This is a genomic window from Pseudomonas sp. NFX5 (genome assembly GCF_049132125.1).
Taxonomy (GTDB): Bacteria; Pseudomonadota; Gammaproteobacteria; order Pseudomonadales; family Pseudomonadaceae; genus Aquipseudomonas; species Aquipseudomonas marginalis.
This window is the reverse complement of record NZ_JAFMZG010000017.1, coordinates 1-46,219: the sequence shown is the minus strand read 5'-3', so window position 1 is coordinate 46,219 and position 46,219 is coordinate 1. Positions and strand designations below refer to the sequence as shown.

Annotated in this window: 48 protein-coding genes and 1 riboswitch; of the genes, 30 read left to right on the top strand and 18 right to left on the bottom strand. The window is 62.0% G+C overall.

Annotated elements, in window-relative coordinates:
- Positions 1-398 precede the first annotated feature (398 nt).
- The 10 genes from J1N02_RS11360 (at position 399) to madM (ending at position 8,058) form a co-directional block, all read left to right on the top strand.
- Entirely contained in the window at positions 399-653 is a 255-nt protein-coding gene (locus J1N02_RS11360) for a DUF6124 family protein (protein WP_092355663.1), read from the top strand.
- 275 nt (positions 654-928) lie between these two features.
- Positions 929-2,599 carry a malonate decarboxylase subunit alpha gene (gene mdcA / locus J1N02_RS11355; protein ID WP_065938129.1) on the top strand — a complete coding sequence of 557 codons (1,671 nt, stop codon included), beginning with the start codon at positions 929-931 and terminating at the stop codon, positions 2,597-2,599.
- Positions 2,600-3,433 (top strand): triphosphoribosyl-dephospho-CoA synthase, encoded by an 834-nt coding sequence (locus J1N02_RS11350; protein WP_421147359.1) that lies wholly within the window; start codon positions 2,600-2,602, stop codon positions 3,431-3,433.
- Positions 3,433-3,732 (top strand): malonate decarboxylase subunit delta, encoded by a 300-nt coding sequence (locus J1N02_RS11345; RefSeq protein WP_368961587.1) that lies wholly within the window; start codon positions 3,433-3,435, stop codon positions 3,730-3,732. Before J1N02_RS11350 ends, J1N02_RS11345 begins: the two co-directional genes overlap by 1 nt.
- The gene (locus J1N02_RS11340; protein WP_027606072.1) at positions 3,725-4,567 is read left to right on the top strand and encodes a biotin-independent malonate decarboxylase subunit beta; all 843 of its coding nucleotides are present in this window, start codon (positions 3,725-3,727) and stop codon (positions 4,565-4,567) included. Before J1N02_RS11345 ends, J1N02_RS11340 begins: the two co-directional genes overlap by 8 nt.
- Positions 4,564-5,334 (top strand): biotin-independent malonate decarboxylase subunit gamma, encoded by a 771-nt coding sequence (mdcE, locus tag J1N02_RS11335; protein WP_368961590.1) that lies wholly within the window; start codon positions 4,564-4,566, stop codon positions 5,332-5,334. The genes J1N02_RS11340 and mdcE overlap by 4 nt, the downstream gene beginning before the upstream one ends.
- Positions 5,328-5,924, top strand: a complete 597-nt coding sequence (locus J1N02_RS11330) for a malonate decarboxylase holo-ACP synthase (protein WP_169898733.1) — start codon at positions 5,328-5,330, stop codon at positions 5,922-5,924. Before mdcE ends, J1N02_RS11330 begins: the two co-directional genes overlap by 7 nt.
- Positions 5,921-6,820 (top strand): malonate decarboxylase subunit epsilon, encoded by a 900-nt coding sequence (gene mdcH / locus J1N02_RS11325; RefSeq protein ID WP_108573372.1) that lies wholly within the window; start codon positions 5,921-5,923, stop codon positions 6,818-6,820. Before J1N02_RS11330 ends, mdcH begins: the two co-directional genes overlap by 4 nt.
- A gap of 67 nt (positions 6,821-6,887) precedes the next feature.
- Entirely contained in the window at positions 6,888-7,292 is a 405-nt protein-coding gene (madL, locus tag J1N02_RS11320; RefSeq protein ID WP_027606068.1) for a malonate transporter subunit MadL, read from the top strand.
- Position 7,293: 1 nt separating this feature from the next.
- On the top strand, positions 7,294-8,058 hold the full coding sequence (gene madM, locus J1N02_RS11315; protein ID WP_027606067.1) for a malonate transporter subunit MadM: 765 nt from the start codon (positions 7,294-7,296) through the stop codon (positions 8,056-8,058).
- A gap of 19 nt (positions 8,059-8,077) precedes the next feature.
- Here the strand turns inward: madM and J1N02_RS11310 are convergent, their stop codons facing one another.
- The gene (locus J1N02_RS11310; protein WP_141156214.1) at positions 8,078-8,998 is read right to left on the bottom strand and encodes a LysR family transcriptional regulator; all 921 of its coding nucleotides are present in this window, start codon (positions 8,996-8,998) and stop codon (positions 8,078-8,080) included.
- 144 nt (positions 8,999-9,142) lie between these two features.
- Here J1N02_RS11310 and trhA point away from each other — a divergent pair, with 144 nt between their 5' ends.
- Positions 9,143-9,760, top strand: coding sequence for a PAQR family membrane homeostasis protein TrhA (gene trhA / locus J1N02_RS11305; RefSeq protein ID WP_027606065.1), 618 nt, complete (start codon positions 9,143-9,145; stop codon positions 9,758-9,760).
- Here the strand turns inward: trhA and J1N02_RS11300 are convergent.
- A complete protein-coding gene (locus J1N02_RS11300; protein ID WP_027606064.1) occupies positions 9,755-10,657 on the bottom strand; it encodes a LysR family transcriptional regulator in 903 nt (300 codons plus the stop codon). The two genes, trhA and J1N02_RS11300, sit on opposite strands and share 6 nt — an antisense overlap.
- Before the next feature lie 109 nt (positions 10,658-10,766).
- Between J1N02_RS11300 and J1N02_RS11295 the strand changes: the two genes are divergently transcribed.
- The 3 genes from J1N02_RS11295 to J1N02_RS11285 are packed head-to-tail and all read left to right on the top strand — an operon-like array spanning position 10,767 to position 13,300.
- Positions 10,767-12,014: a D-amino acid dehydrogenase gene (locus J1N02_RS11295; RefSeq protein ID WP_368961595.1), complete on the top strand. Its 1,248-nt coding sequence runs from the start codon at positions 10,767-10,769 to the stop codon at positions 12,012-12,014.
- A gap of 10 nt (positions 12,015-12,024) precedes the next feature.
- Positions 12,025-12,375 (top strand): RidA family protein, encoded by a 351-nt coding sequence (locus J1N02_RS11290; RefSeq protein WP_027606062.1) that lies wholly within the window; start codon positions 12,025-12,027, stop codon positions 12,373-12,375.
- 25 nt (positions 12,376-12,400) lie between these two features.
- Positions 12,401-13,300: a transporter substrate-binding domain-containing protein gene (locus J1N02_RS11285; RefSeq protein WP_027606061.1), complete on the top strand. Its 900-nt coding sequence runs from the start codon at positions 12,401-12,403 to the stop codon at positions 13,298-13,300.
- A 15-nt stretch (positions 13,301-13,315) separates the two neighbouring features.
- Here the strand turns inward: J1N02_RS11285 and J1N02_RS11280 are convergent, their stop codons facing one another.
- Complete coding sequence (locus tag J1N02_RS11280) at positions 13,316-14,035, bottom strand: 16S rRNA (uracil(1498)-N(3))-methyltransferase (RefSeq protein WP_027606060.1); 720 nt, start codon at positions 14,033-14,035, stop codon at positions 13,316-13,318.
- Between the two features lie 37 nt (positions 14,036-14,072).
- The gene (locus tag J1N02_RS11275) at positions 14,073-15,479 is read right to left on the bottom strand and encodes an adenosylmethionine--8-amino-7-oxononanoate transaminase (RefSeq protein ID WP_027606059.1); all 1,407 of its coding nucleotides are present in this window, start codon (positions 15,477-15,479) and stop codon (positions 14,073-14,075) included.
- Positions 15,480-15,752: 273 nt separating this feature from the next.
- Between J1N02_RS11275 and J1N02_RS11270 the strand changes: the two genes are divergently transcribed.
- Together J1N02_RS11270 and J1N02_RS11265 are read left to right on the top strand one after the other, a co-directional pair.
- The gene (locus tag J1N02_RS11270; RefSeq protein WP_027606058.1) at positions 15,753-16,304 is read left to right on the top strand and encodes a cytochrome b; all 552 of its coding nucleotides are present in this window, start codon (positions 15,753-15,755) and stop codon (positions 16,302-16,304) included.
- A 32-nt stretch (positions 16,305-16,336) separates the two neighbouring features.
- Positions 16,337-16,915, top strand: a complete 579-nt coding sequence (locus tag J1N02_RS11265) for a YceI family protein (protein ID WP_027606057.1) — start codon at positions 16,337-16,339, stop codon at positions 16,913-16,915.
- Positions 16,916-17,218: 303 nt separating this feature from the next.
- Here J1N02_RS11265 and J1N02_RS11260 read toward each other — a convergent pair whose 3' ends face one another.
- The 5 genes from J1N02_RS11260 to ahcY form a co-directional block, all read right to left on the bottom strand.
- Positions 17,219-19,105, bottom strand: coding sequence for a DEAD/DEAH box helicase (locus J1N02_RS11260; RefSeq protein ID WP_027606056.1), 1,887 nt, complete (start codon positions 19,103-19,105; stop codon positions 17,219-17,221).
- A 221-nt stretch (positions 19,106-19,326) separates the two neighbouring features.
- On the bottom strand, positions 19,327-20,118 hold the full coding sequence (locus J1N02_RS11255; protein ID WP_092355642.1) for a substrate-binding periplasmic protein: 792 nt from the start codon (positions 20,116-20,118) through the stop codon (positions 19,327-19,329).
- A gap of 63 nt (positions 20,119-20,181) precedes the next feature.
- Entirely contained in the window at positions 20,182-21,264 is a 1,083-nt protein-coding gene (locus J1N02_RS11250) for a hypothetical protein (RefSeq protein ID WP_027606054.1), read from the bottom strand.
- 83 nt (positions 21,265-21,347) lie between these two features.
- On the bottom strand, positions 21,348-22,193 hold the full coding sequence (gene metF / locus J1N02_RS11245; protein ID WP_368961602.1) for a methylenetetrahydrofolate reductase [NAD(P)H]: 846 nt from the start codon (positions 22,191-22,193) through the stop codon (positions 21,348-21,350).
- Between the two features lie 70 nt (positions 22,194-22,263).
- Positions 22,264-23,673, bottom strand: a complete 1,410-nt coding sequence (gene ahcY, locus J1N02_RS11240; RefSeq protein ID WP_027606052.1) for an adenosylhomocysteinase — start codon at positions 23,671-23,673, stop codon at positions 22,264-22,266.
- Positions 23,674-23,694: 21 nt separating this feature from the next.
- A riboswitch (S-adenosyl-L-homocysteine riboswitch) is annotated at positions 23,695-23,801 on the bottom strand.
- 199 nt (positions 23,802-24,000) lie between these two features.
- On the opposite strand from ahcY, the gene J1N02_RS11235 reads away from it, so the two are divergent.
- Both J1N02_RS11235 and J1N02_RS11230 read left to right on the top strand, forming a co-directional pair.
- Positions 24,001-24,405: an acyl-CoA thioesterase gene (locus J1N02_RS11235; protein ID WP_027606051.1), complete on the top strand. Its 405-nt coding sequence runs from the start codon at positions 24,001-24,003 to the stop codon at positions 24,403-24,405.
- Positions 24,406-24,481: 76 nt separating this feature from the next.
- Positions 24,482-25,369, top strand: a complete 888-nt coding sequence (locus J1N02_RS11230; RefSeq protein WP_421147358.1) for a formate/nitrite transporter family protein — start codon at positions 24,482-24,484, stop codon at positions 25,367-25,369.
- On the opposite strand, the gene J1N02_RS11225 is transcribed toward J1N02_RS11230, so the two are convergent.
- Complete coding sequence (locus J1N02_RS11225; RefSeq protein ID WP_027606049.1) at positions 25,363-26,622, bottom strand: cation:proton antiporter; 1,260 nt, start codon at positions 26,620-26,622, stop codon at positions 25,363-25,365. The genes J1N02_RS11230 and J1N02_RS11225 overlap by 7 nt on opposite strands.
- Before the next feature lie 192 nt (positions 26,623-26,814).
- Here J1N02_RS11225 and J1N02_RS11220 point away from each other — a divergent pair, with 192 nt between their 5' ends.
- Complete coding sequence (locus tag J1N02_RS11220; protein ID WP_090401689.1) at positions 26,815-27,201, top strand: MAPEG family protein; 387 nt, start codon at positions 26,815-26,817, stop codon at positions 27,199-27,201.
- A gap of 47 nt (positions 27,202-27,248) precedes the next feature.
- On the opposite strand, the gene J1N02_RS11215 is transcribed toward J1N02_RS11220, so the two are convergent.
- Positions 27,249-28,436 (bottom strand): murein transglycosylase A, encoded by a 1,188-nt coding sequence (locus tag J1N02_RS11215; protein WP_421147357.1) that lies wholly within the window; start codon positions 28,434-28,436, stop codon positions 27,249-27,251.
- A 128-nt stretch (positions 28,437-28,564) separates the two neighbouring features.
- Here J1N02_RS11215 and J1N02_RS11210 point away from each other — a divergent pair, with 128 nt between their 5' ends.
- The gene (locus tag J1N02_RS11210) at positions 28,565-29,014 is read left to right on the top strand and encodes a c-type cytochrome (protein ID WP_092355635.1); all 450 of its coding nucleotides are present in this window, start codon (positions 28,565-28,567) and stop codon (positions 29,012-29,014) included.
- 6 nt (positions 29,015-29,020) lie between these two features.
- On the opposite strand, the gene J1N02_RS11205 is transcribed toward J1N02_RS11210, so the two are convergent.
- The 5 genes from J1N02_RS11205 to J1N02_RS11185 all read right to left on the bottom strand — a co-directional run bounded on the left by J1N02_RS11205 (position 29,021) and on the right by J1N02_RS11185 (position 34,009).
- Positions 29,021-29,416, bottom strand: coding sequence for a DUF1090 domain-containing protein (locus tag J1N02_RS11205; protein ID WP_027606045.1), 396 nt, complete (start codon positions 29,414-29,416; stop codon positions 29,021-29,023).
- Between the two features lie 66 nt (positions 29,417-29,482).
- Positions 29,483-31,144 carry an NAD-dependent DNA ligase LigB gene (ligB, locus tag J1N02_RS11200; RefSeq protein WP_421147356.1) on the bottom strand — a complete coding sequence of 554 codons (1,662 nt, stop codon included), beginning with the start codon at positions 31,142-31,144 and terminating at the stop codon, positions 29,483-29,485.
- Between the two features lie 95 nt (positions 31,145-31,239).
- Positions 31,240-31,590 carry a hypothetical protein gene (locus tag J1N02_RS11195; protein WP_027606043.1) on the bottom strand — a complete coding sequence of 117 codons (351 nt, stop codon included), beginning with the start codon at positions 31,588-31,590 and terminating at the stop codon, positions 31,240-31,242.
- Between the two features lie 213 nt (positions 31,591-31,803).
- Positions 31,804-32,994: a methionine adenosyltransferase gene (gene metK, locus J1N02_RS11190; protein WP_092355630.1), complete on the bottom strand. Its 1,191-nt coding sequence runs from the start codon at positions 32,992-32,994 to the stop codon at positions 31,804-31,806.
- 19 nt (positions 32,995-33,013) lie between these two features.
- Positions 33,014-34,009, bottom strand: coding sequence for an ArsR/SmtB family transcription factor (locus J1N02_RS11185; protein ID WP_027606041.1), 996 nt, complete (start codon positions 34,007-34,009; stop codon positions 33,014-33,016).
- Between the two features lie 272 nt (positions 34,010-34,281).
- Between J1N02_RS11185 and tkt the strand changes: the two genes are divergently transcribed.
- The 6 genes from tkt to fba all read left to right on the top strand — a co-directional run bounded on the left by tkt (position 34,282) and on the right by fba (position 40,604).
- A complete protein-coding gene (gene tkt, locus J1N02_RS11180; protein ID WP_027606040.1) occupies positions 34,282-36,279 on the top strand; it encodes a transketolase in 1,998 nt (665 codons plus the stop codon).
- Positions 36,280-36,417: 138 nt separating this feature from the next.
- Positions 36,418-37,473 carry an erythrose-4-phosphate dehydrogenase gene (epd, locus tag J1N02_RS11175; RefSeq protein WP_027606039.1) on the top strand — a complete coding sequence of 352 codons (1,056 nt, stop codon included), beginning with the start codon at positions 36,418-36,420 and terminating at the stop codon, positions 37,471-37,473.
- Between the two features lie 17 nt (positions 37,474-37,490).
- Positions 37,491-38,654 (top strand): phosphoglycerate kinase, encoded by a 1,164-nt coding sequence (locus J1N02_RS11170; RefSeq protein ID WP_027606038.1) that lies wholly within the window; start codon positions 37,491-37,493, stop codon positions 38,652-38,654.
- 29 nt (positions 38,655-38,683) lie between these two features.
- Positions 38,684-38,911 (top strand): hypothetical protein, encoded by a 228-nt coding sequence (locus J1N02_RS11165; RefSeq protein ID WP_027606037.1) that lies wholly within the window; start codon positions 38,684-38,686, stop codon positions 38,909-38,911.
- Positions 38,912-38,971: 60 nt separating this feature from the next.
- The gene (locus J1N02_RS11160) at positions 38,972-39,304 is read left to right on the top strand and encodes an MliC family protein (RefSeq protein ID WP_027606036.1); all 333 of its coding nucleotides are present in this window, start codon (positions 38,972-38,974) and stop codon (positions 39,302-39,304) included.
- Between the two features lie 235 nt (positions 39,305-39,539).
- Positions 39,540-40,604, top strand: a complete 1,065-nt coding sequence (gene fba, locus J1N02_RS11155) for a class II fructose-bisphosphate aldolase (RefSeq protein WP_003177554.1) — start codon at positions 39,540-39,542, stop codon at positions 40,602-40,604.
- Positions 40,605-40,710: 106 nt separating this feature from the next.
- On the opposite strand, the gene J1N02_RS11150 is transcribed toward fba, so the two are convergent.
- Positions 40,711-41,376 (bottom strand): polysaccharide lyase family 7 protein, encoded by a 666-nt coding sequence (locus J1N02_RS11150; RefSeq protein ID WP_027606035.1) that lies wholly within the window; start codon positions 41,374-41,376, stop codon positions 40,711-40,713.
- A 308-nt stretch (positions 41,377-41,684) separates the two neighbouring features.
- On the opposite strand from J1N02_RS11150, the gene J1N02_RS11145 reads away from it, so the two are divergent.
- Genes J1N02_RS11145 through J1N02_RS11135 form a run of 3 tightly spaced genes read left to right on the top strand, consistent with a single transcriptional unit; the run spans position 41,685 to position 44,650 of the window.
- Entirely contained in the window at positions 41,685-43,790 is a 2,106-nt protein-coding gene (locus J1N02_RS11145; RefSeq protein WP_027606034.1) for a putative bifunctional diguanylate cyclase/phosphodiesterase, read from the top strand.
- 43 nt (positions 43,791-43,833) lie between these two features.
- Complete coding sequence (locus J1N02_RS11140) at positions 43,834-44,334, top strand: M48 family metallopeptidase (RefSeq protein ID WP_027606033.1); 501 nt, start codon at positions 43,834-43,836, stop codon at positions 44,332-44,334.
- A gap of 19 nt (positions 44,335-44,353) precedes the next feature.
- Positions 44,354-44,650 (top strand): winged helix-turn-helix domain-containing protein, encoded by a 297-nt coding sequence (locus tag J1N02_RS11135; protein ID WP_027606032.1) that lies wholly within the window; start codon positions 44,354-44,356, stop codon positions 44,648-44,650.
- A gap of 39 nt (positions 44,651-44,689) precedes the next feature.
- On the opposite strand, the gene J1N02_RS11130 is transcribed toward J1N02_RS11135, so the two are convergent.
- Positions 44,690-45,142, bottom strand: coding sequence for a GNAT family N-acetyltransferase (locus J1N02_RS11130; RefSeq protein WP_027606031.1), 453 nt, complete (start codon positions 45,140-45,142; stop codon positions 44,690-44,692).
- 200 nt (positions 45,143-45,342) lie between these two features.
- Here J1N02_RS11130 and J1N02_RS11125 point away from each other — a divergent pair, with 200 nt between their 5' ends.
- Positions 45,343-46,080, top strand: coding sequence for a substrate-binding periplasmic protein (locus tag J1N02_RS11125; RefSeq protein WP_027606030.1), 738 nt, complete (start codon positions 45,343-45,345; stop codon positions 46,078-46,080).
- Positions 46,081-46,219: the final 139 nt, after the last annotated feature.

The window sequence follows — 46,219 nt, the reverse complement described above, 5'->3', positions numbered from 1 at the left end:
TCTGGTGGCTGACCCACTGCCATCGGGGGCAAGCCCCCTCCCACATTAAAGTGCCGGTGTTTGACGGATTGCGGGTGGTCTTAGGATTTTTCCTGCAAGATTTTGGGCTGTGCATGAACTTGTCGCGTGCAGCCCGCGCGCCTAGTCTTCGTCCCGTCATCGCAAAAAACGGTGACACGGACGTGCAAGTCCGACGAAACTGTTTAGGCGTACAAACGCCCTGCCAACCAACGGGCGTTTTTTGTGCTCGCTGCTTTATGGCGGCTGCGCGCAGGAGGTCTTCGGACCTGCTGGGTGTCCTAAACAGGCCCGGTCTTGCACACCTGCGCACGGTCGCCACCCTCATTCGCGTGCAAGCGAACGGTGGCGCTCCTTACTGACTGTTTAGGAGTTTCATCATGATCAAACCTACCCCTAATCTGCCTCTCTTCGCCGTAAACCCCCACCAAACCACCGAAACGCTGCTGGTCAACGCCAGCGAAACCCTGTCCTCCCTCAACGCACTCACCTGCAACCTGGCCTTCGACCTGGACACTTCCCAGCGCGCCATCATGCTCGGGATCCAGCAAATGGCCGAGTTGGGGCAGTTGTTGGTGGATCGGGCGCTGGAGCAGGTCAGCCCTTCGCTGGAAAAGGTCCCAAACAGGGACTGATCAGCCCCTGTTTGGGACCGCTATCTAACAGGCATCACTGAACAAATGTGGGAGGGGGCTTGCCCCCGATGGCTGAGTGTCAGTTGATACATCACTTAGCTGACCCTCCGCTATCGGGGGCAAGCCCCTCCCACATTTAGATCATCTTTTGGCTCGGATCAGTGTTTGCTGATTCTCCATTACTCCAACCGTAACGATCCACCGCTAAGCTTGATTGATGGCCCCCCGAATCACTCCTAAGGTACAGCCCACGACAGCAAACCCGTGGAGCGACCATGACAACAATAACTACCCCCGACTCGCGCTGGACGCGGCGGCGTGACGAGAAGCAGCGGCGGCTCGGGCGGGTTTTGCAGTATGCAGACGGGGCGGTTTTGCCCAGTGACAGGATTGTCGAAGCGCTTGAGGCCCTGATCCTCCCCGGCGACCGCGTGGTGCTGGAAGGCAACAACCAGAAGCAGGCCGACTTCCTCTCGCGCTCCCTGGCCAAGGCCGACCCGGCCAAGCTCCACGATTTGCACATGATCATGCCCAGCGTCGGGCGGTCCGAGCACCTGGACCTGTTTGAAAAGGGCATCGCGCGCAAGCTGGACTTTTCCTTCGCCGGCACCCAATCCCTGCGCATCAGCCAACTGCTCGAAGACGGCCTGCTGGAAATCGGTGCGATCCACACTTACATCGAACTCTATGCACGGCTGGTGGTGGACCTGATCCCCAACGTCGTACTGTCCGCCGGTTTCATGGCCGACCGTGCCGGCAATATCTACACCGGCGCCAGCACCGAAGATACTCCCGCGCTGATCGAACCCGCCGCGTTCAGCGATGGCATCGTGATCGTGCAGGTCAACCAGTTGGTGGATGACGTCAGCGACTTGCCACGCGTCGACATCCCCGCCAGTTGGGTGGATTTCGTTGTAGTGGCCGACAAGCCGTTCTACATCGAGCCGCTGTTCACCCGCGACCCGCGCCATATCAAGCCGGTGCATGTGCTGATGGCGATGATGGCGATCCGCGGCATCTACGAAAAACACAATGTTCAGTCCCTCAACCATGGGATCGGCTTCAACACCGCCGCCATTGAATTGATCCTGCCCACCTACGGTGAATCCCTGGGCCTGAAGGGCAAGATCTGCCGTAACTGGACCCTCAACCCGCACCCCACGCTGATCCCTGCCATCGAAAGCGGCTGGGTGGAAAGCGTGCACTGCTTCGGCACCGAACTGGGCATGGAGAACTACATCGCCGCGCGCCCGGATGTGTTTTTCACCGGCCGCGACGGTTCGATGCGTTCCAACCGAATGTTCTGCCAGCTGGCCGGCCAATACGCGGTGGACCTGTTTATCGGTGCGACCCTGCAAGTCGACGGCGACGGTCATTCCAGCACCGTGACCCGTGGCCGCCTCGCCGGTTTCGGTGGGGCGCCGAACATGGGCCACGACCCGCGCGGTCGTCGTCACGGCACGCCGGCATGGCTGGACATGCGCCACGGCGACGCGCCGGAAGCGCTGCTGGAACGCGGCAAAAAGCTCGTGGTGCAGATGGTCGAGACCTTCCAGGAAGGGGGCAAGCCCACCTTCGTCGACACCCTCGACGCCGTGGAAGTGGCGCGCAAAAGCGGTATGCCCCTGGCGCCGATCATGATCTACGGCGACGACGTCACCCACCTGCTCACCGAAGAAGGCATCGCCTACCTGTACAAGGCGCGGTCCCTGGAAGAGCGCCAGGCGATGATCGCCGCCGTCGCCGGGGTGACCGCCATCGGCATGCGCCACAACCCCAAGGACACCGCGCGCATGCGCCGCGAGGGCCTGATCGCCTTGCCCGAAGATTTGGGCATCCGCCGTACCGACGCCACCCGCGAGTTGTTGGCCGCCAAGAGCGTGGCCGACCTGGTGGAGTGGTCCGGTGGCCTGTACAACCCGCCCGCCAAATTCAGGAGCTGGTAAATGCGCGCCCTTAAACTGCACGAACTCAGCCTCGCGGATCGCCTGGCGGATATGGCCGTCGATGCGCTGATCGATGAAGCCGACCTGTCACCCAAGCCCGCCTTGGTGGATCGCCGCGGCAACGGCGCCCACAGTGATCTGCACCTGGGGCTGATGCACGCTTCGGCGCTGTCGCTGTGGCCGATGTTCAAGGCAATGGCCGAGGCGGCGCTTGAATTCGGCGAGGTCGGCTTGCCCCTGCGCGAAGCGCTCGGCCGTATCGGGCGCGAAGGCGAGCAGGCGATGCTCGCTACCACCCACGGCGTGAACACCCATCGCGGTGCGATCTGGGCCCTCGGCCTGCTGACCGCAGCGGCTGCCCTGGAACCGCGTGCCATAACGCTGAACGCCGCCAGACTGGCCCTGCTCAACGACCGTTACGCGCCGCAAACCCCGAGCCACGGCGCCCAGGTCGCCCAGCGTTATGGCGCACGCGGTGCCCGTGAAGAAGCGCAACTGGGCTTCCCCGCCGTGACCCAACGTGGTCTGCCGCAACTGCACAAAAGCCGCCAGCAAAATGCTGGTGAACAGAACGCGCGCCTGGACGCCTTGCTCGCGATCATGACCGAGCTGGCCGACACCTGCGTGCTCTACCGCGCCGGCACCGCAGGCCTGCAAGCAATGCAACACGGCGCCCAAGCGGTGCTCGACGCTGGCGGCAGCGCCACCCTGGCCGGGCGCCGCAGCCTGCACGAACTGGACAACCAGCTCTTGGCCCTGAATGCCTCCCCCGGTGGCGCCGCCGACCTGTTGGCCGCCTGCCTGTTTATCGACCGCCTCGACGGAGCGTTGTGATGGAAACCTTATCCTTTGAATTCCCTGCGGGGCAGCCGCCAACAGGCCGTGCGCTGGTGGGCTGCGTCGGCTCGGGCGACCTGGAAGTGCTGCTGGAACCGGGCACGGCCGGCACGCTGACCATCCAGGTCCAGACCTCGGTAAATGGCGCCGAACAACGCTGGCAGCACCTGTTTGAACGCATCTTCCAGGAGCAGACGCCCCCGGCCCTGAACATTGATATTCACGATTTCGGCGCCACCCCCGGCGTGGTGCGCCTGCGCCTGGAGCAGGGTTTCGAGGAGATCGACCATGACTGACTTGCTGGCTAAACACAGCTTCGTGGAACTGGGGGCGCGGCAGCGGGCCAAGGCCTTGTTGGATGCCGGCACCTTTCGCGAACTGATCGACCCGTTCCAGCGGGTCATGTCGCCTTGGCTCAGCCGCCAAGGTGTGGTGCCCCAGGCCGATGACGGCGTGGTGATCGCCAAGGGCAGCCTCGGCGACTTGCCTGTGGTGATTGCGGCCATTGAAGGCAACTTCCAGGGCGGCAGCCTCGGTGAAGTGGGCGGCGCGAAAATCGCCGGCGCCCTGGAACTGGCGGCCGAAGACAACCGCAAGGGCATCCCGACCCGCGCCGTGCTGCTGCTGGAAACCGGCGGCGTGCGCTTGCAGGAAGCCAACCTTGGCCTTGCAGCGATTGCCGACATACACGCGGCGATTGTCGACCTGCGCCAGTACCAGCCGGTGATCGGCGTAGTGGCGGGCAGCGTTGGCTGTTTCGGCGGCATGTCCATCGCGGCCGGGCTGTGCAGTTATCTCGTCGTCACCCGTGAAGCGCGCCTGGGGCTGAACGGTCCGCAGGTGATCGAGCAGGAGGCCGGGCTGGAAGAGTACGACTCCCGCGACCGTCCTTTTATCTGGAGCCTCACGGGCGGCGAACAGCGTTTTAACAGTGGCCTGGCCGACCGTTACGTGGCCGATGATGTGGCGCAGATCCAGCAGACGGTCAGCGCGTTGCTGCAGCAGGGTGTGCCCGCACAACAGCGCAGTCGCCAGGCTGATGATTACCTCGCACGCTTGGCCGAGTTGGACGCCGTAGCGCAAATCGACCCGGCGACGGTGCGCGAGCTGTATCAGGGAGAACGCTCATGAGAGGCTTGCAGTGGTTCAACGCATTGAGCGCCGGCGCTCCAGTTGTAGACGATTTGCCGGCGTCGCTGAGGGTGGCCGACGGTGTATTGGGTGAGCAACAGGTGCGCTTTGTCGCCGTAGTGACCGACGCGCAAAACCGCTTCCCTCGGGCACGCAATGGCGAAGTCGGTTTGTTGGAGGGCTGGGGGTTGGCCAAGGCCGTCGATGAAGCCATCGCCCGAGGTGACAAGCGCCCGATCATCGCCATCGTCGATGTGCCCAGCCAGGCCTACGGCCGTCGTGAAGAAGCCCTCGGCATCCATCAGGCCCTGGCCGCTGCCGCCGACAGTTATGCCCGCGCGCGCCTGGCCGGGCACCCGGTGATTGCGCTGCTGGTGGGCAAGGCCATGTCCGGTGCGTTCCTCGCCCATGGCTACCAGGCCAACCGCCTGATTGCCCTGCGCGACCCCGGCGTGATGGTGCACGCCATGGGCAAGGCCTCGGCCGCGCGGGTGACCCTGCGCAGCGTCGAAGAGCTGGAAGCCCTGGCCGCCAGTGTGCCGCCCATGGCCTATGACATCGACAGCTATGCCAGCCTCGGCTTGCTGTGGGAGACCTTGTCGGTCTGCCAGATTGAACAGCCCACGGCGGACGATGTAGCGCGGGTCAGCGATTGCCTGGTGAATGCGATCAAGGACGTCGGCAGCACCGATCTGCGCGGACGCCTCGGCGCGACTAATCGCGCAGCCTCAAGCCAGGTTCGTCAACTGCTGCGGGAACAATGGTGAACGCCCACGACTTGCTCTGGGGCATGACCCCGGCGCATGCGTCCGCCGATGCACCGGCCTGGGTGCTGGAGGCGCTAGGCGCCGGCCACCCGGTGGTGGTGCGCCGCGCCATTGCCGCGCCGGGGCATGTGGCGGTCGGCGTGCGCGGGCGTTTGCGTGAGCAGCGGTTCGCCGCCGAGATGCCGCTGGCGGCGGTGCAGCGGCGCGTTGCACCGGAAGCCCTGCGCGACGTGGTTTCGCTACGGGACGTACCCGCACTGCAAGCGCTTGCTCAATTGCGTTCGGTGCTGGTGCACGAGGCATGGGGCGTCAGCGGTAGCGCAGGCTTTGAATTGGCCACCGGCATCGAAGCACTGCATGCCCAGAGTGATCTGGATTTGATCCTGCGCACGCCCAAGCGCCTTGAACGCGCCGATGCCGAGGACCTGTTGGCGAGCCTGGACACGGCGGTGTGCCCTGTGGACCTGCAACTGCAAACCCCGTTTGGCGCCGTGGCCTTGCGCGAATGGGCTGGCGGATCACGTCGCGTGCTGTTGAAAACCATCAGCGGCGCGCGCCTGGTCGACGATCCCTGGCAGGCCGTGGCATGAGCAGCCTCCTGGTGTTTCCGGGGCAGGGTGCCCAGCGACTCGGCATGCTCCAGTCGCTGCCCGAACCTGTGCTGGAAGAAGCCAGCGATGCCCTGGGCGAAGACGTGCGCCGGCTCGATTCAGCGCAAGCCCTGGCCAGTACCCGCGCCGTGCAACTGTGCCTGTTGATCGCCGGCGTCGCCCACGCCCGCCTGTTGGAGCGCACCCCGGATTACGTGGCGGGCCTGTCCATCGGCGCCTACCCGGCTGCGGTCATCGCCGGGGCCCTGGATTTTGCCGATGCGGTAAAGCTGGTCAGCCTGCGCGGCCAACTGATGCAAAACGCTTATCCACACGGCTACGGCATGACCGCGATCATCGGCGTGGAGTTATCCACCGTCGAAACACTCCTCGCCGACATCCACAGCCCTGAAACCCCGGTGTACCTGGCCAATATCAACGCCGATAACCAGAGCGTGATCGCCGGCAGCGACGAGGCCATGAAGCGTGTCGCCGCGCGCATCAAGGGCAACGGCATCGCCAAACGCCTGGCCGTCAGTGTGCCGTCCCATTGCGCGCTGCTGGCGCAGCCGGCCGAGGCCCTGGCCCAGGTATTTGTCCCGCTCAAGGCGCCGCGCATCACCTACCTGAGCAGCACCCGCGCGCGGCCGATCCACAACCCCGAACACCTTTGCGACGACCTGGCCTTCAACATGTGCCGCGTCGTTGACTGGCGCGGCACCGTACAAAGCGCCTACGAGCGCGGTGTGCGCCTGCAAATCGAACTGCCCCCGGGCGCCGTGCTCACCGGCCTGTCACGCCGCGTGTTCGAACAAGGCACCGTGATCGCCTGCGAAGGCGCACGCCTGGATACCTTGCAGGCCCTGCTGGAAGAGGAGGAGCGCCGCCACCGATAAAGCACCACCCAAGGCTGTCGAAGCACAAAAACAACAATTTCGATCGAGCACTTCGAGGACAACAACAATGATTATTTACGGTGTGGCATTGCTGGCGATCTGCACGCTGGCAGGTGTGATCATGGGCGACATGCTCGGCGTGTTGCTGGGCGTCAAATCCAACGTGGGCGGGGTGGGGATCGCCATGATCCTGCTGATCTGCGCCCGCCTGTGGATGCAAAAACGCGGCGGCATGACCAAGGAGTGCGAGATGGGCGTGGGCTTCTGGGGCGCCATGTACATTCCCGTGGTCGTAGCAATGGCCGCGCAGCAGAACGTCGTGACCGCCCTGCACGGGGGCCCGGTCGCGGTGCTGGCGGCGATTGGTTCGGTGGTGGTCTGTGGTTGTACCATCGCCTTGATCAGTCGTACGCACAAGGGCGAGCCCCTGCCCGCCGAAGAGCCGCTGATCGTGCCTGCGGGAGGTCGCTGATATGTGGGATCTCATCGAAAAAGGCCTGGAACATAACGGCCTGATCACTGCGTTTGCGTTTGTTGGCGTGGTGATGTGGATTTCCGTGGTGCTGTCCAAGCGCCTGACGTTCGGGCGCATCCACGGCTCGGCGATTGCCATCGTCATCGGCCTGGTCCTGGCCTGGGTCGGCGGCACCCTTACCGGCGGGCAAAAAGGCCTGGCTGACCTGGCGCTGTTCTCCGGCATCGGCCTGATGGGCGGCGCGATGCTGCGCGACTTCGCCATTGTTGCCACGGCGTTCGAGGTACAGGCCACCGAAGCGCGCAAGGCCGGGATGATCGGCGTGATTGCGCTGCTGCTGGGCACGATCCTGCCGTTTATCGTCGGCGCCAGCATGGCCTGGGTGTTTGGCTATCGCGACGCTATCAGCATGACCACCATCGGCGCGGGTGCCGTGACCTACATCGTCGGCCCGGTGACCGGTGCGGCGATTGGCGCGACTTCGGATGTGATGGCGCTGTCGATTGCGACCGGGTTGATCAAGGCGATCCTGGTGATGGTCGGCACACCGGTGGCGGCGCGTTGGATGGGCTTGGACAACCCGCGTTCGGCGATGGTGTTCGGTGGCCTGGCCGGCACCGTGAGCGGCGTGACGGCAGGGCTGGCGGCGACGGATCGGCGCTTGGTGCCGTACGGCGCGTTGACGGCGACGTTCCATACCGGGCTTGGGTGTTTGCTGGGGCCTTCGTTGCTGTACTTCATTGTGCGTGGGTTGGTGGGCTGACCTTGAGGGTTGCGGAGTGTCAGGCTGTTCCCTGCCGATTGGCATACATCCGACACTCCGCCAACAACGCCAGTAAATTCGGATCACGCTCCTTGGCCTTCAGGAACACCACGCCGATATGCTGCTGCAACCGATACCTGGGTTGCAGCGGTATCAGCTTCACGCGGTTCTCGTACACCGCCGCGATCCTTCCCGGCAGCAACGCATAACCCACCCCTGAACTGACCATGCTCAGCAGTGTGAAGATGTCATTGACCTGCATCGCCACCTTCGGCTCGAACCCCGCCTGCTTGAACACCCGGTTGCCATCCTGATGAGTGGCGAAGCCTTGGGTGAGGGTGATGAAGGTGGCGTCGCGCACGTCGGCCAGGTCGATTTCCTGGGTGCGGTCGAAGGGCGAGTCGGCCGGGGTGGCGAGGAAGATGTCGTCGCAGAACAGCTCGATCTGTTCGCAGTCGGGGTCGTTGGCGTGTTCGTCGAGGGAGATGAGGATTGCGTCGACTTCCATGTTCTTGAGCTTGTACAGCAGGTCGAAATTGGAGCCGAGGATCAGGTCGATATTGAGTTCGCTGCGCCTGATCTTCAGGCCCATGATCAATTGCGGCACGGTCTTGACGGTCAGTGAATACAGCGAGCCGAGCTTGAAGCGTTCGGCGGAGAAACCGGCGGCTTCGCGGGTCAGGCGTACGCTGTCGACCACATCGGCGATGAGTTTCTGTGCGCGTTCTTCCAGCACGTAGGCGCTTTCCAGCGGCGTGAGGTTGCGGCCCTCGTGTTTGAACAGCGGGCAGCGCAAGGCATTTTCCAGCGAGTGGATGGCGCGGTGCACGCTGACATTGCTGGTTTGCAGCTCGGCGGCGGCGCGGGCCAGGTTGCCGGTGCGCATGAATGCCAGGAAGATTTCCAGTTTCTTGAGGGTGAATTCTTCGTCGATCAGCATGGCCGTGGGCTCTTGTTCGAATGCGTCCGATTGTGCACGCAAAACCCGGCGGCGTCCTCGGAACGTCACAAGTCGCTTGCACTCTTATGCGCAAGGCTGGACGCTTGCCAGCCAGTTCCAGCGGCTACAGGAGGTCAGTGACAGATGTATCACGGGGAACGATTCAACGCCTGGAGCCATTTGCTCGGTGCAGTCGCGGCGTGTATTGGCGCCGTGTGGATGTTGGTGGTGGCGAGCCTGGATGGCAGCCCCTGGAAGATCGTCAGCGTGGCGATTTATGGCTTTACGCTGATGGTGCTGTACAGCGCGTCGACCGTGTACCACAGCGTACAGGGGCGGCGAAAAGAGATCATGCAGAAGGTCGATCACTTTTCGATCTACCTGCTGATCGCCGGCAGCTACACGCCGTTTTGCCTGGTGACGTTGAGAGGCCCTTGGGGCTGGACGCTGTTCGGCATCGTGTGGGGGCTGGCGGTGATCGGCATCCTGCAGGAGATCAAGCCGCGCTCCGAGGCGCGCATCCTGTCCATCGTGATCTACGCGGTGATGGGCTGGATCGTGCTGGTGGCGGTCAAGCCACTGATCGCCGCGCTGGGCACCGCCGGGTTTATCTGGCTGGCGGCGGGCGGCGTGCTGTACACCGTCGGCATCATCTTCTTTGCCCTGGAGGATCGCCTGCGGCATTCCCATGGGATCTGGCATTTGTTTGTGATCGGCGGCAGCCTGCTGCATTTCGTGGCGATCATGCACTACGTGTTATAGGCGCTCCAGCAGCTCCCGAGCCCGGTTGCCGAAGATCTGTAGCAGATTGGCCAGCATATGCGGCGGCGGTTCATCGGCACGGGTCAGGGCGTAGAGGGTGATCGGCAGCGGCGGTGTAAGCGTGCGGATGCAGGTGGTCGCCGTCGATGCGCCGAGGGCGGTAAAGGGGTCGATGACCGTCAATCCGGCGCCGGACTCCACCATCGCCCGTGCCAGGGAATAGGTTTGCACCGATATCGTCACCCGAGGCGGCGGGTCGACGCTCTCCAGGTAGTTGTCGAGCCTCGCCGCCAGTGGGTCGGCGCTGGACAGGCCAATCAACGGTGCCCCCGCCAGGTCTGCCAGGGGCAGGGCTTGATGCAGCTCAGCGTCCGGCCAGTAGTTTTTCGACGCCAGGGCCACCAACACACCGTTGGCCAACACTTGTGTGGTCAACCCGGGATGGCCGGAGAAGCTGAGGGTCAGTGCCAGGTCGATCTCGCGCATCAACAGTTTTTGCACCAGCTCGCGGCTATGGTCGCTGGACAGTTCGCAGGCGATGTCCGGGTAGTCGCGCTTCCATTCCAGGATCGCCGGGGGCAGCAACGACAGTGCCAATGCCGGGATTGCACCAATCCGTACACTTTGCCCCGGGGCGCGGCGCAGGCTCTTGGCCAGGCGCCGCACGCCTTGCAGGCTCGCGGTGACTTTTTCGACTTCACTTTCCAGCGCCAGGGCTTCGGGCGTGGGCTGCAATTTGCCGCGTACCCGCAAAAACAGCGGGAAACCCAATTGTAACTCGGCATGTTGCAACACCTTGGTCACCGCTGGTTGGGAGACATGCAGCAACTGCGCGGCGGCGCTGATGGAGCCGGTCTGGCGGATGGCCTGGAAGATTTCGATATGACGCAAGCGCATGGCAGGTCCATAACCTTTGTTTATAGGTGCCCCATCTTTATTCATTGTCGGCGGCCTGTCACCTGCACCTACCCTGGGGCTTTCTTGGATCAAGGGCTGGGGGTGTTGAATGGCCAGGCAGGTTTGCATCATTGGTGGAGGCGTTATCGGCCTGGCGAGTGCCTACGCGTTGGTACGTGCAGGTCATGAAGTGACGGTGATCGACGCGCGTGACACCGTGGGCAGCGAAACCAGCTTCGCCAATGGCGGGCAATTGTCCTACCGCTACGTCGCACCGCTGGCGGATGCGGGAGTGCCGCTACAGGCGATTGGCTGGTTGCTGCGCGGTGACTCGCCACTGAAGCTGCGCCCACGCCTGGATCCCCGACAATGGCGCTGGATGGCCGCGTTCATCTGCGCCTGCCGTGGCTCGGTGAACAAGCGCAACGCCGCGCACTTGCTGCGCCTGGCGAGCCTGAGCCAAAACACCTTGCAGCAATGGCGCGTCGACGATCGCCTGGACACGTTCAATTGGCGGCGTAACGGCAAGCTGGTGACCTTTCGCAATGCCGATACCTTTGAGCGTGCGCGCAGCAAGGTCACCGACATCCTGCAACAACAGGTGCTGTCGGCGCTGGATTGTGCGCGGCTGGAGCCGGCGCTGGCGCAGGTGGCGGGTGAGTTTGTCGGTGGTATCTATACGCCCAATGAAGAAGTGGCGAACTGTCATGCCTTCTGCCAACAACTGGCGGCACGCCTTGAAGCGTCGGGGCGCTGCACCTTTCTGCTGGGGCGCAAGGTCACCAGGATTCGCCATGCCGACGGCGCGGTGCAAGCCATCGAGCTGGGCGACGAAGTGATGCCGGTGGAACATCTGGTGCTGGCGGCCGGCCATCGCAGCGCCGAGTTGGCATTGCCCGGCGTGTCACTGTCACTGTATCCACTCAAGGGCTATAGCCTCAGCGTGCCGATTGGCGCACAGCATCAGGCGCCGAATGTGAGCATCACCGACTACGACCGCAAGATGGTCTACGCGCGTATCGGCGAACAGCTGCGGGTGGCGGCCATGGTGGATATCGTCGGCTTTGACGCCAGCCTTGAGCCCAAGCGCCTGGCGCTGATGAAACGCCAGGCGGTCGAGACATTTCCTACGGCTGGCGACTATGCCAATGCTGTGGAATGGGCCGGTATGCGTCCCGCCACCCCGACCGGTGTGCCGCTGATTGGCCCCAGCGTGTATCGCAACCTGTGGCTGAACCTGGGCCACGGCGCCCTCGGCTTTACCCTGGCATGCGGCAGCGGCCAATTGCTGGCCGAGCTGATCGGCCACCACCTACCTTCCATAGATATGCAGGGCCTGGCGCCCCGCGCCGCGTGAGGATTGACCCATGACCATCAACCGAATCAGCAGCAACGACCGACTGTCCGGCGCCGTTACGTTCAAGGATCTGGTATTCCTTTCGGGCCAGGTGCCCGGCGAAGGCCAGGATGTGGCGACGCAGACCCGCGAAGTGCTGGCCAGGATCGATGCGCTGCTGGCCCAGGCCGGCAGTGACAAGGATCATTTGCTCAATGCGACCATTTACTTGAAAGACATCGGCAGCGGTTTCGCGCCGATGAATGAGGTATGGGCCGCCTGGCTATCGCCCGGGATGGCGCCTACGCGCACCACCCTGCAGGCGGAGCTGGCGCGGCCGAGCGTGCTGGTGGAAATCAGCGTGATTGCGGTACGAAAATAACGTCAAAAACCAACGGAGAATAACAATGAAAAAAATCCTGTTGACCGGCTGCATCGGCCTTTTGCTGGGAGTACACGCCCATGCCAACCAGGCGCCGCTGGACGGTACGCTGGGCAAGATCGCCAGCACCCAGTCCATCACCCTGGGCTATCGCGATGCGTCGGTGCCGTTTTCCTACGTGGGGGATCACAGCGGTAAGCCGATGGGCTATTCGGTGGACCTGGCCAGCAAGATCGTCGAGCGTATCCAGCAGAAAACCGGGGTGGCTGACCTGAAGGTGAAGTACAACCTGGTGACCTCTCAAACGCGGATTCCGCTGGTGCAGAACGGCACCGTCGACCTGGAGTGCGGCTCCACTGGCGTCACGGCCGAGCGGCAGAAGCAGGTGGCATTTTCCTACGGGTTTATTTACGTGAAAGGCCAGTTGCTGACGGCTAAGGACAGCGGCATCAAGGGCTTCGCCGACCTGGCGGGCAAGAACGTGGTGACTACCGCCGGCACCACCAACGAGCGTTTTCTAAAGAGCTACAACGCCGAGCACAAGAGCAATATGTTCGTGATCAGCGCCAAGGACCATGGCGAGGCGTTCAAGATGCTCGAGACGGGCCGAGCGGCCGCGTTCTATATGGACGATGCATTGCTCTACGGCGAACGTGCCAAGGCCAAGGACCCACACAACTGGGTGGTGGTGGGCGAGGAGCAGTCGCGGGAGATCTACAGCTGCATGGTGCGCAAGGATGACCCGCAGTTTCTTGCGGTGGTCAACGAGACCCTCGGCGACCTTTACCGTTCGGGGGAGATCAACGGGATTTACCAGCGCTGGTTTGAACAGCCGATTCCGCCCAAGGGCTTGAACCTGGAATTCCCGATGACCAGTGAGTTGAAGGCGATCATTGCCAAGCCGATCAGCGATCCGGTGGACTGATCACCCCTCCCACATTTAGAAGTCGCCCCAGAGTTGTTGGGCAACCGCCAACGCGACGACGGGCGCAGTCTCGGTGCGCAACACGCGCGGGCCGAGGCGGGCGGCGTGGAAGCCAGCGCCTTGGGCGGTGTCGACTTCGTTGTCGGTCAGCCCGCCCTCCGGGCCGATCAGAAACGCCAGGCTCGCAGGTTTGGCATGGCTGACCAGCGGCTCGGCCACCGGGTGCAGCACCAGTTTCAGGTCCGCCTCGACCTGCTTCAACCAGTCCGCCAGCAGCAACGGCGGGTGAATCACCGGTACCGTCGAACGCCCGCACTGCTCGCACGCGCTGATCGCCACCTGGCGCCAGTGCAGCAGGCGTTTGTCGGCGCGTTCGTCCTTCAGACGCACTTCGCAGCGGTCGCTGAAGATCGGCGTGATGGCGTTGACACCCAGTTCGGTGGCTTTCTGGATCGCCCAATCCATGCGCTCGCCCCGGGACAGGCCCTGGCCGAGGTGGATGTGCAGCGGCGATTCGGCCTGGCCGGCGAAGCTTTCCGTCAGTTGCACGGTGACGCGTTTCTTCCCGACTTCCAGCAGGCTGCCCAGGAATTCCTGGCCGGAGCCGTCAAACAATTGCACGGCGTCACCTTCGCCCATGCGCAGCACGCGGCTGATGTAGTGCGCCTGGGCTTCGGGCAGTTCGTGATCGCCGAGGCTCAGCGGGGTGTCGGTGAAAAAGCGGGACAGTCTCATGTCGGTTCTCTGGAAAAAGGTGTAGGTGTGCCGGCAATCAACCCGGATCGCGGAAACCAGGGTGGAAATCCTTCGGCACCGCCACGCTGACTTTACTGTTGGTGGCGATATCGATGCCTTCGCTGGCGACTTCGGCGAGGAAGTCGATCTGCTCCGGTGTAATCACATAGGGCGGGAGGAAATACACCACGCTGCCCAACGGCCGCAACAACGCACCGCGTTCCAGGGCGTGTTCGAACACCTTGAGACCACGGCGCTCCTGCCACGGGTAAGCGGTCTTGGTGGCCTTGTCCTGGACCATCTCGATGGCCAGCACCATTCCGGTCTGGCGTACTTCCGAGACATGCGGATGGTCGACCAGATGAGCCGTTGCCGTGGCCATGCGCCGGGCCAGGGCCTTGTTGTTTTCGATGACGTTGTCTTCTTCGAAAATATCCAGGGTCGCCAGGGCCGCCGCACACGCCAGCGGGTTGCCGGTGTAGCTGTGGGAGTGCAGGAAGGCGCGCAGGGTCGGGTAGTCGTCGTAGAACGCGTCGTAGACGTCATCGGTGGTGACCACGGCGGCCAACGGCAGGTAGCCGCCGGTCAGGGCCTTGGACAAACACAGGAAGTCCGGGCGGATGCCGGCCTGTTCACAGGCGAACAGGGTCCCGGTGCGGCCGAAGCCCACGGCGATTTCATCGTGGATCAGGTGCACGCCATAGCGGTCGCAGGCCTCGCGCAGCAGCTTGAGGTACACCGGGTGGTACATGCGCATGCCGCCGGCGCCCTGGATCAGCGGCTCGACGATCACGGCGGCGACGGTGTCGTGGTGCTCGGCCAGGGTCTGTTCCATGGCCAGGAACATCGTGCGCGAGTGTTCTTCCCAGCTCATGCCCTCGGGGCGCAGGTAGCAATCCGGGCTCGGCACCTTGAGGGTGTCCAGCAGCAGCGCCTTGTAGGTCTCGGTAAACAGCGGCACGTCGCCCACCGACATCGCGGCGATGGTTTCGCCGTGGTAGCTGTTGGTCAGGGTGACGAAGCGTTTTTTGTTTGGCAGGCCACGGTTGAGCCAATAGTGAAAGCTCATCTTCAGCGCGACTTCAATGCACGACGAACCGTTATCGGCATAGAAGCAGCGGGTCAGGCCCTCGGGGGTCATCTTGATCAGGCGCTCGGACAGCTCGATCACCGGCTGGTGGCTGAAACCGGCGAGGATCACGTGTTCCAGCTGGTCGACCTGGTCCTTGATGCGCTGGTTGATGCGCGGGTTGGCGTGGCCGAAGACGTTGACCCACCAGGAGCTGACGGCGTCGAGGTAGCGCTTGCCTTCGAAGTCTTCCAGCCAGACGCCTTCACCGCGCTTGATCGGGATCAGCGGCAGTTGCTGGTGGTCTTTCATCTGGGTGCAGGGATGCCACAGCACCGCGAGGTCGCGTTGCATCCACTGGTTGTTCAAGCCCATCGGTGATCTCCTCGAAGCGGTCCTGCGAGCGGCGCAGGTAAAACAATCGCGCAAGCCTATGCAATGGGCGGCGGTGTCACAACCCATAACGCATGAATTGGCAGTAAACACAGGACGGACTGTCACGTTTCTTCTGGATAGTCCTTAATCCTTGGTTAATTTACTGTTCATACCCTCAAGATCATATTTCTCGATATTTCAAAGCGAAATTTTCCGCTTTAATTCGATAGGTAAATCGCTAGTCTTGGGCGCAGCTCTTACGGGATTAAGTACATGCAGCTACGTAACTCACCGGCCCGTTACGGCTGGGTCAGTATGGTTTTGCACTGGGGCGTGGCCCTGGTGGTGTTCGGCCTGTTCGCCCTGGGCTTGTGGATGGTGGGTTTGGACTACTACAGCGCCTGGCGCAAGGACGCACCGGACCTGCACAAGAGCATCGGCATCACGCTGTTCGCCATCATGCTGGTGCGTATTGTCTGGCGCCTGATCAGCCCGCCGCCTCCGCCGCTGGCCAGTTACAGCCGCTTGACCCGTATCGGTGCCGCGTTTGGCCACGCGTTCCTTTATCTCGGGCTGTTTGCCGTGATGATCGCCGGTTACCTGATTTCCACCGCAGACGGTGTCGGTATCCCGGTGTTTGGCCTGTTCGAAATTCCTGCCGTGGTTTCCGGTCTACCGGACCAGGCAGACACAGCCGGCGTGGTGCACCTGTACCTCGCCTGGGTGTTGGTAGTCTTCGCCGGCCTGCACGGCGTGGCTGCGTTGAAACACCACTTTATCGATCGTGATGCGACCCTGACGAGAATGCTGGGGCGCAAAGCCTGATGTTCAACCTCGACTCACAAGGAATAGAAAGCATGTTGAAAAAGACCCTCGCCGCTCTGGCAATCGGTACAGCGCTGCTGTCTGCAGGTCAGGTGATGGCTGCCGACTACAAGATCGACAAGGAAGGCCAGCACGCCTTCATCGACTGGAAAATCAGCCACCTGGGCTACAGCTACATCCACGGTACCTTCAAGGACTGGGATGGTACGTTCAGCTGGGATGCCGCCAAGCCTGAAGCCAGCAAAATCGCGGTCGACGTGAAAACCGCCAGCCTGTGGTCCAACCACGCCGAACGTGACAAGCACATCGCCAGCAAGGACTTCCTGGATGTCGGCAAGTTCGCCGATGCCAAGTTCGTCTCCACTGCGGTTAAATCCACCGGCGAGAAAACCGCTGATGTGACCGGCGACCTGACCTTCCACGGCGTGACCAAGCCTGTGACCTTCAAGGCCACGTTCAACGGTGAAGGCAAGGATCCATGGGGCGGCGAACGTGCCGGCTTCAACGCCAAGACCACGCTGAACCTGAACGACTTCGGCATCAAGGGCCCTGGCCCGACTTCCCAGACTGTCGACCTGGACATCTCGCTGGAAGGCGTCAAGCAGAAGTAATTTCTGTCCGCACACAAAAAACCGGATCTCAGGATCCGGTTTTTTTTGGCCTGTATTTCCTGTAGTGAGCGAGCTTGCTCGCGCTGGGGCGCGAAGCGGCCCTAATCAGATACACCATGATTCTTCTGGCAGAACACGGTGACAGGTGTTGGGGCTGCTGCGCAGCCCAGCGCGAGCAAGCTCGCTCACCACAGCAAGCTCGCTCACCACAACCAGTTCGCTCATCCCTGGGAACGTGTGGGGAGGAGATAAAAAATGCCCCGCATCTTTCGATGCGAGGCATTTTTCATGGCGCTTTGAAACTCAGCGGTTGCGGGTCAGCAATGCCGGTTTTTCACCACGCGGACGGCCTGGCAGTTGATCCAACTGCTCGGGTGTCGGGAAGCGGTCGGCTTTCGACTCCTTGTGGATGATCTTCGGCGCCGGGCCACCGCGCGGGTTCTGCACGGCTGGCTCGGACAAACGCGGCTGGTCGTCACGGGCCGGGCGGCGGTTGTTGCTGCGCGAATCTTCGCGACGCGCCTGGCCGTCACGCGGTGCACCGTTACGCGGGCCGCTGCGCTTGGCCGGTGGAGTGCCGGTCGTGCCGCCGCTGCTGTTGCGCGGGCCGTTCTGACGACCGCCCTGGGGCTGGCCGCCACGTGGAGCGCCGGCGCCTGCGCCCTGTGCCGGAGCACCTGGACGACGGCCGCGGCCCTGGGCCGGTTTGGCCTGGGGCACGTAGTCCACGCGGTTACCGAAGTTATCCACGTCGTCGTCGAGGAATTCGTCCGGGGCGCGGTCGGCTGCGGCGCGTGGGGGCTGGCTCGGCTGGCGCTGTTCGCGGGCCGGGGTGCCTTCACGGGGCTTCTGCTCACGGGCCGGGCGTTCACCACGGCCGTTGGTTGGCGCTTTTTCCTTGCCGCCCTTGTCCTTGCCCTTGTCGCGACGACCACCGCCACCACCGCCGCCGTTCGGGCCATCGCCCTTCGGACCGCGTGGATTGCGCGGGTTGCGCACGTCCGGACGTTCGCGCACTTCAGGCTTTTCGGCCTCAACGGCGCTGGCATCGAAGCCCATCAGGTCGCCATCGGCGATTTTCTGCTTGGTCATGCGTTCGATGCTTTTCAGCAGTTTCTCTTCGTCCGGGGCAACCAGGGAAATGGCTTCACCCGAACGCCCGGCACGGCCGGTACGGCCGATACGGTGCACGTAGTCTTCGTCGACGTTTGGCAGCTCGAAGTTGACCACGTGTGGCAACTGGTCGATGTCCAGGCCACGGGCGGCGATATCGGTGGCCACCAGGATGCGCACTTCACCGGCCTTGAAGTCGGCCAGGGCCTTGGTGCGGGCGTTCTGGCTCTTGTTGCCGTGGATGGCGACGGCGGTGAGGCCGTGCTTGTCCAGGTACTCGGCCAGGCGGTTCGCGCCGTGCTTGGTGCGGGTGAACACCAGTACCTGTTCCCACGCGCCGGCGGTGATCAGGTGGGCCAGCAGCGCACGCTTGTGGCTGGCGGCCAGGCGGAATACGCGTTGCTCGATACGCTCGACCGTGGTGTTCGGCGGCGTGACCTCGATGCGCTCCGGGTTGTGCAGCAGCTTGCCGGCCAGGGCGGTGATGTCGTTGGAGAACGTTGCCGAGAACAGCAGGTTCTGACGTTTGGCCGGCAGGCGGGCGAGGACCTTCTTCACGTCATGGACAAAGCCCATGTCGAGCATGCGGTCGGCTTCGTCCAGCACGAGGATTTCCACGTGGGACAAATCGACGCTGCCTTGGCCGCACAGGTCGAGCAAACGACCGGGGCACGCCACCAGCACGTCAACACCACGGGACATGGCCTGAACCTGTGGGTTCATGCCGACGCCGCCGAAGATGCAGGCGCTGACGAACTTCAGGTCGCGGGCATACAGCTTGAAGCTGTCGTGCACCTGGGCGGCGAGTTCGCGGGTAGGGGTCAGGACCAGTACGCGCGGTTGGCGCGGGCCGTGACGCTGGGATTTGTCCGGATGACCGTTGGGGAACAACCGCTCCAGAATCGGGAGGGCGAAGCCGCCGGTTTTACCCGTACCTGTCTGAGCCGCAACCATCAGGTCGCGACCTTGCAACACGGCGGGAATAGCCCGCTGTTGCACCGGAGTAGGCTCGGTATAGCCCGCTGCCTCGATGGCGCGGACTAAAGCCTCGGAGAGACCGAGGGAAGCAAAGGACATGAGTAATCCTGTTTTAGTTAGGGCTTGGCCCAGAGGGATAATCTTGCCGGGCGCGAATGGCGCTTAGGGGAGCGCAATCCCGTCCGGTCCTGCTGCGTCTGGCGGGCACTCCACCGGCTCGCGCGGGCTGAAAGCTGCGCAGTAGCGGGGTTGGGTGCCTTTTTCAGGACCTCAGCGGCCGGGCGTAAGCCTGGCGGAAAGGCCGGAGTATAACAGAGCAATCACTGTGCGCCGCTTTCCTGCTGCTCAACGGTGTGTCCGGACGCGGTTATGGCTTGGATTCCACCATATTTGGCGCTTAAAGCGGCGTAGGCCGGTTCCTGTTTGAAGCGCTTGAGCTCGGCGGCAAAGCGTTGCACCAGCAGGTCCATCCCCGCGCCACGGCGTACCGCGAGGTATTGCTGCTGGCGGCTGACCACGATGGGCGCCTGGCTGACCTTGCCTTCCAGGCCCAGGGCCTTGATCACATGCTGGCCGACCCGGCGGTCGGTGATCAGCAGGTCGATGCGTCCCAGCAGCAATTTACCGAAGTTGGCCTCGTGGCTGGGGGCCGGCTCGCGGCTGAACCGGGTGGAGTCGCTGAATGGCGCGCCGTACAGGTAGCCTGGCGAGGTGCCGACAGTGAGGCCGTCCAGCTCGTCGAGGCCTTGGACCGGATGAGGGCGTTCGTTGGCGTAGAACATCACGAATTCCACTTCCGACAACGGTTCGCTGGGGTACAGCAGCAGGGCGTCGCGTTCGTGGCTGTGGAAAATATCCAGTGCGCCATCGGCATGACCCTGATCGAGCATGGCCAGGCAGCGCTTCCAGGGCAGGAACTGCCATTGCACCTCGACCCCCAGGCGCTGGAACACGATCACCGTGGTTTCGTAGTCCAGCCCGTGCATGGCGCCGTGCTCTTCGTACACATAAGGCGCCCAGGGCTCGGTGACAATGCGCAATTTCTCGCCATAAGCGGCGAGGCTCAAGCAAGTAAAAAGCGCAACGGTCAACAGCTTCAGAGTGACGGGCATGCCCCGAGGTTACGACGCCCGTACGCTAAAGAGAAGCGCTGGCACATCCATCTGCGGGCGACGCTATTTTGTCGGTGAGGTCATCAGGTGTTCATAGATGGCTGCACGTCGCTCGCCCAGAATCAGGCGCACCACTGGGTTGGCGAACCAATGTTCGAGCTGGTGCGCATCGACCGGGCTTTTTTGCCGCTCTTCCTGATTCTGCAAAGCCTTGTCCCACCAAACCGGGCCACAGGCCTGGTCGAATTCATTTTCGTGCTCGTAGCAGCCGTAGAGAATTTCGCGGATGAACTGCTGCTTGCGTTTGGGCAAGGCCAGGGTGATCAGCTTGTACATCAAGCGTTGCAATCGCGGCGGGCGGGGCAGGTGGGCAGACACATTGCGGGTGTCGGCCAGGGCCTGGGCGCAGATGGGGTCCGCGGCGTGCTTGGTGACCCACGCCTTGACCTTGGCCCGGAACAACTGCTTGCGGCTCCAGTAGTGGTGGATCAGGTCGGGGCACTGGCGCACATTGAGCGTACGGTACGCGGCCACCGACAGGCAGAACTCTTCCAGGGTGTAGGCACCGTGGGCCATCGGGAACAGCTCGTCCATCAACTCGATCGAGCGATCAAGGATGTGCGCATCTTGCCGGGTCAGGCCCATGACGCCGGAGTTGAGCAGCCACATGTCGTCGTCGGCCAGGCCTTTGTCTGCAAGGTGCCTGGCCAGGGCTTCATACAGTACGCTTTCGCGGTTGTCGCCGTACTTGGCGTGGAAGGCATTGCACAGCACGGTGCCGGGCGCGACACGTTCGAACAGCGCCATGGGCGAGTCGTGAAAAAAGGTATCGGTGTCGATCAACAGCGCCCGTTCCGCTGTTTCCAGCACCTGGCGCAACAGCACGTGCTTGGTGCGGAAATGGTAGCCGTGGGGCTCGCTCCAGCGTCTGCGCGTGGCGTCGTCCAGGGTGTGAACCTGTACCGGCAAGCCGCGATAGGGGGCCGGATTGTCGCTGAACACCTGGATGTCCAATGGCATGCCCTGGGGACCGCCCAGGTGGGCCAGGGCGCTGGCGATGCTGAATACGGCTTCCTGATGATAGGTCTCGGCGCCGAATACCAGGTACACCAGCTGCGGGCGGGGAGTCGGGGACGCTGTATTCATGTACTGCAGGCTTCCTTTCCGGGGATATATAGACGAAAAAAACCCCCGTAATAACGAGGGCCGGGTACAGCGATTAAACCGGCCTAACGTGGCAGTTTAAGGTTGTTCCAGATCGCGAGGCTGGGTTCAGCCTGGTTCAGGGTATAGAAATGCAGGCCTGGTGCGCCACCTTGCAACAATTCTTCACACATATTGCTGATCACCTGTTCGCCGAACGCCTGGATGCTCTTGACGTCGTCGCCATAGGCTTCCAGTTGCTTGCGCACCCAGCGTGGGATCTCAGCACCGCAGGCGTCGGAGAAGCGCGCCAGCTTGCTGTAGTTGGTGATTGGCATGATGCCCGGCACGATCGGGATGTTCACGCCCATGGCGCGTACACGCTCGACGAAGTAGAAGTAGCTGTCGGCGTTGAAGAAGTACTGGGTGATCGCGCTGTCTGCGCCGGCGTTGGCCTTGCGTACGAAATTTTGCAGATCGTCTTCGAAATTACGCGCCTGGGGGTGCATCTCCGGGTAAGCGGCCACTTCGAGATGGAAGTGATCGCCGCTTTCTTCACGAATGAAGCTCACCAGGTCATTGGCGTAGCGCAGCTCACCGCTGGCCATGCCCATGCCGGACGGCAAGTCGCCACGCAGGGCAACGATGCGCTTGATGCCGGCGGCCTTGTATTGAGTGAGCAGGCCGCGCAGGTCGGCCTTGCTGTCGCCCACGCAGGACAAATGCGGAGCGGCGGGAATGTTGACTTCGCTTTCAAGCTGCAAGACGGTGTTGATCGTACGATCGCGGGTCGAGCCGCCGGCGCCGTAGGTGCAGGAGAAGAAGTCGGGGTGGTAAGTGGCCAACTGCTTGGCAGTTGCCATTAGTTTTTCATGCCCAGCATCGGTCTTCGTGGGGAAGAACTCGAAGCTGTAGCGACGGTCTTGGGACATGGTCATACCCTTGGGAACTCGAAAGCCTGTAAGGCGAACCCGCCCCTGAAGGGGCGGGCAGCCAAGCCGATCAGTAGCGGTAAGCGTGCGGCTTGAACGGACCTTCGACGGTCACGCCGATGTAGTCGGCCTGGGTCTTGGTCAGCTGAGTCACCACGCCGCCGAAGCCGCGGACCATTTCCAGGGCCACTTCTTCGTCGAGTTTCTTCGGCAGTACTTCCACGGTCAGGCGCTCGGCTTTCTGGGCTGGCGACAGGTCGGCGTATTTCTGGCCGAACAGGAAGATCTGGGCCAGTACCTGGTTGGCGAACGAGCCGTCCATGATGCGGCTTGGGTGGCCGGTGGCGTTGCCCAGGTTAACCAGGCGGCCTTCGGCCAGCAGGATCAGGTAGTCGTCGTTCTGTGGGTCGAAATCGCCAGCGCCGGTACGGTGAACCTTGTGTACCTGCGGCTTCACTTCTTCCCATGCCCAGTTCTTGCGCATGAAAGCGGTGTCGATCTCGTTGTCGAAGTGACCGATGTTGCACACCACGGCGCGCTTCTTCAGGGCCTTGAGCATGTTGGCATCGCAGACGTTGACGTTACCGGTGGTGGTCACGATCAGGTCGATCTTGCCCAGCAGGGCCTTGTCGATGCTGGCTTCGGTGCCGTCATTGACGCCATCGATGAACGGCGAAACCACTTCGAAACCGTCCATGCAGGCTTGCATGGCGCAGATCGGGTCGACTTCGGAGACTTTAACGATCATGCCTTCCTGGCGCAGGGACTGGGACGAACCCTTGCCCACGTCACCGTAGCCGATCACCAGGGCTTGCTTGCCCGACAGCAGGTGGTCGGTGCCGCGCTTGATGGCATCGTTCAGGCTGTGACGGCAGCCGTACTTGTTGTCGTTCTTGCTCTTGGTCACCGAGTCGTTGACGTTGATGGCCGGGATTTTCAGCTCGCCCTTGGCCAGCATGTCCAGCAGGCGGTGTACGCCGGTGGTGGTTTCTTCGGTCACGCCGTGGACGCGGTCGAGGATCTGCGGGTACTTCTTGTGCAGCAGCTCGGTCAGGTCGCCGCCGTCGTCGAGGATCATGTTGGCATCCCAAGGCGCGCCATCTTTAAGGATGGTTTGCTCCAGGCACCACTCGTACTCTTCTTCGGTCTCGCCTTTCCAGGCGAATACCGGGATACCGGCAGCGGCGATGGCGGCAGCGGCCTGGTCTTGCGTCGAGAAGATGTTGCAGGACGACCAACGCACTTCGGCACCCAGGGCAACCAGGGTTTCGATCAGCACGGCAGTCTGGATGGTCATGTGGATGCAGCCGAGGATCTTCGCGCCCTTGAGCGGTTGCTCGGCGGCATACTTGCGACGCAGGCCCATCAGGGCTGGCATTTCGGATTCGGCGATAAAGGTTTCGCGACGGCCCCAGGCAGCGAGGGACATGTCGGCGACTTTGTAGTCGTTGAAATCTGCAGGCGTAATTACAGCGCTCATGAAGAGCCTCCATTCGTAGTGTGCGAATGGGCGCCGTTGTGCGTTTAGTATCAGGCCAGGGCAACCAGGCCGGACAACGCCCCATCCGAGCCTGACAGGTTGAACCTGCTGCAGCGCCCCTCGGACAGGTGGCGGGAGAAACGGTATCAACTGAAGATGACCGTTTTGAAGCGGGGGCGATTATAGCCGTGTACGCGGCACTTCCCAAGCCTTTCTGTCGGCCATATGAAGATCGCACATGGGGTTGATAGGCAATGGCGCATAGAGCTTGGGGGCAGGCTCTGCCATGATGTTGCCCATCATTCGGCAAGACGCTTTGGAGTGACCATGAACTTCCACACCCGCAAATGGGTAAAACCTGAAGACCTCAACCCCAACGGCACCCTGTTCGGCGGTAGCCTGCTGCGTTGGATCGACGAAGAAGCAGCCATCTACGCCATCGTCCAACTGGGCAACCAGCGTGTTGTGACCAAGTACATCTCCGAAATCAACTTTGTCAGCGCCTCGCGCCAGGGCGACATCATCGAACTCGGGATCACTGCTACCGAGTTTGGCCGCACCTCCATCACCCTCACCTGTGAAGTGCGTAACAAGATCACCCGCAAAAGCATCCTGACTGTAGAGAAGATGGTCTTCGTCAACCTCGGCGAAGACGGTTTGCCGGCACCGCATGGTCGTACCGAGATCAAGTACGTCAAGGATCAGTTCCAGGACGACGGCATCAGCGAGTAAACCTGCGCCGGGCCAGTGAACGCTCTTGATCAACCATAGGTCGTACCTGAACATCGCCCCCCGTTCAGGTATCACCATGGCCACGCAAGAAGACGGCAAGACCCCCAACCTGTCCCAGGAAGAGCAGCAGGACGTCGACAAGAACCAGCCGCCCCGCGCGGCGGTGCTGCATGAAATTATCCGCACCCAGGGCGATCAGGAGCTGGAGCGAAGCGTCGCCGCCTTGTGGTGGTCGGCACTTGCGGCCGGCCTGACCATGGGCCTGTCATTGATGGCCATGGGGCTGCTCAATTCACGCCTTGCGGACGGAGAGGCCTTCAAGGTGATCGCCAGCTTCGGCTACTGCGCAGGCTTTCTCGCGGTGATCCTGGCGCGCCAGCAACTGTTCACTGAAAACACCCTGACCGCCGTGCTGCCGGTGATGAGCAAGCCGACCCTGGCTAATGCCGGACGCCTGTTGCGGTTGTGGTCGGTGGTGCTGGTGGGCAACCTCTGCGGCACGCTGCTGGTGGCCTACGTGATGCTGCACCTGCCGATCTTCGACACCAAGACCGACCTGGCCTTCCTCGAAATCGGGCGCAAGATCATGGAAAACGACGCCGGCCAGATGTTTGCCAAGGGCATCGTCTCCGGTTGGATGATCGCGACCATGGTGTGGATGATCCCGTCGATGGAAAGCGCCAAGATGTGGATCATCATTCTGATCACCTACCTGATGGCCCTGGGGGATTTCACCCATATCGTGGTGGGTTCGGCGGAAGTGTCATACCTGGTGTTTGCCGGCGAGTTGCCGTGGAAGGATTTCTGGCTGGTATTTGCTGGCCCAACCCTGGCCGGCAATATCATCGGTGGCAGCTTTATCTTTGCGTTGATCAGTCATGCGCAGATTCGCAGCGAGAGTAGCTTGCCGGGCAAGCACGCTGCGGACCCGAGGCATCCGCAGCGGATCAACAAGGATCAGTGAACGTCAGGTGCGGCCTGGGGTTCGCCCTGGGTCACGCGCTTGACCAGCTTGCCGATGCTCAACCCCTGCAACAGGATCGACGACAGCACCACGATGTAGGTGATGCTCAGCAGCAGATCGCGCTCCGGGCCCAGTGGCAGGGCCAGCGCCAGTGCCACCGAGACCCCGCCGCGCAGGCCGCCCCAGGTCAGGATACGGATGGTGCCGCGCGGCACTGTGCGCCAGCGGCGCAGCAACAGGATCGCCGGGGCCACGGTCAGCAGGCGCGACAGCAGGATCGCCACCGCCAGCAAACTGGCCGCGAACACGTGCAGCCAGTTGAACGGCAACAGCAGCAGCTCCATGCCGATCAGCGCGAACAGCAGCGCGTTAAGCATGTCGTCCAGCAGTTCCCAGAAGCCGTCCAGGTAGCGCCGGGTCATGTCGTTCATCGCCAGCTTGCGCCCCAGGTTGCCGATGATCAGCCCGGCCACCACCATCGCGATCGGTGCGGAGACGTGCAGTTCGGTGGCCATCGCCGAGCCGCCGATGACCAGGGCGAGGGTCAGCATCACTTCGATCTGGTGCTGTTCGATGCTCTTGATCATCAGGTACACCAGGTAGCCGATGAGCCCGCCGAAGACCACGCCGCCAATTGCCTCATGGGCGAACAGCAAGGCCGTGGCGCCCACGGTAGGCGTCTCGCCCAACTGCGCGATGCCCAGCAATACGGTAAACACCACCACTGCCGTGCCGTCGTTGAACAGGCTCTCGCCCACAATCGTGGTCTTCAGCGGTTTCGACGCATTGGCGGTTCGCAGCACGCCCAGTACCGCAATGGGGTCGGTGGGCGAGATCAGTGCGCCGAACAACAGGCAGTAAAGGAAGCTCACGTGCCAGCCAAACAGGGCGAAGATGTAATACGCCAGGCTGCCGATCACCACGGTGGCGATCAATACGCCGAAGGTGGCCAGCAGGCCGATGGGCCAGCGGTAGCTGCGCAGGTCGTTCAAGTTGACGTGCAAGGCGCCGGCGAACAGCAGGAACGACAGCATCCAGTTCATCAGCAGGTCGCCGAAGTCGATCTGGCCGATCAATTGCTGGATGCGCTCCTCAAGGCCTGGGTAGCCGAGCACGCTCAGGCCTTGCAGGATCAGGGAGAACAGCAGGGCCGTGACCATCACGCCGATGGTGGGCGGCAGGCCGATAAAGCGGAAGTTCACATAGGTGAGCAGGGTTGTGAGGCAAATAAAGGCGGCGACAAGTTCAAGCATCCGGGGTCCTTGGAAGGTGGGGGTGGGTTGTTAATGGGGGATGGACCGCAGTGGCGGCGTGAGGTTGCAACGTCTTGGGTGAAAGTGCGGTAGAACCTTTCGGTGTCGCGCGGCTCATAGCGGTTAGGTGCGACATTGGGTTTTTAGTGCTAGAACTCTAATCGCTGCATAAAACGACAAAAGGACTGAGTGATGACGGCTGCTTTCTGGTGTGTGTTGATCGCGATTTTCCTGCCTTACCTGTGCACGGGCGTGGCCAAGTTCAGTGGCGGCAAGTTCGGGCCGCGGCAGAACCACGACCCGCGTGCTTTCCTGGATACCCTTGAAGGGGTTGCCAAGCGCGCCCACAGTGCGCAGCTCAACAGCTTTGAAGTCACCCCCGCCTTTGCCGCCGCGGTGATTATCGCCCACCTGGCCGGCACGGCCGAACTGGTGACCATCAATGTGCTGGCGGTGCTGTTTATCACCAGCCGCCTGCTGTACATCATTTGCTACCTGGCCGACTGGGCGATACTGCGCTCGCTGGTGTGGGCGGTGGGCATGGCGTTGATTGCGAGCTTCTTCTTCGTGTCGATCTGACTTGTGACGCAGATCCAGTTGTGGGGGGCACCCCTCCCACATTTGAACTAGAGCGTCTCCGGCACCTGCGGCAACGCCGCGCCCTTGGGCCACAGCATCCAGATCTGCCCTTGCTGCTTCATATTTCCCGCCAGCTCTCCGGCAGCGTCACCCGTGCCCCAGAACAAATCCGCGCGCACTTCTCCGGTGATTGCACCGCCGGTGTCCTGCGCGGCGACCGGGCGTGCCAATGGCGAGCCGTCGGGCTTGGTAGTCGACAGCCACAACAGGCTGCCCAACGGAATCACCTTGCGATCCACCGCTACGCTGTAGCCGGCGGTCAACGGCACATTCAGCGAACCGCGCGGGCCTTCATTACTGTCGGGGCGAGCGCTGAAGAATACGTAGCTGGGATTGCTGGCCAGCAGTTCCGGGATGCGCTCCGGGTGCGCCTTGGCCCAAGCGCTGATGGCGCCCATGGTCACGTCTTCTTTCTTCAGTTCGCCTTGCTCCACCAGCCAACGGCCGATAGGGCGATAGGGGTAGCCGTTCTGGTCGCCGTAACCGACGCGTAGCTGGCGACCGCCCTTGAGTTGAATGCGCCCCGAGCCCTGGATCTGCAGGAATTGCAGGTCCATCGGGTTGGTCAGCCAGGCAATCGGCTTGGCGGTGGAGCCCTGGCCGTTGATGGCGCTGGCATCGTCATAGGGCTTGAGCACGCGCCCTTCGAGGCGGCCGCGCAGGCGCTTGCCCTTGAGTTCCGGGTAGATGCTTTCCAGATTGACGATGATCAGGTCATCCGGTACGCCATACACGGGAACATGGGCGGCGGCGGTCTTGGTCAGGCTGCCGGGGTAGACCGGCTCGTAGTAGCCGGTGATCAAGCCGTTGGGGGTGTTGTCAGCCGAACGCAGGCCGAACACGTCCAGGCGCTCCTCGAGAAAACCGCGCACCGCCACGGCATCGGCTGGCACGGGACCCGCTGCTGCGCAGGTGGCCCCCCATATAGGGTCGGCCTTGAGGCGTTGGCAGGCGCTGCGCCAGGATTCGAAGCCGGCCAGCAGGTCGCTGTCGGACACGGCGGGCAACGCCTCCCAGGGAGCGCTTACATAGGTGGCGACGGCGTGGGGCTTGGCAGCTTCTTCTTTAGCTGTGTCTTTACCGCTGTCCTTGCCCGCGTCACAGCCTGCCAGCAGTGCAATCATCGGCAGAGCCCATGCCAGACGGCGGCTCAAGTGTTTCAATGTGAGATTCATACAAACGGTTCCTGAAGCGATTGCCCGCGCCTTAGCGCCTGTGGACAACCCTTATTATTAATAGGGCTATTGGTCTTTACGGGCAGGGCGAGGATACTGGCCGCCGTTTCCCGTGACCCTGAGCCGCCATGACTTTTAAAAAAATGACGCTTGTGCTGTTGGCCTGCCTGGCACTGTCCGCCTGCGGCGGCGTCGATCCGAATTCGCCCCTGGGCCAGCGCAAGGCGATCTTCAAGCAAATGCTCAAGACCGCTGAAGACCTGGGCGGCATGTTGCGCGGGCGCATTGCCTTCGATGGCGCGAAATTCGCCGAGGGCGCGGTCAAGCTCGATGCGCTGTCCCATGAACCGTGGAAACACTTTCCGAGTGTGCGCGAGGAGGATCACACCAGCGCCAAGGACGACGTGTGGCAAAAACAGGCGCAGTTCCAGCAACTGGCCCGCGATCTGGAAGCGGCCACCGGTGAGTTGGTGATCGCCAGCCAGGTGCAGCCCTACAAGGCCAGCAACCTTACGCCTGCCGTGCAGAAAGTCGAAGATGCCTGCAGTGCCTGCCATAAACAATTTCGCGACCACTGACCGGTTTTACTGGTCGAGTTCTTCCACGGCGTCCTGCAGTTCCTTGCGTGACTCGGCGAGTTTGTCCTTGCGCTTGTTGATCTTGTCCGCGTCGCCTTTTTTCATCGCCTTGTCGAGGTCGGCCTGACGGCGGCTGACCTCGTGCTTGGCGTCGAGTACCTTGTTTTCGCGCTCCTTCCTCAAGGCGGCATCCGTGCAGTTGGCGGTGACTTCGCTCAGGGCTTTTTCCAGGCCGGCTTGCTGGTCGCTGTTGCCGTGGGCCTTGGCCTGTTCGAGCTGGGTGCTGATGGCCTGGCGCTTGGCGGCACAGCCGGTGAGTGGAGTGGCTTCTTCGGCGGCGAGCAGTGGCGTGGCCATGAAGCTTGCGACGGTCAACAGGGCAAAAGGGGCGAGGAATTTCATGTGGAGCTCCGGGGTCGCAAATAGCAGGGTGAATTCTGCTGTGATTTAAAGGTGGCTGGGTCTGGTTCAAAACCCGTCTATTCCGGCCACACGTAATGTTTCAGCCAATGTCTGTACGTGTGGGTCGCGAAAAAAAGCGCTCAGTTGCGCTGCGCGACCCGGGCCGATGCCATCGATGGCCAGCCAGGCCTGGGTGTCTCTGGCGACCAGCGTCTGCCAGTTGCCCTCCAGGTTGCCGCGTGCCGCAGGCGGTACACCCAAGGCCTTGAGCCATTGTGCGAAGGGGCGTTGCCGAGCGCTGTGAAGGCTGTCGAGCAGCCGCGTGCGGCTGCGCTCACCGAAGCCATCAATGTTAGCAAGCTCTGCCGCATCCAGGGTTAACCAATCGAGAAAGCCTGCGATTAGACCGGCCTGGATCAATATGTTCCACGTCTCGTGGCCTATGTGTGGCAATGCCAGGCCCTGGTTGCCGCTCAGCCAGGTAAGGCGTGCGAGCAGCTGTTCTTCGCAGCCGGGGTCCAGCTGCCAGCAACTCAAGGCGTGAAAGTCCCGAGGGTCGGGCATTGGCAGCTCGACCCTGGTGGTATTGCGCAGGATCACCTGGTCCAGCCGAGGGATCACTTGGCCAGCCAGGCTGATGGACACCTGGTCGCCCGGGCGAATATCCAGGGCCTGCCAGCGCTTCAAGGAGCCGGCGCTGACCCGGCTGATCCGGCGGTCGTCCAGGCGCACCGGCTCCAGTTCCAGAATGGGGGTGATGCGTCCGGTGCGGCCGATCTTGAATTGCACCTGGCGTACCAGGGCCAGGGCCTGGGAGGCGGGGTACTTCCAGGCGACCGCCCAATAAGGCGCACTGGCCTGCCAGCGTTCAGCGGGTGCGCGCTGCGCCTGGTGCAGCACCACGCCGTCACTGGCAAAGGGCAGGGGGTGGTTGTACCAATAGGTGCGCCAATGTGCTGCTTCGATGATGTCCTGGACCGGCTGGCTATAGCGCTGGCTGTCGGTGAACCCCCAGCGTGCCAGGGTGGCGAGGCGTTCGGTAAAGTCTGCGGGGCCATTCGGCCAGGCCCAGACAAACAGGCCGATGCCGGGCGCGTCGGTGTCGCTCAACTGCCGACGGTTCATCATCCCGGCCACCTTGCTGCGCGCGTTGAGCCCGCCGCGTGCCGATTGCACATGCTCGTCGAGGCGCCAATAAAGTTCGCCTTGCAGCACCAGGTCGATGGGTTCCGGCAGTTGCTGGACAATGCCGGGGATCTTGCGCGCGGAGGCCGACCAGTCCTGGCCCAGCTTGCCATCGCCACGGCTGATCAGCTGTTTCAACCGCCCCTGGCGGTACACCAGGGTCACCGCAACGCCGTCCACCTTGGGTTGGATCCATACATCCCGGCGCGTGCCCAGCCAGGCGCCCACGGCTTGCTCATCCAGGCGCTTTTCCAGGCCGGTATGGGCGACCGGGTGCGGCAAGGTGCCCCGTGAACTGGCCAGCGGATCATCAGGCGCGGTGGGGTTGGGGACGCACTGGCGCCAGTGGGCCAGGCGCTGGCGAGCCTGGTCGTAGAGTTCATCACTGACGGGGGATTGGCCGAGGCGGTGGTAACTGTCGTCCCACAGGCGGATTTGTTCGGCCAGGGTGTCGACCTGGGCCCGGGCATCATCAGGGCAGTTTTCAGCCCAGGCCGAAAAGGGTAGAGCGCTGAGTAGCAGAACAATCAGTAAACGCATCATGAGCATCCTTGCTCGGAAGGGGCGCCCAGCCTAAATGATCCGTTCACCCACAAAAAAGCCCCGACGCTGCGGGGCTTTTTACCGGGTGTTTCGGCTTACTTGAACAGGCCGCCCAGCGCTTTCACGGCATCAGGCTTATCAGCCTTGGCTTCCTGGGTTTGCTGCTTGGCGTCGGCTTTGGCCTGGGCTTCGGAGAGTTTGTCACAACCTTTGTTGATCTGGTCCTGCGCTGCTTTGAAGGCCTTCACTTTCAAGCTGTCTTTGCTGGCTTCGGCCGCATCGATCTTGGTTTGCAGGTCTGCGGATTGCTTTTGGCAGTCGCCGGAATTGCCGACACCCAGCTGGGAGCCCAGGGCGCCACTCAGTGCGCTCAGGTCGGCGGCGTGGGCCGGCAGGGCGAACAGGCTGAGCAGAAGGGCGGCAGGGGCGAGCGTGGAGATGCGCATGAAAAACCTCAATGTTCGATTGCCTGCGCACTTATGAATCCCGGGCGGGTGCAGGGCAATATCCAAAATAAGGTGAAGGCCCGAGAGGGCGCGGATTCTAGAGGGCCATTATTGTGCCTGCAAGCTTTGGATCCAAAAAATGTGAAGGCGCTCCCGCAGGCAATAAAAAGCCCCGCCGGGCAAACCCGGCGAGGCTTTATGTACCGTGTGCGATTACAGGCCGGCGGCAGTGCGCAGGTCGTTGGCGCGGTCGGTTTTTTCCCAGGTAAAGGTGGTGAAGGTGTCGTCGCCGACGGTCTTCTGCGCAGGGGTACGACCGAAGTGGCCGTAGGCTGCGGTTTCCTGGTACATCGGGTGCAGCAGGTCGAGCATGGTGGTGATCGCGTAAGGGCGCAGGTCGAAGATCTCGCGCACCAGCTTGACGATCTTGTCATCGCTGATCTTGCCGGTGCCGAAGGTATTCAGCGAGATCGACGTAGGCTGGGCCACGCCGATGGCGTAGGACACCTGAATCTCGCAACGCTCGGCGAGGCCGGCAGCAACGATGTTCTTGGCCACGTAGCGACCGGCGTAGGCAGCGGAGCGGTCAACCTTGGATGGATCCTTGCCGGAGAACGCGCCACCGCCGTGACGGGCCATGCCGCCGTAGCTGTCGACGATGATCTTGCGACCGGTCAGGCCGCAGTCACCGACCGGGCCGCCAATGATGAACTGGCCGGTCGGGTTGATGTGGAACTGGGTGTCCTTGCTCAGCAGTTCGGCCGGCAGCACGTGCTTGACGATCAGCTCCATCACGCCTTCGCGCAGGTCGGCGTAGGAAACGTCCGGGTTGTGCTGGGTCGACAGTACGACCGCGTCAATGCCGACCACCTTGCCGCCTTCGTAGCGGCAGGTCACCTGGGACTTGGCGTCCGGGCGCAGCCAAGGCAGCACGCCGGATTTACGCGCTTCGGCCTGGCGTTGCACGAGCTGGTGCGAGAAGGTGATCGGTGCCGGCATCAGCACCTCGGTTTCGTTGCTGGCGTAGCCGAACATCAGGCCCTGGTCGCCGGCGCCCTGGTCTTCCGGCTTGGCACGGTCGACGCCCTGGTTGATGTCGGGCGACTGCTTGCCGATGATGTTCATCACGCCGCAGGTCGCACCGTCGAAACCGACGTCGGAGCTGTTGTAGCCGATGTCGGTGATCACGTCACGAACGATCTGCTCCAGGTCAACCCAGGCGGTAGTGGTCACTTCGCCGGCGATGATCGCTACACCGGTTTTCACCAGGGTCTCGCACGCCACACGGGCGAACTTGTCTTCAGCGATGATGGCGTCCAGCACCGCATCAGAAATCTGGTCGGCGATTTTGTCCGGATGCCCTTCAGACACGGACTCGGAGGTGAAAAGGGAGTATTCGCTCATCTCGATGTTTTCCTGATATTTACCGATGGTGAGTGTCGCCAGTCGGTCGCTGAAAGTGGCGGACCTGGATCTGGAAACCATTACGTAAACCTACATAGAGGCTTTCCCCGGGAACGAGTCCCGCAGCGGTGGCCCAACGGGCCAGATCGTCCTGTTCAAAACCCAACCAGAGATCACCGCAGGCCTCCCTGGCCCAATTCTGGTTGTGGCTGCATAAATCCGTAACCAACAGGCTACCGCCGGGGTGCAGCAACCCGGCCATTTGCTTTAAAGCGTCGGCGGGGGCGGCGAAATGGTGCAAGACCATGTTCAGCACCACGCAGTCGGCCTTGATCGTTGTGCTGCTCAGGGCGTCAGCCAACTGCAGGCTGACATTGCCCAATGCCTCGCGCTCACAGAGCTGGCGTGCCAGTTCGAGCATCGCCGGGCTGTTGTCCAGCGCCGTGACCTGCCGAAAGCGGCGGGCCAGTTCCGGCAGGAAGCCGCCATCTCCAGGCCCGACTTCCAGCGCCGTCGCTTCTTCACTGAAGCTCAGCTTGTCCAGCAGCGCCAGTACGCTGTCGCGGTATTGGGCCAGGCCTGCGATCAAGTCCTGCTGGGCGCGAAATTTTTCGGCAACCCGTGCAAAAAAGTCCTGGCTCGCGGCGGCACGTTGCCCATGGACCTGGCCGATGCGTGACTGCACGTCATGGGGCAGGCTCAGGCTGTCCACTTCCTCAAGCAGGGCCGCGTGCAACTTGCCGCCGAGCAGGTCGGCGTGGGGCAGGGCGCGGCGGTAGAAAATCGCATTGCCTTCGCGGCGGGTGGCGACCAGGTCGGCCTGGGCCAGCACCTTCAGATGGTGGCTCATGCCCGACTGGCCGATGGCGAAGATCTGTGCCAGTTCCAGCACGCCGAATGAATCGTTGGTCAGTGCGCGCAATACGTTCAGACGCAATGGGTCGCCAGCGGCCTTGCACAAGGCTGCCAGCTCTTCGCCGTCGTCAGGACGCAGGGTGGGCACGGGTAGGTTCATAAGGCCAGCAGTCTAGTGACGGGTGAGTATCCCCGCAAGGCCAATATCAAAAAGTTTTGATATTGGTCGATAAGTGGCGGTTATAAGCAGCCGCTATAACCTTTAGACGAAGCGGTTAAAGGTTTCTGCAAGCGATTGCCGCCCAAAGCACAGGAAAAACACCTGCAAGTGACTATCTGTCATTGCCCGCAGGCGGTGGCTGAGGGAAAATGCCGATCCTTTTTTCCGTTTCTTTTAATCATTCACTCTTCAAAATCCTCAGGAGAACAGCGATGCCCAGCCGTCGTGAGCGTGCCAACGCCATTCGTGCCCTCAGCATGGATGCCGTGCAAAAAGCCAACAGCGGCCATCCCGGTGCCCCGATGGGCATGGCGGATATCGCCGAGGTACTTTGGCGTGATTACCTGAAGCACAACCCGAGCAACCCGTCGTTCGCCGACCGTGACCGCTTCGTGCTGTCCAACGGCCACGGCTCGATGCTGATCTACTCGCTGCTGCACCTGACCGGCTACGACGTCACCATCGATGACCTCAAGAGCTTCCGCCAGTTGCACAGCCGCACCCCGGGTCACCCTGAATTCGGCTACACCCCAGGCGTCGAGACCACCACCGGTCCCCTGGGCCAAGGCCTGGCCAACGCCGTAGGCTTCGCGCTGGCTGAAAAAGTCCTGGGCGCGCAGTTCAACCGCCCTGGCCACGACATCGTCGATCACCACACCTATGTGTTCCTGGGTGATGGCTGCATGATGGAAGGCATTTCCCACGAAGTCGCGTCCCTGGCCGGTACCCTGGGCCTGGGCAAGCTGATCGCCTTCTACGATGACAACGGTATCTCCATCGACGGCGAAGTCGAAGGCTGGTTCACCGATGACACCCCCAAGCGTTTCGAAGCCTACAACTGGCAGGTAATCCGCAATGTCGACGGCCACGATCCGGAAGAGATCAAGACTGCCATCGACACCGCCCGCAAGAGCGCGCAGCCGACCCTGATCTGCTGCAAGACCACCATCGGCTTCGGCTCGCCGAACAAGCAAGGCAAGGAAGACTGCCACGGCGCCCCATTGGGTGACGCTGAGATCGCCCTGACCCGCGAAGCGCTGAAGTGGAACCACGGCCCGTTCGAAATCCCGGCCGACATCTACGCCGAATGGGATGCCAAGGAAAAAGGCCTGGCCACCGAAGCCGAGTGGGATCAGCGTTTCGCTGCCTACTCCGCCGAATTCCCTGAGCTGGCCAATGAACTGGTGCGTCGCCTGGCCGGTGACCTGCCTGCCGACTTCGCGGAAAAAGCCTCGGCCTACATTGCCGAAGTCGCGGCCAAGGGCGAGACCATCGCCAGCCGTAAAGCCAGCCAGAACACCCTGAACGCCTTTGGCCCGCTGCTGCCTGAGTTCCTCGGTGGTTCGGCCGACCTGGCCGGTTCCAACCTGACCCTGTGGAAAGGCTGCAAAGGTGTCTCGGCCGAAGACGCCAGCGGCAACTACATGTACTACGGCGTGCGCGAATTCGGCATGAGCGCCATCATGAACGGCGTGTCCCTGCACGGCGGCCTGGTGCCTTACGGCGCGACCTTCCTGATGTTCATGGAGTACGCGCGCAATGCCGTACGTATGGCTGCGCTGATGAAGAAGCGCGTGATCCATGTGTACACCCATGACTCCATCGGCCTCGGCGAAGACGGCCCGACGCACCAGCCGGTCGAACAACTGACCAGCCTGCGTACCACGCCGAACCTGGATTGCTGGCGCCCAGCCGACGCGGTGGAATCCGCGGTGGCCTGGAAGCACGCGATCGAGCGCAAGGACGGCCCTTCGGCGCTGATCTTCTCCCGTCAGAACCTGCAACACCAGGTGCGTACCGACGCGCAGATCGCCGACATCAGCCGTGGCGGCTACGTGCTCAAGGACTGCATCGGCGAGCCGGAGCTGATTTTGATCTCCACCGGTTCCGAAGTGGGCCTGACCGTTCAGGCGTACGACAAGCTGACTGCCCAAGGCCGTAACGTGCGCGTTGTGTCCATGCCGTGCACCAGCGTGTTCGAGGCCCAGGACGCCGGCTACAAGCAATCGGTGCTGCCGTTGCAGGTCAGCGCGCGTATCGCCATCGAAGCGGCGCACGCCGACTACTGGTACAAGTACGTGGGCCTGGAAGGCCGCGTGATCGGCATGACCACCTACGGTGAGTCGGCGCCGGCGCCAGCGTTGTTCGAAGAGTTCGGTTTCACCCTGGAAAACATCCTGGGTCAGGCTGAAGAGCTGCTGGAAGACTAAGTCAGTCTGCGTTGTCTGTACTGGCGCTATCGCGGGCAAGCCCGCTCCCACATTTGGATCGCGGTCTGATGTGGGAGCGGGCTTGCCCGCGATAGCGTCAGAACATTCAACACCGAACTAACCTTGATCGAGAACCCCATGCCCCAACCGCGTCCCTACAAAGTTGCACTCAACGGCTACGGCCGCATTGGTCGTTGCGTCTTGCGTGCTCTGTTCGAGCGAGGGGCGGCAGCCGGGTTTGAAATTGTCGCGATCAACGACCTGGCCGACATGGCCAGCATCGAATACCTGACACGCTTTGATTCCACCCACGGCCGCTTTCCCGGCGAAGTGCGGGTCGAAGGCGATTGTCTGCATATCAACGGCGACTGCGTGAAAGTGTTGCGCAGCGCCACACCCGAGGGCATCGACTGGGCGGCGCTGGGCGTCGACCTGGTGTTGGAATGCTCCGGTGCCTATCACACCCGTGCCGATGGCCAGCGTTTCCTCGACGCCGGCGCACCGCGTGTGCTGTTTTCCCAGCCGATGGCCAGCGAGGCGGATGTCGATGCCACCATCGTCTACGGCATCAACCAGGATTGCCTGACCGGCAGTGAGCTGCTGGTGTCCAACGCCTCCTGCACCACCAACTGCAGCGTGCCGCTGTTGCGCCTGCTGGATCAGGCGATCGGCCTGGACTACGTGTCGATCACCACCATCCACTCGGCGATGAACGACCAGCCGGTGATCGACGCCTATCACCATGAAGACCTGCGCCGCACGCGCTCGGCGTTCCAATCGGTAATTCCGGTATCCACCGGTCTGGCGCGCGGCATCGAACGCCTGCTGCCGGAACTTGCCGGGCGAATCCAGGCCAAAGCCGTACGGGTGCCGACGGTGAACGTGTCCTGCCTGGACATCACCATGCAAACCGTCAGCGACACGGATGCGACGGAGGTCAACCGGATCCTGCGCGACGCCGCCACCAGCGGCCCGCTCAAAGGCTTGCTGGCCTACACCGAGTTGCCCCACGCCAGTTGTGATTTCAACCATGACCCGCATTCGGCGATTGTCGATGCCAGCCAGACCCGCGTTTCCGGCCCGAGGCTGGTGAACATCCTGGCCTGGTTCGACAACGAATGGGGCTTTGCCAACCGAATGCTGGATGTTGCGGAACATTATCTGCATATCGCCTCTAAACAACCTCAACAGTAATTCAGGAACTGCCACCCATGACCGTGTTGAAGATGACCGACCTCGATCTGCAAGGTAAGCGCGTACTGATTCGCGAAGACCTCAACGTCCCCGTCAAGGACGGTGTTGTCACCAGCGATGCGCGAATCCTGGCCTCGCTGCCGACCATCAAGCTGGCCCTGGAAAAAGGCGCGGCCGTGATGGTCTGCTCCCACCTGGGTCGCCCGACCGAAGGTGAGTTCTCCGCCGAAAACAGCCTCAAGCCGGTAGCCGACTACCTGAGCAAGGCCCTGGGCCGTGATGTGCCGCTGGTGGCTGACTACCTGGGCGGTGTCGACGTTAAGCCTGGCGACATCGTGCTGTTCGAAAACGTGCGCTTCAACAAAGGCGAGAAAAAGAACAGCGACGAACTGGCCCAGCAATACGCCGCCCTGTGCGACGTGTTCGTGATGGACGCGTTCGGCACCGCCCACCGTGCCGAGGGTTCGACCCACGGCGTGGCCAAGTTCGCCAAGGTGGCGGCTGCCGGCCCATTGCTGGCGGCTGAACTGGAGGCATTGGGCAAGGCCCTGGGCGCTCCGGCCCAACCGATGGCTGCCATCGTTGCCGGCTCCAAGGTGTCCACCAAGTTGGACGTGCTCAACAGCCTGAGCCAGATCTGCAACCAGTTGATCGTTGGCGGTGGCATTGCCAATACCTTCCTGGCGGCAGCAGGCCACCCGGTGGGCAAATCCCTGTACGAGCCGGACCTGCTCGACACCGCCCGTGCCATCGCCGCCAAGGTCAGCGTGCCGTTGCCGGTGGACGTGGTGGTTGCCAAGGAGTTCGCTGAAACCGCCGAAGCCACCGTCAAGCTCATCGCCGACGTGGCCGCCGACGACATGATCCTGGACATCGGCCCGCAAACTGCAGCCAATTTTGCAGAACTGCTGAAAGCCTCCCAGACCATCCTGTGGAACGGTCCGGTCGGCGTGTTCGAGTTCGACCAGTTCGGCAACGGCACCAAAGTGCTGGCCAAGGCCATCGCAGACAGCTCGGCATTCTCCATCGCCGGCGGCGGCGACACCCTGGCGGCCATCGATAAATATGGCGTTGCCGACCAGATCTCCTACATTTCTACCGGTGGCGGCGCATTCCTCGAATTCGTCGAAGGCAAAGTCCTGCCCGCCGTTGAAGTGCTGGAAACCCGAGCCAAAGGCTAAGGCTCCTGATCCGGAAAAGGAGTGTTCCCATGATCAAGTCGTTGGCAATGGTGATCGCAGCGGGCCTGTTGGCCGGCTGCGGCAGCACGCCAAGCGCAGCGCCGGCGGCAGGCAAACCTGCCACGGAGCAGAAAAAAAGCTGCTATCAGGCTGACTGGCAAGCCGAGACCATGCCGGTAATCAACAAGCGCATCGGCAACGAACGGCTGGAGAAATACGACTCCGCGCCCAACGGTCAGGAACAGGGTTGCCCTTGACGGGTCTGATCAACTAACCGACGGCATCGGCGGCCTTTGGCCCCGCTGCGAGGATTGGCAATGAAAGGCGTTTTCGCCCTGGCAGCCCTGGCCCTATTGGCCGGTTGCAGCAGCATGAACATGTTCAACAAGGCAGAGCCGGAAGGTAAGTGGACCACCTGGACCTGCGACAGCAAGGCCGAGGTCAACTGGCGCTTCGCCAACCAGGCCCGCAGTGAGGTGGATGTACGCCTCGGCGGTTCCGACCAGGTTTATCGCCTCAAACAGGATGTGGCGGCTTCGGGCGTGCTGTACAGCAACGACCAGTTGGCGTTTCACACAAAAGGTGAGGAAGGCCTGGTTTACTGGGTTGCCACTGACGATTTGATCGGGCGGGGCTGCAAGGCCCAATAAGATTTCAACTTTGATGAGATCCAAATGTGGGAGGGGGCTTGCCCCCGATAGCGGTTTGTCAGCACCCCCATGTGCTGACTGAGGCACTGTCATCGGGGGCAAGCCCCCCTTCCACATCAGCAATAACGATTCAGCACGCCAGGCATGCAAAGCCTGACCTGCAATAACTTGAATAGCAGCCGCTGCTACGGCAGGCTTGCACGATTAACGACCCTCGACCGGGAGAGACAACACAATGGCACTTATCAGCATGCGTCAAATGCTGGACCACGCAGCCGAGTTCGGCTACGGCGTCCCAGCCTTTAACGTCAACAACCTTGAGCAGATGCGCGCCATCATGGAAGCCGCTGACAAGACCGACTCCCCAGTGATCGTCCAGGCTTCGGCCGGTGCGCGCAAATACGCCGGTGCCCCGTTCCTGCGTCACCTGATCCTCGCCGCGATCGAAGAATTCCCGCACATCCCGGTGTGCATGCACCAGGACCACGGCACCAGCCCTGACGTGTGCCAGCGTTCCATCCAACTGGGCTTCAGCTCGGTGATGATGGACGGCTCCCTCGGCGAAGACGGCAAGACCCCGACCGACTACGAGTACAACGTACGCGTAACCCAACAAACCGTGGCCATGGCCCACGCCTGCGGCGTTTCGGTTGAAGGCGAACTGGGTTGCCTGGGCTCCCTGGAAACCGGCATGGCCGGTGAAGAAGACGGCATCGGCGCCGAAGGCGTGCTGGATCACAGCCAGATGCTGACCGACCCGGAAGAAGCCGCCGACTTCGTCAAGAAGACCCAAGTGGACGCCCTGGCGATCGCTATCGGCACCAGCCACGGCGCCTACAAGTTCACCAAGCCACCGACCGGCGACGTACTGGCCATCGACCGCATCAAGGAAATCCACAAGCGCATCCCTAACACCCACCTGGTGATGCACGGTTCTTCCTCGGTCCCGCAGGAATGGCTGGCGATCATCAACCAGTACGGCGGCGACATCAAAGAAACCTACGGCGTACCGGTTGAAGAAATCGTCGAAGGCATCAAGTACGGCGTGCGCAAGGTCAACATCGACACCGACCTGCGCCTGGCGTCCACCGGCGCGATGCGCCGCCTGATGGCCACCAACCCGAGCGAGTTCGACCCGCGCAAGTTCTTCGGCGCGACTGTGACCGCGATGCGTGATGTGTGTATCGCTCGTTACGAAGCCTTCGGCACTGCGGGCAACGCTTCGAAGATCAAGCCGATCTCGTTGGAAGCGATGTACCAGCGTTATCTGAAAGGTGAGTTGAACGCTAAGGTGAATTGAGCCTCAGGCGTTAAAAAAGAAGCCCGCAGCGATGCGGGCTTTTTTTTGGCAGGAAATCAGTCTTGCGCCTATCGGGCATTGCCTGCTCGAATCGAGGCCGATCCGTTCACTCGTGATCAATATCCAACTTGGCAAACGTCACCTTCGCGCCTTCCTTGCTGTCCCCGCTGTTGTCCTGCACATATGCGCCCGCCTTGAAGTACAAGGGCTTGGCGGCCCACGCCGCACCAATGCGCTCGTTCCACTCACTGTCAGCGGCGTACACGCTGAGCAGGCCGGCCTTGTTGAGGTTGATCACGTAGGTGAAGCTTTTCTCCAGCGGCACATTGGACGCGACGATGATCACGCGGCTTTCATCTTCGTCCGGGCGCATGCGCACCTTGGCGACGATGTTGCCGGTCTGGGTCTTTTCCTTGAACTGGTATTCGAGCTTGATCAGCGGTTTCTGGCTGTCGTAGGCGTGGATCTGGCCGATGACGATCTTGCCGCTGGAGGGCACCTGGTTGACCGCCAGGGTGGCGCGCAGGAAGTTGTCGGCTTCGGGGTAGGTCCAGTTGCGCAGGCGGCCGTCGGCGTAGGTTTCGCGCAGTTCGCTGCGCGGGTACACGGCGTTTTCGGTGCGGGTGCCGGTGACGGGGGTCCAGAATTGCACGTTGCTGCCTTCGGCCTGGAAGTATTGGTCGTTGAAGCCGCTGAGTAGCTTTGGCGTGTCGATGGTCGCGGGGGGCGAGCCGACCGGAATGCTCAGGTTCCAAGTGGAGAGGTCGATCATGGCATTGGCCTTTTACAGGGGGTGAAGGCTTTGGCCCGGGGGCCTGACAGGTTCTTTATAGGCGGTGGTCAGCCAGTTGTTAAACACTTGCTGGCAATTTATTGGCGCCAAGGGAATGCCAAAAAGCCATGTTTCCCATGAACCGTGGGCTGTAGAGGTTGACCGTTAGTCGGCTGACTGAACTTTGGCGCAATGATGGCGTCCACGTCACTTCTGATTTTCAGGATCCGGGGCTAGAGTGAGGCCTCAATGTTTGTCCGGGTTTTCTCTCAGAAGTGACCGGAGTAGACCCAAGGAAGAGACCTAGCATGGAATGCGCTCCACCTCATGGCGATGGCAGTTCGGTTCTTCTGGTGGTCGATGACTACCCGGAAAATCTGATCAGCATGCGTGCGCTTCTGCAACGTGATGATTGGGTGGTGATCACCGCCGCGTCCGGGGTGGAAGCCCTCGAGTTGCTGCTGCAGCATGAGGTCGACCTGGTGCTGCTGGATGTGATGATGCCCGGCATGGACGGTTTCGAAGTCGCTCGCTTGATGCGCGGCAGCCAGCGCACGCGCATGACCCCGATCATCTTTCTGAGTGCCAACGCCCAATCCCCCGCCGCCGTGCTGGAAGGCTACGCCAGCGGCGCCATCGACTACCTGTTCAAGCCCTTCGACCCGCACATCCTCAAGCCCAAGGTCCAGGCGTTGCTGGAGCACCAGCGCAACCGCCGGGCCTTGCAGCGCCTGAGCCATGACCTGGAGTCCGCCCGGGCGTTCAATGCCTCGGTATTGGACAACGCCGCCGAGGGCATCCTGGTGGTGAGTGAAGAGGGCGTGATCGAATACGCCAATCCGGCGATTTCGCGCCTGCTCAATGCCACGATCCAGGAACTGCAAGGCCAGGACTTCCTGAGTTTCCTGCAAAAGCCCCATGTGCCCACATGGCCAGATTCGCAAATGTACGCCGACTACCGCCGCGGTGAAACCTGGCGCCTGCACGATGCGCTCCTGCGCACCAGCCGTGGCCAGCAAGTGCCGGTGGCGTTGTCCTGCGCGCCGCTGCCCGCAGAACAGAAGGCCATGGTGGTGACGGTGCTGGATATGTCCGAAGTGCGCCACCTGCACCAGCAGCTGGAATTCCAGGCCGTGACGGATCCGCTGACCGGGCTGTTGAACCGGCGCGGTTTCTACCAGGCGGTGGAAAACACCTTATCCCGCAGTGAGCGGACAGAGCAGTCCCTGGTGTTGCTGTACCTGGACCTTGACGGTTTCAAGCGGGTCAACGATTCCCTGGGCCATGATGCCGGCGACCGTGTATTGCGCTGGGTCTCGGAGCAATTGCAGGGTTGTCTGCGCTCCTACGACATTATCGGCCGCATGGGCGGCGATGAATTCACGGCGTTGCTGGAGCTGGAGTTTCCGGAGCAGGCGGCAAAGATCTCGGAAAAGCTGATCGAGCGAGTGTCGGTGTGCCAGCAGGTCGACGGTTTGGATGTGATGCTCGGCGTCAGCATCGGCATTGCCACCTTCCCGGATTGCGGCTCGGATTTGAGTGGGTTGCTGCGCGCGGCCGACATCGCCATGTACGAAGCCAAGCGCGCCGGCCGCCAGCAATATCGTTATTACGACCAGGAAATGAACGGTCGCGCCCGCTCGCGGTTGATGCTTGAAGACAGCGTGCGCACGGCGATTCAAAACAAGGATTTCACCCTGGTCTATCAGCCCCAGGTTTCGCTGGTGGATGGGCGTTTGCGCGGCGTTGAGGTGTTGTTGCGCTGGCGGCACCCCAGCGTCGGCGATGTGCCGCCGGGGCTGTTTTTACCCTTGCTGGAAGAGGCGCGGCTGATCAGTCAACTGAGCGCGTGGATCTATCAGCAGATCGCCGCCCAGCGCCAGGCGTGGCAAGCCGCGTTCGACGATGAATTGGTGCTGAGCGTGAGCCTGAGCAGCAGCCAGTTCAATATGCCTAACCTGGTGAACCAACTGCAGCAGATGCTGGAGCGCTATGGGCTGGAGGGGTACCAGTTGGAGGTGGAAATCAGCGAGGACTGCCTGATGAGTAACCTGGAAGAGGCCGCCAAGCAGCTCAAGTTGCTGCGCCGTATCGGGGTGCGTATCGCCCTGGATGACTTCGGTTCGGGGCAATGTTCCCTGGCGCATTTGCGCGACCTGGCCTTCGATACGCTCAAGCTTGATCCGCAATTGGTTGCGCGGCTGCCGGGCTCGGTGCGGGACGCGGCGATGGCGCGCAGTATTATCGAGCTGTGCAGGCATTTTGAGGTGGTCGTGGTGGCCGAGGGCGTGGAAACCCAGGAGCAGGCCCAGTGGCTCAAGGCCCAGGGTTGCCCGTTTATCCAGGGGCCGTGGGCGGCGCAGCCCCTGATGGCTGAAGAAGTGGTCGACTGGTCACGCGCCCGCGTGCGCTGAATTCGCTACACTGGCGCCCATCCGAATCCTGTTGCAGACCCCAATGACCGCGCTGAAATACCTCCAGGCCTACCCCGCTGCCCTCCAGGAGCAAGTGCGCCAACTGATCGCCAAGGACCAGTTGGGCGCCTACCTGGAACAGCGTTACCCCGACCGCCATGGGGTGCAGAGCGACAAAGCCCTGTACGCCTATGCCCAGGCCTTGAAGCAGGAACACCTGCGCAACGCGCCGGCCATCGACAAAGTGCTGTTCGATAACCGCCTGGACCTGACCCACCGCGCCCTGGGCCTGCACACCACGATTTCGCGGGTGCAGGGCGGCAACCTCAAATCCAAGAAAGAGATCCGCATTGCCTCGCTGTTCAAAGAGGCCGCGCCGCAATTCCTGCGCATGATCGTGGTTCACGAGCTGGCGCACTTCAAGGAATCGGACCACAACAAAGCGTTCTACAAACTCTGCGACTACATGATGCCCGGCTACCACCAGGTGGAATTCGACCTGCGGGTGTACCTCACGTATCGCGACCTGCAGGGCAAACCCTGACCGCACAAGGCGACCAACCATGGATGTGAGCAAGACCAAAAGCAGCTTCTACCGCCGGCTGTACGTGGCGTACCTGATCGACAGTGGGCTGGCCAGCAGCGTCCCGGCGCTGACCGAGGTCACCGGCATGCCCCGGCGCACCGCGCAGGACACGATTGCGGCGCTGGCGGATCTGGATATTGTGTGTGAGTTCGAGCAGGAGGATGGGGCCCGCAACCATGCCGGGCATTATCGGATTCGCGATTGGGGCGCGATTGATCGGGGGTGGATCGAGGTGAATCTCAGCCAGATCAAGCGGGTTTTGGATTACCCCTGAGTTCAGCGGTGGCGGGGCCGACGCTATCGGGAGCAAGCCTCAAGTACGCCGCATCCCGATATGCGGAATGTCATCCTCCAGGTATTCCTCACCCGCCACCACAAACCCATACCGCCCGTAATACCCCTGCAGATGGGCCTGGGCTGACAGGAAGATCGGCGTCTCAGGCCAGATATCGTCAATCTGCCTGAGGGTTTCTTCCATCATCTGGTGCCCCAGCCCGGTGCCCCGTGCAACCGGCGCCACGATCACGCGGCCGATCACCACGTCGCCGCCCTGGGACTCCGGATCCAGCAGCCGCAGGTAGGCCACCAGCTCGTCGTCTTTCCAGGCCATCAGGTGATGGGTATCGCCCGCCAGGTCTTGCCCGTCGATATCCTGGTAGACGCACTTCTGCTCGACAACAAAGACCTCGCCGCGCAAACGCAAAATGGCGTACAGCTGCTCCTTGCCAAGGTCGGTGTGATGTTTACAGACCCAATCGACTGTCATGGTGTGTTCTCGCTTGAATGTCTGTTCTGGATAGTAAGCGCAGCGGGCGACTCTGTCTAAATCGACTATTTTTGTGAATGAAATCAATTTGCCATCATTGAGTGCTCTCGACGTCCGTTTCTTTGTGTAATCTGAGCTAATGTTAGAACCTCAGGCCCTGCCTGAGCCAAGGCCACCGCCTGCCGCCAAGGATTTTGAGCATGCCGCGATTGTCTCGTGCCGTTGCTTTGATTGGAGTGTTGTTGCTGGCGACACCTGTGTTCGCACAGCGTCTGCGCCTGGTCGCGGATGCCTGGCCACCGTTTACCGATGCCACCTTGATCAACGGTGGCCTGGCCACCGATATAGTCACCACGGCCCTGGCCCGTGCGGGCTATGCCAGCGACTTCCAACAGGTGCCCTGGGCGCGGGCGCTGATGGGGGTGGGCGACGGGCGCTATGACGTGCTGGTCAACGCCTGGTACGACGAGGCCCGTACACAATTGGGGCAGTTTTCCGGCGAATACCTGCTCAATCGCGTACGTTTCATCAAGCGCCGTGACGATCCCATCGAGTTCCAGAACCTGGAGCAGTTGCACGACTATCCCATTGCCGTGGTGCGCGGTTATGCCTATTCAGCGGCGTTCGATGGGGATGGGCAGTTGCAGAAAGTGCCGGTGCATAACTTCGCCATGGCGGTGCGCATGCTGGCAGCGCAGCGGGTGCGGTTGACCGTGGAGGATGAGTATGTGGCGCGCTATTACTTGTCGCGCGAGTCGGTGCGGGTGCGCAATGCGGTGGAGTTTCTGCCCACACCGCTGAGCGAAAACAGCCTGCATATCCTGGTCAGCCTGAAGAACCCTGAGCATGCGCAGATCGTTGCCGGTTTTGACCGCGAGATTGCCAGGATGAAGGCGGATGGCAGTTATGAGCGGTTGATGAAGGCCCATGGCATGTAGGGCCTGTGCGGGCCTCATCGGGGTGTAGAACCGTAGACATCGTTTACATCTGAAACCGGGGACATCGTTTACACATTTGAGGCCTGGACGCGGGTCATACCTCGTCCAAGCCTCCCCAAGGGATAATCACACAGGTACA

Excerpts from the sequence above, each read along its gene's own strand:
- J1N02_RS11300 (WP_027606064.1), bottom strand. The coding sequence starts at position 10,657 with ATGCGCTTGCGTCATATCGAAATCTTCCAGGCCATCCGCCAGACCGGC.
- J1N02_RS11205 (WP_027606045.1), bottom strand. The coding sequence starts at position 29,416 with ATGAAATTCCTCGCCCCTTTTGCCCTGTTGACCGTCGCAAGCTTCATG.
- J1N02_RS11130 (WP_027606031.1), bottom strand. The coding sequence starts at position 45,142 with ATGACAGTCGATTGGGTCTGTAAACATCACACCGACCTTGGCAAGGAG.
- metK (WP_092355630.1), bottom strand. The coding sequence starts at position 32,994 with ATGAGCGAATACTCCCTTTTCACCTCCGAGTCCGTGTCTGAAGGGCAT.
- J1N02_RS11290 (WP_027606062.1), top strand. The coding sequence starts at position 12,025 with ATGACCATCAACCGAATCAGCAGCAACGACCGACTGTCCGGCGCCGTT.
- J1N02_RS11270 (WP_027606058.1), top strand. The coding sequence starts at position 15,753 with ATGCAGCTACGTAACTCACCGGCCCGTTACGGCTGGGTCAGTATGGTT.
- J1N02_RS11250 (WP_027606054.1), bottom strand. The coding sequence starts at position 21,264 with ATGAATACAGCGTCCCCGACTCCCCGCCCGCAGCTGGTGTACCTGGTA.
- J1N02_RS11265 (WP_027606057.1), top strand. The coding sequence starts at position 16,337 with ATGTTGAAAAAGACCCTCGCCGCTCTGGCAATCGGTACAGCGCTGCTG.
- J1N02_RS11280 (WP_027606060.1), bottom strand. The coding sequence starts at position 14,035 with ATGAGACTGTCCCGCTTTTTCACCGACACCCCGCTGAGCCTCGGCGAT.
- fba (WP_003177554.1), top strand. The coding sequence starts at position 39,540 with ATGGCACTTATCAGCATGCGTCAAATGCTGGACCACGCAGCCGAGTTC.
- J1N02_RS11310 (WP_141156214.1), bottom strand. The coding sequence starts at position 8,998 with ATGCTGATCGACGAAGAATTCACCCTCAAGAAACTGGAAATCTTCCTG.
- J1N02_RS11235 (WP_027606051.1), top strand. The coding sequence starts at position 24,001 with ATGAACTTCCACACCCGCAAATGGGTAAAACCTGAAGACCTCAACCCC.
- J1N02_RS11145 (WP_027606034.1), top strand. The coding sequence starts at position 41,685 with ATGGAATGCGCTCCACCTCATGGCGATGGCAGTTCGGTTCTTCTGGTG.
- J1N02_RS11160 (WP_027606036.1), top strand. The coding sequence starts at position 38,972 with ATGAAAGGCGTTTTCGCCCTGGCAGCCCTGGCCCTATTGGCCGGTTGC.
- madM (WP_027606067.1), top strand. The coding sequence starts at position 7,294 with ATGTGGGATCTCATCGAAAAAGGCCTGGAACATAACGGCCTGATCACT.
- J1N02_RS11225 (WP_027606049.1), bottom strand. The coding sequence starts at position 26,622 with ATGCTTGAACTTGTCGCCGCCTTTATTTGCCTCACAACCCTGCTCACC.
- J1N02_RS11185 (WP_027606041.1), bottom strand. The coding sequence starts at position 34,009 with ATGAACCTACCCGTGCCCACCCTGCGTCCTGACGACGGCGAAGAGCTG.
- J1N02_RS11230 (WP_421147358.1), top strand. The coding sequence starts at position 24,482 with ATGGCCACGCAAGAAGACGGCAAGACCCCCAACCTGTCCCAGGAAGAG.
- mdcA (WP_065938129.1), top strand. The coding sequence starts at position 929 with ATGACAACAATAACTACCCCCGACTCGCGCTGGACGCGGCGGCGTGAC.
- tkt (WP_027606040.1), top strand. The coding sequence starts at position 34,282 with ATGCCCAGCCGTCGTGAGCGTGCCAACGCCATTCGTGCCCTCAGCATG.
- J1N02_RS11345 (WP_368961587.1), top strand. The coding sequence starts at position 3,433 with ATGGAAACCTTATCCTTTGAATTCCCTGCGGGGCAGCCGCCAACAGGC.
- J1N02_RS11210 (WP_092355635.1), top strand. The coding sequence starts at position 28,565 with ATGACTTTTAAAAAAATGACGCTTGTGCTGTTGGCCTGCCTGGCACTG.
- metF (WP_368961602.1), bottom strand. The coding sequence starts at position 22,193 with ATGTCCCAAGACCGTCGCTACAGCTTCGAGTTCTTCCCCACGAAGACC.
- J1N02_RS11215 (WP_421147357.1), bottom strand. The coding sequence starts at position 28,436 with ATGAATCTCACATTGAAACACTTGAGCCGCCGTCTGGCATGGGCTCTG.
- J1N02_RS11195 (WP_027606043.1), bottom strand. The coding sequence starts at position 31,590 with ATGCGCATCTCCACGCTCGCCCCTGCCGCCCTTCTGCTCAGCCTGTTC.
- J1N02_RS11295 (WP_368961595.1), top strand. The coding sequence starts at position 10,767 with ATGGCCAGGCAGGTTTGCATCATTGGTGGAGGCGTTATCGGCCTGGCG.
- J1N02_RS11260 (WP_027606056.1), bottom strand. The coding sequence starts at position 19,105 with ATGTCCTTTGCTTCCCTCGGTCTCTCCGAGGCTTTAGTCCGCGCCATC.
- J1N02_RS11125 (WP_027606030.1), top strand. The coding sequence starts at position 45,343 with ATGCCGCGATTGTCTCGTGCCGTTGCTTTGATTGGAGTGTTGTTGCTG.
- J1N02_RS11170 (WP_027606038.1), top strand. The coding sequence starts at position 37,491 with ATGACCGTGTTGAAGATGACCGACCTCGATCTGCAAGGTAAGCGCGTA.
- mdcH (WP_108573372.1), top strand. The coding sequence starts at position 5,921 with ATGAGCAGCCTCCTGGTGTTTCCGGGGCAGGGTGCCCAGCGACTCGGC.
- trhA (WP_027606065.1), top strand. The coding sequence starts at position 9,143 with ATGTATCACGGGGAACGATTCAACGCCTGGAGCCATTTGCTCGGTGCA.
- J1N02_RS11330 (WP_169898733.1), top strand. The coding sequence starts at position 5,328 with ATGGTGAACGCCCACGACTTGCTCTGGGGCATGACCCCGGCGCATGCG.
- J1N02_RS11255 (WP_092355642.1), bottom strand. The coding sequence starts at position 20,118 with ATGCCCGTCACTCTGAAGCTGTTGACCGTTGCGCTTTTTACTTGCTTG.
- mdcE (WP_368961590.1), top strand. The coding sequence starts at position 4,564 with ATGAGAGGCTTGCAGTGGTTCAACGCATTGAGCGCCGGCGCTCCAGTT.
- ligB (WP_421147356.1), bottom strand. The coding sequence starts at position 31,144 with ATGATGCGTTTACTGATTGTTCTGCTACTCAGCGCTCTACCCTTTTCG.
- J1N02_RS11220 (WP_090401689.1), top strand. The coding sequence starts at position 26,815 with ATGACGGCTGCTTTCTGGTGTGTGTTGATCGCGATTTTCCTGCCTTAC.
- J1N02_RS11140 (WP_027606033.1), top strand. The coding sequence starts at position 43,834 with ATGACCGCGCTGAAATACCTCCAGGCCTACCCCGCTGCCCTCCAGGAG.
- J1N02_RS11165 (WP_027606037.1), top strand. The coding sequence starts at position 38,684 with ATGATCAAGTCGTTGGCAATGGTGATCGCAGCGGGCCTGTTGGCCGGC.
- J1N02_RS11150 (WP_027606035.1), bottom strand. The coding sequence starts at position 41,376 with ATGATCGACCTCTCCACTTGGAACCTGAGCATTCCGGTCGGCTCGCCC.
- J1N02_RS11360 (WP_092355663.1), top strand. The coding sequence starts at position 399 with ATGATCAAACCTACCCCTAATCTGCCTCTCTTCGCCGTAAACCCCCAC.
- J1N02_RS11285 (WP_027606061.1), top strand. The coding sequence starts at position 12,401 with ATGAAAAAAATCCTGTTGACCGGCTGCATCGGCCTTTTGCTGGGAGTA.
- J1N02_RS11275 (WP_027606059.1), bottom strand. The coding sequence starts at position 15,479 with ATGGGCTTGAACAACCAGTGGATGCAACGCGACCTCGCGGTGCTGTGG.
- ahcY (WP_027606052.1), bottom strand. The coding sequence starts at position 23,673 with ATGAGCGCTGTAATTACGCCTGCAGATTTCAACGACTACAAAGTCGCC.
- J1N02_RS11350 (WP_421147359.1), top strand. The coding sequence starts at position 2,600 with ATGCGCGCCCTTAAACTGCACGAACTCAGCCTCGCGGATCGCCTGGCG.
- J1N02_RS11340 (WP_027606072.1), top strand. The coding sequence starts at position 3,725 with ATGACTGACTTGCTGGCTAAACACAGCTTCGTGGAACTGGGGGCGCGG.
- epd (WP_027606039.1), top strand. The coding sequence starts at position 36,418 with ATGCCCCAACCGCGTCCCTACAAAGTTGCACTCAACGGCTACGGCCGC.
- J1N02_RS11135 (WP_027606032.1), top strand. The coding sequence starts at position 44,354 with ATGGATGTGAGCAAGACCAAAAGCAGCTTCTACCGCCGGCTGTACGTG.
- madL (WP_027606068.1), top strand. The coding sequence starts at position 6,888 with ATGATTATTTACGGTGTGGCATTGCTGGCGATCTGCACGCTGGCAGGT.